We start from the raw sequence: 45,489 nt of genomic DNA on the forward strand, positions 1-45,489 counted from the left end.
GTTTTTTCTACAGGTAGTTTTATTGACTCTTTAAATTATGAAGGAAAGGTTATAGGAGCTTTTGATTTAACGCCAAAAGAAAACGTTTTTGTAATGCTTTATGATGAGTTTGAAGATTCTATTCCTAAAACAAAAAAGCCGAGATATATTGCTAAAACGAATAAAGATGGAGATTACCAAATTACAAATATTAGTAAAGGAAAATATAAATTATTTGCTTTAACTGATATTAATAGCAATTATTTATTCGATTTACCAAATGAGGAAATAGGTTTTTACAATGAGTTAATACAAATTGATTCTTCAAAAACTAATAATATCATATACTCATTTACAGAAAATACAGATTTACAATACGTAACAAAAAGTTCAAATACAGCTTATGGAAAAATAGTGCTTGAATTTAATATGCCAGCAGATAGTATAATAATAAAATCTTTAAATGAAGATATTAGCCTTGATATTGAAGAGGTTTCAGATGACAAGAAAAAGAAAACATTTTGGTTATCTGACCCATCATTTACAGAAAAACTAGATATAGTGGTTTATAATAATAAAGCCATTATTGATACCCTTGAACTTGAGTTAATTAATCCTGATTTATTTTTAGACTCAACATTAACAGTTAATACAAATGTTGGAGTTAAGTTTGATTTAAACACAGCTATTCAATTTACAACCGCTCAACCCATAGCTGGAATAGATACTTCTAAAATTAGCTTGTTAGAAGATAGTATAAAAGTCGATTTTAAGTTTACACAAGACTCTGTAAATATTAGAAGATATAATTTAATTTATCCATTTAAAGAAAAAACGGATTATCTATTATTTGCAGAACCATCAGTATTTACCGATATATATGGTTTACATAATGATACTATCTTAAAAACCTTTAAAACAAAAAGGGAATCAGATTATGGTAATTTAGTTTTAAATGTAACTCCAAACATTACTGACAACTATATCATTCACTTTACATTAAATAATAAAATTGTTGAAACTAGATATGGAGTTGGTAAAGCAGTATTTAATTTTGATTATTTAACTGCTGGTAGTTATGGTATAAAACTTATTGTTGATAGGAACAACAATAAGAGTTGGGACACAGGAAACTACAATGAAAAATTACAACCAGAAGAAGTAATTTATTACCAAGGAACTATTTCGATTCAAGAAAATTGGGACAACAAAATTGATTGGATTATAGAGTAGTTATAAGTATCCAAAAAGAACCCAAAACGTAAAGAACATATTAATAGCAAAAGCAATTATTTTAAAACTTTTCAATTTGATGGTTTTATCTTCCAAGCTATTAATTAAGCTGATTAATAATAACAAGCTACCAATTAATCCTAGAGTTAACAGAGAAAGACCAAATGTTCTATTTGTTTCAACTAGGTTGAAAAAGACTTCTTCATCAAACTTTTGCCCCAAATCTTGAAGTGATAATTCTTGATATTTGTAACAAAGCCACCACCAACCCAAATCATAATATATGGGGAACAAGGTCAAGATAGAGCCAATAATTAATAAAGGACGATCATACTTTTTCATTACTGAAAGTTAAGGTTTAAAATCAAATTCCAATTGCCCTAAAAATTGGTCGTTATTTTCTTGTTCAAAATTTGAAATTTGCAAACCTAGTAAGCGAATCCCTTTTTCAGTTTCTGGAATTAAATCAATTAATTCAGCACTCATTTTTTTTATTTCTTGATGAGAAATAGGCTCGGGTAAGGTTTTACTTCGAGTAATCTGCTTAAAATCGGCATACTTTACTTTTAGCGTTAAGCTTTTTCCGTTGGTTTCACTTTTACTTAAGCGTTTAATTAAAATGTCAGCAACTTCATTAACTCGTTCTATTAACAAGGGGGTTGTACTTATATCTCTGCTGTACGTTCGTTCAGCAGCAATCGATTTTCTAATTCTGTTTGGATTTACCAACCTATTATCTATTCCTCTAGAAACATTGTAATAGTATTTACCCGATTTACCAAACCAACGTTCTAAATCATATAAACTTTTATTTTTTAAATCAGCACCCTTAAAAATACCGTGTTTGTGCATTTTTTGAGCTGTAACTTTTCCAACTCCAAAAAACTTTTCAATTTTTAGTTCTTCAACAAAAGTAGTAGCCATTTTTGGGGTAATCACATAAAATCCATCAGGTTTGTTAAAATCAGAAGCAATTTTGGCTAAAAATTTATTGTATGAAATTCCTGCAGAAGCTGTTAATCCTGTTTTTGCTTTTATCTTATCTTTAATTTCTTGAGCGACATCCATTGCAAACTCTAAGTTCATTTTGTTTTCAGTTACATCTAAATAAGCTTCATCTAATGATAGTGGTTCTATTAAGTCGGTATATTCAGCAAATACTTCATGTATCTGTCGCGAAGCTTCTTTATAGGCGTCGAAGCGAGGTTTTACAAAAATAATATGAGGACATTTTTTGTAAGCAGTAATCGAGGGCATTGCAGAACGAACACCATATTTACGTGCCTCATAACTTGCAGCAGCAACTACACCTCTTTCTTTAGAACCGCCAACAGCTATTGGTTTACCTATCAGTTCAGGGTTGTCTCTTTGCTCTACTGAAGCATAAAATGCATCCATATCAATGTGCAATATTTTACGAATTGTATCAGGCATCTAAAACGAATATCCTAAACTCATTTTTACGGTAAAATTTTCGCTTGCTTTCTTAAACTGATAAGGGCCATAACGATAATGAGCAGAAACACCAAAAGTGCTAAAGTTTGCTTTTAAAATATTATTTATCGCAATACCCGATTCATAAAAACCTTTCTCCATTGTTTTAAAAACAACTCCTCCATGATTTTGAGGTTTTGAAAGATCACCATACCCAACACTTGTAGTAACAACAAATTCTGGAGCAAATTTTTTGATTTTTAACAACAAACTTCCAAAATTGTGTCTAAAGTGTAGTGAAGCAAAACGGTCAGAGAAAAACTCGTAAGGGAGCATTGTTTCGAAAGCATTTTCGGTAGCAACCAAAAAGTTTTTTGGTTTAAATGTACCAATGCTTGTATTCATTTTCACAATGGGAGCATCTCCAACAATAAAGCCAGTTTCAATAAAAAATTTAGGCTTACCAATGTTCTTTATATTAAATTGTTTTTCGGTTCTAAATGTAAATCGAGTGTATTCATAATCACCATCAGCTTGATTTAACCCTTGCTCAACCTTAGCATAAAGAATAGGATACTTTGTTGCCTTAGCGTATTTATAATTCAACGTTTGAATTACTTTTTGTTTAAAGGCATATTTAAATTCTGCTCCAACTTCTGCAAAAGTATAATCCTGAACAAACAAGGTGGTGTTATCATCAATTTTATTGCGATAAAAATAATTGTTGGTTACACTTACTTTTTCTTGGTTTGCAAACAAAAACACTTTTAAATAACGAAGTGTTCTAAATTGAAAACGAGCTTCCATTTTTTCATTGTCGTTCATTCTACTTAGATAGAAATTTCGATTAGAAGCAGCTGATAACAAAGGTTTTTCATAACTATTAAATTGAACGACTCCTGGTTCTACAACGTCTTTTTGATAAGAAAAATTAAGTTCAATATCACTTTGTTTGCTTATTATAGTATTAAAATCACCACCATATTTAACAGTTTTATCTTTTGTTCCATAAGCTGCATAACCACCTATTGAAAATACTTTTGACACTTTCGAACTTGTATGAAGCCCAGCTCCTAGTCGAAACCCTTCATAATCATTATACTTAACAAAACGATTCAAATCTAAATTAACATAACCCCATTTTAATTTTCCGGTCAATAATGCTTCAAGGCCTGTTATTTTTTTATCGAAGTTTTCAGCTTTACCAACACTATCAATCACATGGTAAGTTGCTTGTTCTTTTTCTGATAAGGTGTCGCCACGATATTTAAACCAAAACGCTTCATCTTTTTTTGTTACATCATCAGCAACTTCAGTAGTAATTATTCCAAATTCTTTTTTGTTTAAATCGGGATTAATCTCGATGTTTTTAAGGTAAGATTTACCTATTCCTAGCATTTTAAAATCGTTGATTTGAGCAGTTTTAAATAAAATTGTGGTGTTTAATTGAACGGGAAACCAACTGTTTTCTATTTTCTCATATTGTTGTTGAATTTTCACACCAAAACCTTCCTCTTCTTGAGCAGGTTCGGCAATTACATTTTGTACTGCAAAGCCATTGGTGTTAATATAAAGCAATCCTTTTAATCCTTTAAAATTTTTACCTTTTTTTGGTCGGAAAGAAATCACAAAAACAGTATCAGACCCACTAAAAGTTGTGTCTTCAATCAAGAAAAAATATTTATTGCTACTATTTACGCTTATCGGATTAAGATATGAATTGTCCATTACGGTTAGCATTTCCTCATAAAATGAAAACGATTGAATTTCTGTAGCGATAAGTGAAAAAGTATTATTTTGAAGACCTGAAACTCTAGATGCAAGCACTTTTTCATAACTTTTGTCGGGCTGCATATATTTTCGTTCAGTTACCGATTCCATTAAAAATAAATGATGTTTTTCTAAAAATTCTATTGCTTTTTGGTTGTTGGTGTCAAGTGAGCTTATCTTCTCAGGGTTGTTCAGTATAGCTGTGTCAACAGCACCAGTAATATAAAGTTTGTTATATGACTCGTATTTAAAATCTAAGCTTTTTTCCGGATTATGTATTTTTCGGTTGGCAACTACATTATTAATAATTCTATGTGCAGGGTTCTCGCCTGGTAATAAAACGAATTCGTTTAATTCATAACTGGTTGAGGTTAATTTTGCTACAATGTATTGTTGATTGGAAACATTGATTTCTGCAACTTGATAGCCAACATAGCTAAACTTTAAGGAGTTAATAGATTTAGTTGAGACTATACTAAAATTACCATCTATGTCGGTTGTAGCTCCATTGTTATTATTGTCAATAATATTTACAAATGGTAAGGCTTCTTTTGTTTTTTCGTCAATAACTTTCCCTTTAATGGTGTTTTGGCCATAAATTGTAACAAGGCTAAATAGCCCAAAAAGTATACTTAAGAAGTGTTTCAATGTAATATTTTTACGAAGTGAATTTACTATTATTTCAGCAAATACTATTTCGTATTTTTGAGATATGACAACAGGATTTAATGATACGTTTAATTTAATTAGGAAACTAAATTTTAGCCGTATTGTAAATGCTCTAAAAGTTTATATAAGTTTTTATTTAGCAAAGCATTTTAATACTCAAAAAGCTAAAGGATTACCATTAAGTATAACAATTGAACCAACTACCGCTTGTAATTTAGGCTGTCCCGAATGCCCAAGTGGACTTAAACAGTTTACTCGTCCTGAAGGAAATTTAAAAACAGATTTTTATAGAAAGGTGATTGATGAGGCTAAGCAGCATGCTTTTTATCTTAATTTTTATTTTCAAGGCGAGCCGTTTATTAATCCTAATTTTTTGGATATGGTTGGTTATGCTAACCAGCAAAATATTTATACCGCAACATCAACCAATGCTCATTTTTTATCCGATAAAAAAGCCAAAGAAACAGTAGAGTCAGGATTAAGTAGGTTAACTATTTCTATTGATGGGACAACACAAGAAACCTATGAAAGTTATAGAAAGCAAGGTGAATTAGCAAAAGTTTTAGAAGGTACTCGAAACATTTTGAAATGGAAAAAGGAGTTAAATTCTAAAACACCCTATGTAATTTTTCAGTTTTTGGTGGTAAAACCAAACGAACATCAAATTGAAGATGCAAAACAATTGGCAACAGAAATGGGAGTAGATGAAATTCGTTTTAAAACGGCACAATTGTATGATTATAAAAACGGCAACGAATTAATGCCAACAATCGAAAAATACTCGCGTTACAAAAAACAAAAAGACGGTACTTTCCGATTAAAAAACAAAATGTTAAATGAGTGTTGGCGGATGTGGAGCAGTTGTGTGGTAACATGGGACGGCAAAATTGTTCCTTGTTGTTTTGATAAAGATGCCAAACATCAATTAGGTGATTTAGCACAAAATTCGCTGAAAAATATTTGGCAGAACGATAAGTATGTTGGGTTTAGAAAAGCCTTACTTACCAATCGTCAAGCTATAGATATTTGCCAAAACTGTACAGAGGGCACAAAAGTGTGGGAGTAGATTAAGCTTTATTCCACTTTTTGTCTCGCCATTCTTTTTGTTGTTCTGGAGTTAAAAAAGTCCAAGCTACAATTCTACTAATTTTGTTGCCTTGCCCCATCGGAATAGTTTTTACTTCAATTGCATCAACTTTTTTTAGCGCATCGTAAATGTTGTTAAGGTTATCTTTTTTAGAGATTAGCGAAGTAAACCAAAAACAATTTTCGCTAAAATTTTTACTTTGTCTGATATAGTCACCGACAAATTTTTTCTCACCACCCTTGCACCATAATTCGTTTTGCTGACCTCCAAAATTTAAAACAACTTCATCTGTTTTCTTGTCGTTGAGGTTTTTTAACTTTTTTAATGTTCCAGCTTTTGCAACTTCTTCAGAGCTATGAAAAGGAGGGTTGCATATCATTACATCAACAGCTTCATCTTTCCCTAAAACACCATAAATAATATCATTGATTTTGGGCTGTAATCTTAATTCAACCTTTCCAACTAAATTTGAGTTTGTATCAATTATCTGTTGAGAAGAAGCTAAAGATGCTTTATCAATGTCTGTACCGATAAAAGACCAATTGTACTCTGAAGTCCCAATAATAGGGTAAATACAACTTGCTCCTACACCAATATCTAAACAAGTTATAGATTTACCAAAGGGTATTTTTCCATAATTAGAATTACCTAACAAATCAGCAGCATAGTGTATGTAATCTGCTCTTCCAGGTATTGGAGGGCATAAATAATTTTCAGGAATATCCCAATAACTAATTCCGTAATGGAACATTAGTAAAGCTTTGTTTAGTGCTATAACTGCTTTTGGGTTAGCAAAATCAATTGTTTCATCATCGTATTTATTAATGATTACAAAAGTTTTTAACTCAGGGCAAACGTTCAACAATGCTTTAAAATCGTATCGCCCACGATGTTTACTTCTTGAGTGTATTTTAGTTTTTTCTTTTGGGTGTACTTTTTTTTTAGGGTTCATTATCAGAAAATAAATTTAGGTTCAACTAAAAGAAAAACATTGATTTTACTAGACTCAAAAATAAAAGTAATTTGGTATAAAATTGGGTTTTATAAATTTTTTATAAAACAGTTGTAACTTTTTAATAGTTGTGAGCGTCACATTCACAAACACTACAAAACAGAACGTTGACAGTAAGGGAATTTAATAAATGTGTGGATGATTATTCCGATAATCTTTATCGCTTTGTGTTGAAAAACATTAAGGACGAGGATAAGGCTAAGGATATAATTCAAGATACGTTTGAAAAATTTTGGAATAAGAAAGACGATGTGCAGGAAGGAAAAGAAAAATCTTATTTGTTTACAACGGCATACCATACCTTAATAGATGTAACCAGAAAGGAAAAAAGACAAGGAAATTTTAGCGAGGTTAAAGAAGAAAGTTATAGTGTAGATAGTCAGTATTCTGATTTACAAGAAGTGCTGGAAGAAGCAATAAATAAATTACCAGAAGATCAAAAAGCAGTAATAATGTTGAGAGATTATGAAGGTTATGCTTACGATGAAATAGCTGAAATAACTAAGCTTTCAGAGTCGCAAGTAAAGGTTTACATATTTAGAGCACGAAAATTTTTAAAACAATATTTAGGAAGTATAGAACAGGTTTTATGAGCTTAATTAACAAAAATAACTACGAAGCATTTTTGCTTGACTATATGGAGCAGAACCTTTCTGCTGATATGGTAGCGGAATTGATGTTGTTTTTTGAGCAAAATCCTGACCTAAAACATGATTTAGAGGAGTTGGGCGAAGTTGCTTTACCGATAGAAGACATAGTATTTGAAGGTAAAGATGATTTGAAGAAAGAAGTTTTAGAAAACTTAATGATTGCTGAAATTGAAGGATTAAACTCTGTTGATCAAAGTAAAGAATTACAAGAAGCAATAGAAGAAGATAATGTCACCGAAAAAGCTTTTTTACTGTATCAAAAAACAGTATTAAAACCAACGCCAGTTATTTTTGAAAACAAAGAATCATTAAAAAGAGAAAGAAAAATTATTCCAATGTATTGGTGGGCGACCTCTGCTGCCGCAATTCTAATCGCGTTCTTCTTAATAAGAAATATGAATACTGATGGTGTTCAGAAAACGCAAAATAATTTTGCGGATAACAAAGAATTAGAATTTAAAAAGAATAGCAGTGAAGTGGAAGAATTGCCAAAACCTATTGAAAAGGAATTTTTAGACAATGAGACCATTCAGGTAGCTAAAAAAGTAAATACAACTCCAATAAAAGTTGAAAAGAAAAAAGTAAAACCAACAATTAAAGAAGAACAACCTATCGAAAACAATTTAGTTGCAGAACAAGAACCAATAAATGAAAAAGACAGCATAACGATACTGCCAACAATTTATGAAGAAGAAGTTTTGTTAGCAGAGAATAACATCCAAATCGAAAAGGAAGTAAAAGGAGAGCCGTTAAGTGTTGGTCAGTTTTTGAAAAAAGAAGCGCAGAAAAAAGTACTAAAAGATGAACAACCTGAGCCGAATAAGAAAGCAGAAATTATGGTGGTTGATTTATTGGCTAAAGTTGCTGGTAAAAATGCACGTGTAGATAAAACTAAAAATGATGAAGATGAGACAGAACAATATGCTTTAAATATAGGCGGTTTCTCATTTTCTAAAAAAGTTAGAAAATAATTTCGTTGGAGTTGTAACAAATTCAAACCTCAGTTCGTCACATTATCAAACAACAATAAATACTTGTTTTAATAGCTATAAAAACAAAAAACATTAAAAATAGATAATCATGAAAAAATTAGCATTTATAATCTCATTCTTTGTATTAACCTCATTAGGTTTTAGCCAAGGTGTAGAAAGAAGTTTAGAAAGTTTTACAGGAGTAAAAATTTCATCAGCGTTCAATGTTGAATTAATAGAAGGTCCTTCAAGTTCTGTTAAAATAGAAGGTGTACCTGAGCAATATATTGAAAACATTATTACAGAAGTAAACGGAGATGTGCTTAATGTTTATGTAAAAGGGAAAGTAAAAGCAGCAAATGATATGAGATTAACCATTAGTTACCAAACGCTTAATTCTGTTGAAGTAAGTGGGGCATCATCAGTAAAAGCAAATAATGCAATAAATGCTAACAACTTTACAATTAAAACAAGTGGAGCTTCCAGTCTTGAATTAGATGTAAATGCACAAGATGTTAAATTAACTTCTTCTGGAGCAAGTGAAACAATACTAAAAGGATTTGCAAAAACTTTTAGCCCTTCATTATCAGGAGCTTCAACACTTAAAGCAAAAAACTTTCAAGCAAATAAAGTAGAAATTAGTACTTCAGGAGCTTCTAATGTAAGTGTTTATGCAGCTGAAGAAATTTATGGATCAGCAACTGGAGCTTCTGATGTAAATGTATATGGAAATCCTCCAGTAAGTGTTATATCAAAATCTGGAGCATCTGATGTTAAAGGTGAAGAAGGAGGGTTAAATATTACTATTGGGAATAGCAATAATAGCGAAGATGTAAATGTAATAGTTGGTAAAACGGGAGTAAGAGTTAGTGATGACGAAAGTGTAAATGTAAATACTGCCAATAATAATGTAAGTGTTATTAATGATACAACAAGAGTAAAATGGAGAAACACTCAAATTTTAATTATCGATGATAATGTGTCAATTAAAAGAGAACCTAAAAAAAGAAGAAACCATTGGGCAGGAATTGATTTAGGTATAAATGGTTTTGTAAATTCTTCAGGTAGTTTCGACCTAAAAAATGATCCTAGTCTTGAAGCGGCTGACCCCAAAAAAGTAACTCAATTTATGGAGTTAGATTATGCTAAATCATGGAAATTAGGAATAAACTTTTGGGAACATTTTTTTAAATTAAAAGAACACCATGTAGGTTTAGTTACTGGATTAGGTTTGGAATATAATAATTATGAGTTAAGAAATAACGTTAGTTTAATTGCTGATGGAGGTTCATTTGTAAACAATACGTTAACTCCATTTAATGAAGAATATACGTGGGGAATTGTTGACACAACTTTAAGTTATTCTAAAAACAGATTTAAAACATTTTACATTACAGCTCCTTTTTTGTTTGAAATAAACACTGGGCAACATAAAAATAAATCTTTTCATGTTTCTACAGGAGCTATTTTAGGCTATAAGTTTAAAACAAAAATGAAATATAAGTATGAAGAGAATGGTGATACACAAAAGTATAAAGACACTCAAAACTTTAATACAAACCCTTTTAAAGTTGATTTAACAGCCAGAGTAGGTTATGGATGGTTTACAGCTTTTGCCACGTATAGTTTAACTCCATTGTTTGAAAATAATAGAGGACCAGAATTACACGCTTTTAGTGTTGGTATGGCCTTAATAGGATTTTAGTTAGTACCCCTTTTTTCCTTCCTGTTTAGTTAGTGCAAATAAAAAACCCATCAATTCTGATGGGTTTTTTGGTTTTATTTTATACCTAAAATTTGTTTTAATCTCGGATTAGTTTCGGTTTCTTTAACTTTATTAATAATTGTCATTAATTGTTTTTGTTGTTTTTCAGCGATTTCAATTTTTGTATTTAAATCAACTGCTTCTTGCGAATCGGGTTTTAAAGTTTTTAAATCTGTTTTATAATCGATTATCTGTTGAACATATTTATTTTCAAGTTCTGCAACAGCATTAATTCCTGTCATTCTCATCCACCAAGCTTCCTCTTTAATCGAAACTTCCTCTAATAAAGGCAAAGCTTCCTCAATCACGTTGTCAGGCTGTTTTTGTAAATAATTACCATAAGATGAAATAAAGTTGTATTTACCAAATCCATTAAGTTGAGGATATTTTTCGATAAAAAATTTATTTTGCTCTGGACCGCCATGTTTTTCATATACAGTAGCTACAGCATTTATTAGTGAAACGTTTGTTTCCTTTTCATACTTTTTCGCATAAGTTAAAGCGTCTTCCTTGCTTGAATAGGCTAATGCATTTAATGATTTACCAGCGATGTAATAAGAATCTTCTTCAACTCCTTTTTTTACAATTTCTATAGTAGCAGCATCATCAGAAAAATGTTTAGCTAATACACCTATTGCATCTCCTTTAACCCTAGTATTTTCTTCTATATTAATTAAAGCAATAAGTTTAGCTTTCACTTCATCAGGACTGGTTTTAATAGCATTGTCTAAACTTCTTATAGCAGTTCTACGAATGTGTTCAAATTTATCACCTACAGCATCAATAATTATTTTTGTAGCGAAAGGTTCATTTACTTCGGCTAACTTTTTTATTGCTTCATACCTATCTAAATATTTTGGAGCATTTGCATACATATAAACCCACTCTTCGTTAGTATGGCTATCAACTTTTTCACACAATAGCATTTTATCTCCGTCAACATTTACTAAATCAGGTTTAGAGCTCATTTCGTAAGAGAATACATTTAAAGCTTTATCAATAACCACCTCTTTGCGTTCAACTTTTCCTTCAACATAAATATCTATAGCAATAGGTAATTTATATAGCGGTGTAGTGTTAAAGTTTTGCTCTTGATTAATGTATATATTTTGAATTTTTAGTGAATCGTTATATTCATAATTTATATTTAACATTGGATGTCCGCTCGCATAAAACCATTGATTAAAAAACCAGTTTAAATCTTCTCCAGAAACATCTTCACATGCAATTCTAAGTTCGTGCATTTCTACATCAGTAAATTGGTGTTTGTTTAAGTAGTATTTTAATGATTCAAAAAAAGCATCGTCACCCAAGTAGTTTCTGAGCATATGTAATATTCTTCCTCCTTTTTGGTATGAGTGAGCATCAAACATATCTTCTCTTGCTTCAAAATCAAACCTAATCATATCTACTTGCTTATCTTGAGCTTCTTGTAAGTATGACGACAGGTCATTTCTTAAGCCGTAGTCTGCTTTATCTAAGCCATATTTATATTCGTTCCATAAATACTCGCCATAAGTAGCAAACGATTCGTTTAAAGGAAGGTTTGACCATGACTCGCAAGTAACTAAATCGCCAAACCAATGGTGAAATAACTCATGCGCAATAACATCTTCTCCTGCGCTTCCATCTATTAGCTCTCTTTTTGTTTGTTGTACAAATTCACCATGAATAACCGCTGTGGTATTTTCCATTGCTCCAGAAACGTAATCACGAACAACAATTTGGCTGTATTTTTTCCAAGGATAAGTTACGCCTAACCTTTTTGAATAAAACTCTAACATTTCGGTAGTTAAGCCAAAAATATCATTAGCGTATGGCGCGTAATCTTTCTCTAAATAATAATCTACATCAATTCCATTCCAAGTTTCTTTTGTAACTGAAAACTCTCCAATAGCCATCATAAACAAATACGGAGCATGTGGTTGATCCATTTCCCAATAATCTGTTCTTGTTCCATCTGCATTAATGGTTTGAAGATTCAAAATTCCGTTAGAAAGGGTTTTATATTTATCTTCAACAGTTATTGCAATTTCTCCAGTACATCTTTCGTTTGGAGAATCAATAGTTGGAAACCAAGCAGAATTTGATTGCGTTTCTCCTTGTGTCCAAATTTGTTGAGGTTTATCTTTTTCTTCTCCTCTAGGATTAATAAAATACAATCCTTTATCTGAAGAGATAGCATCACTTCCACCTAATGTTAATTCATCAGGCTTAGCGGTATAATCAACGAATAACTTTAAAGTGTCATTTCGTGTATATTCTTTATCTAGGTCAACAATTAACATTAACCCATCATAATTGTATTTTAAATCAATATTTTCTTCTCCAACTAATTGTACTTTATTAATATCAAAGCCACGTGCGTTTAAGGCTAATGTATTATTAGCATGAAAATAAGGCTTTAACGTAAGCTCAGCTTTTCCATATAAATAAGCTTTTTCCCAATTAAATTTTACATCTAGCTTAGTGTGTAACAAATCAAAAAGTTTAGTATTTGATGCTTGGTAAACAGCTCGTTCAGGAAGTTTGTTTGGATCATTAATTTCAATTACCTGCTCTGGTAAATTAATAGTTTCGGTAGGTTTACAACCAAATATAAATAACATTGCCGAGGCAATTAATAGTGCTTTGTTAGTCATGATGTTCTTTAGTTAGTTTTATAGCCGACAAAGATGCTTAATTAATTGCTTATTTTCAACCAAATAATGATGAGTGGAAATATTGATTGAAGAAGTTGGTATTGAGTTGGTTAAACTCATCAATAATTTGTATTATTGAATAGCTGAAATGTAAACAGATGTTGAAATACCTTCTTTTTCTTACAACAACTTTTATTACTACTCTTTTGTTGGGTTCTACTAACGATAGTTTGCAACAAGTTATTCAATCAAACGCTCACGATACGGTTAAGATATTGGTTTTTGAGCAATTAGCTGCTAACCACCGAAAAAATAATGAAGATTCTGCGTTTTATTATAATCAAAAAGCGATTGATTTAGCTAAGAAAATTTCTAATCAAAAAGAAACTGCTGAAGCTTATCGAGAATATGCATTAACAGCTCAAGCAGTTGGAAAATATCCATTAGCTGTTGAATATTATACTAAAGCACAAAAAACTCATGAAAAACGAAAGAATAAAAATGGCGTTGCAGAAGGATATAACGATATTGGAATCGCTTATTATTATGCCGGTGAATATGAAAAAGCGCGAGAAAATTTTGAAAAATCAGGAGAAATAAAAATTCAAATTGGAGATAGTATTGGTGCTGGACAATCGTTTAACAATACAGGAATTATGCATGACATTGCAGGAAATCCAACTGAGGCAATTAAGTTATATTTAAGAGCGATTGAAATTTATGAAAATCTAAAAGATACCAATATGGCCATTGGAACAATGGCTAACATTGGACTTATATATATCGGACAAAAAAACTATACTGAAGCATTAAAAGTTTATACAAAACAGAAAAAATTAGCCAAGGCAATAAAAGCTAAAAAGCATTATGGAATAGCTCTTACTAGTGAAGGTACTGCATATGATTATTTAGAAAAATATGATGAAGCTCGCAAACATTTTTTTGAAGCGTTAGATATTTTTTTAGAACTAGGAGATAAACCATTAATTGCTCAGTGTTATAATAATATAAGTGTTAATTACGAACTAACTAATAATGATGATAAGGCACTTGAATATGCTTTGAAAGCAATTAAAATTAAAACTGAAATTGGAAGTTTTGGTAAAATTGCTGTATCGCAAATTGCAGCCGCTAAAATTTATAACAAAAGAGGTGAATATAACAAAGCATTAAACTTATACCAAGAAGCATTAACTAATGCTGAAAATACTGGGTATATGGATTATGTGATTAAATCGCATAAAGGATTGTCAATGGCTTACGAAAAACTTAAAAAGTTTGAAAAAGCATATTATCATCAATCGCAATATATAACATTGGCGGATAGTGTTACCAATAAAGAAAACACAGAATTAATTAATGAGTTAGAGAAAAAATACCAAAGTGAACGTAAAGAGCAAGAAATAGAATTGCTAAATAAAACCAATGCAATTAAAGATATTGAGCTTGAAAAAGCCGGTGAAGAATCGAAGCGTAAATCCATTCAATTATTTGGGTCGTTAGGAGTTGGGATTATTTTACTTGGGTTTTTAATTTTTGTTTATCGAGTAAATCAACAACGGAAAAGAAATAATGTGTTGTTAACCCAAAAGAATAAAGAAATAACACACCAAAAAGAAATTGTAGAAGAGCAGCATCAAGAAATTACAGACAGTATAAATTACGCAAAACGAATACAAACAGCGCTCTTAACAAGCGATGAATATTGGAATCAAATATCATCAGAACATTTTGTGTTGCTAAAACCCAAAGATGTGGTGAGTGGCGATTTCTTTTGGGCTTTTCATACCGAAACTAACTTAGCCATTTGGGTGGCTGCCGACTGTACTGGGCATGGTGTTCCTGGTGCGTTTATGAGCATGTTGGGCATTAGCTTTTTTAATGAGATTGTTGTGGAAAACAACATCACTCAACCTTCAATAATTTTAAATAAGTTGCGTGATAAAATTATAAAAGCATTAGAGCAAAAAGGTATAGATACTCAACAAAAAGATGGGATGGATTTAGCGTTGTGCGTATGGGATAAAAACACCAACAAACTAACTTTTGCTGGTGCAAATAACCCAGTTTGGATTATTAGAAAAGCAACGGATCAAAATGAAGATACATTAATTATAGACGGTTACGAATTGATAGAACACAAAGCCGACAAACAACCAGTAGGATTATATTCTGGAGAGCTAAAACCATTTACAGAAAGAGAAATAGAACTTCAAAATGGAGATAGTATTTATACCTTTAGCGATGGTTATGCCGACCAGTTTGGAGGTGAAAAAGGAAAGAAATTCAAACTTAAATCATTAAAACAATTGTTGCTATCAGTACAAGGTAAAAACATGGAAGATCAAAAACAGATCTTAGATAAGATGTTTGAGGATTGGAAAGGTAACCTAGAACAGATTGATGATGTGTGTGTAATAGGTGTGAAGGTTTGAGAAGTTTAATTTACATATTATTTTTTTTGTTACCTATTATTGGGTTAGGGCAAGACTATGCTGATAAAAACTATTATTTAGTAGATAGTTTAGACTTAACTCAATTGTCTGAAGAAGATAAACAGTTAATAGTAGAAAGTTTAAAAATATTTCATTTAGCGAATGACGACACAAGCAAAGTGTATGCCTTAAGTAATATCTGCGAAAATATGAGCCATGATGATTGGAGTAAATACCAATTCTATCAATATCAAATAATAAAAGAGGGATTAAAGAAAAATAATTCATTAGAAGTAAATGATAAACTGACAGCATCATTGTCTGGAGCTTTAAATAACCTTGGAATTATATATGAAATAAAAGGAGATGTAAAAAAAGCAATAAACTGTTATAAGAAAAGTATTTCTATTGATAAAAAAAGGAATGATAAAAAAGGAGTTGCTTTTACATTAAATAATTTGGGGTTTGTTTATGATAAACAGGGGGACATACCAAAAGCGCTTGAAATTTATCATCAAAGTTTAAAATTTCTTGAGGAAAACAAAGACAAGTATGGCATGGGTGTCACTCTAAATAACATAGGGCTTATATATAAATATCAAGGAGATAGTTCAAAAGCTTTAGAGTATTTAAATAGGAGTTTAAAACTTAGAGAAGAACTTGGAGATAAAAGTGAGATGGCAAATGCCTTAAATAATATAGGACTAGTTTATGGGGTTAGTGATAAAGCGTTAGAAATTCATAAAAAAAGTTTACAATTACGACAAGAAGCAGGAGATAAATATGGGAGTGCGTTTTCTTATATTAACATTGGCAATATTTATTTATTACAAGGGGAAGCATTAAAGGCAATTGATTTTTTTCAGAAAAGTTTAGACTTGAGAAAAGAAATTGGAGATAAATCAGGAATTGCTATTTCATTAAGTCATATCGGAAGAGCAAATTTAGCATTAGGAAACACTAATGAAGCAAAAATTAATCTAGAGAATAGTTTAAAAATAGCACAAGAACTAGGATATCCTACTGAAATACAATCTGCTTCTGAATTGTTAAGTAAAGTTTATGAAGAAAAATCGGAATATTCTAAATCTTTAAAAATGTATAAATTATTTATACAGATGAGGGATAGTTTAAACAATGAAGAAAGCCAAAAAGCTACAGCGAAACAACAAGCAAAATACGAATATGAAAAACAAAAGGTTTTGGATGATGCTAAACATGATAAGCAATTAGCCATAGAAAAAGAGGCGAAAGCAAAACAAAAAATAATAACATATAGCATTGCATTAGGTCTTTTTTTAGTTGGCATATTCTTGTTGGTGGTATTTAATCGATTAAAAGTTACGCGTAAACAAAAAGGGATAATTGAGAAGCAAAAAGCAGAAGTAGAGTTAGCTCATTCAGAACTTGAAGAAAAGAACCAAGAAATAATGGATTCTATCACCTATGCCAAGCGCATCCAAAATGCAATTTTACCCCCACTTAAAGTGGTTAAAGAGTATTTACAAGATAGTTTTATCCTTTATAAACCAAAAGACATAGTAGCAGGAGATTTTTATTGGCTAGAGTCGGTATCACCGACAGGCAATAAAAAAGATACCGCTATACTTTTTGCTGCTGCAGATTGTACTGGTCATGGCGTGCCAGGAGCAATGGTAAGTGTGGTGTGTAATAATGGGTTAAACCGAAGTGTGCGTGAATATGGTTTGACAGACCCCGGAAAAATTTTAAATAAAACTCGAGAAATAGTAATTGCAGAGTTCGAGAAAAGTGAAGATGAGGTAAAAGACGGAATGGATATCGCTTTATGTAGTTTAGAAGGGAGTACATTAAAATATGCAGGAGCTAATAACCCACTTTGGATAATTAGAAATGGAGAAATAATAGAAACAAAAGCCGATAAGCAACCAATAGGAAAGTTTGATGAGTTGTTACCTTATACTACTCACATCTTTGAACTACAAAAAGGAGATAGTATTTACATCTTCTCTGATGGATATGTTGACCAATTTGGAGGAGAAAAAGGTAAAAAATTTAAAGCAAAAGCATTTAGAGAATTGTTACTTTCTATCCAAAATGAACCAATGGAAGAACAAAAAACAATTATAGACGAGAACTTTGAAAACTGGCGAGGTAACTTAGAGCAAATTGATGATGTTTGTGTAATTGGAGTGAAAATATGAGGTGTTTAATATATATATCATTTTTCTTATTGCCACTAATTGGGGCTTCTCAAGACTATGCTGATAAAAACTATTATTTAGTAGATAGTATAGATTTAAAAGGGTTAACAGCCCCTGACAGAATACTGCTTGATAGTTGTTTAGTATTATTTCATAAATCAAATCAGGACACCTCTAAAGTAATTGCACTTAATGGTATTTGTGAAAATATGGTCAGCGCTTACTGGGTTAAATATCAATTTTATCAATATCAGCTAATTAATAAAGCAATTAAAAAACAGCCTCAGGATAAAAGGTTAAAAAAGTCATTAGCAAATGCACTAAATAATCTTGGACTAATATATAGAGATGAAGGCGATATAGAGAAAGCTTTAGATTATTATACACAAAGCCTAAAATTGTTAGAGGTCACTAATGATAAACATGGGCTAGCAGATTGTTTAAATAATATAGGGTTTTTGTATAAAAATAAAGGAGAGTTGAATAATGCACTCGATTATTATAAAAGAAGTTTAAAGATTAGAACTGAACTTAATGAAAAAGAAGGGATAGCATTAAGTTTAAACAATATTGGCCTTTTGTATTTAAATCAAGGTTTAATTAAAGAAGCTCTAAATTATAGTTTAAAAAGTTTAAAAATAAGAGAAGAAATTGGGGATAAAAATGGTATAGCACAAAGTTTAAATAATATTGGAATGTTATATAATAATCAAGGCTCGATTGAAGAAGCTTTAAATTACTATAGCCAAAGTTTAAAATTATATGAAGAGTTAGGTGATAAAAAAGGAATAGCGTTTAGTTTAAATAATGTTGGATTCATTTTATATAATATGGGGCTTAATGATAAAGCTAAAGAGTGCTATGAAAAAAGCTTGAAACTAAGAAAGGAGTTGGGGAATAAACAAGGTATAGCTGAAAGTTTAAATAATATAGGATACATCTATATTGAAAGTGACTCTAATGATTTAGCACTGAGGTACTTTGAACAAAGTTTAATCCTTCAAAAAGAATCTGAAAATAAGAAAGGAATTTCAAACACACTTAACAATATTGGTTATATATATTTTCTTAATAATAACTTGAATAAGGCACTTAATTACTCTAAAAAAAGTTTAGAAATTGCTAATCAAATTGGGTTTCCTGAAAGCATTAAAAACGCAGCAAATAATTTAAGCCAGATTTATCAAAAGCAAGGTAATTATAAGGAGGCTTTTAATATGAAAAATTTACAAATTCAAATGCGAGATAGTATTAATAATGATGAAAATCAAAAGGCTACGTTACTTCAGCATGCTAAATATGAATATGAAAAACAAAAAGCTTTAGATGATGCCGAGCATGAGAAAACTTTAGCAATAGAAAAAGAATCGAAAGCAAAACAAAAAATTATTATTTATTCAATTGCTTTCGGATTACTTTTAGTAGCTATATTTTTAATATTTGTAATCAATCGATTGCAGGTTACTCGTAAACAAAAAGAGTTAATTGAAATCCAGAAAAAAGAAGTAGAAAGCGCCCATCATGAATTAGAGGATAAAAATCAAGAAATAACAGATAGTATTCGTTACGCAAAAAGAATTCAGTCGGCTATTTTGCCTTCTAATAAAACCATAAAAGAGTATTTACCAGATAGTTTTATTTTATATAAACCAAAAGATATTGTTGCAGGAGATTTTTATTGGATGGAGCACAAGGAAGGCAGAGTGCTTTTTGCAGCCGCCGACTGCACCGGTCATGGAGTACCCGGAGCAATGGTAAGTGTAGTGTGTAATAATGGGTTAAATAGAAGCGTTCGTGAATATGGATTGAAAGACCCTGGAGAAATACTTAATAAAACTCGAGAAATAGTAATTGCTGAGTTTGAAAAAAGTGAAGAAGAAGTAAAAGACGGAATGGATATAGCTCTTTGTTCATTAGAAGGCAATACTTTAAAGTACGCAGGAGCCAATAATCCTTTATGGATAATTAGAAATGGGGAAATAATAGAAACAAAAGCCGATAAGCAACCAATAGGAAAGTTTGATGAGTTGTTACCTTATACTACTCACACCTTTGAATTACAAAAAGGAGATACCATTTACATTTTCTCTGATGGTTATGTAGATCAATTTGGAGGAGAAAAAGGGAAAAAGTTTAAAACAGCTAATTTCAAAAAACTGTTACTTACCATCCAAAACGAATCAATAGAGAAGCAAAAACAATTAATTAACGAATCATTCGAAACCTGGAAAGGTAATTTAGAACAAATTGATGATGTTTGTGTAATTGGAGTTAAAATTTAATTTACTCCGTTGGATACGTTAAACTTTTAAGGTTGGTAGGCTTTTTTGGCGAAGTCTCAGTTGGCTTAACTGTTTCTTCATTAGTAGTATTATCAGTTGATGATGTTGTTGTAGATGAAGTTTTACAACTTACTAACGTAAACATTAATACACCTGCGAATATTGATAATTTTTTCATGATTATTATTTTTAAAATTCAAAAATACGATTGTTTTACAAATGTTTTTTCGTCAAAATCCGTGCCGGATACCAAGAGGCTAGTAATCCAATTACTAAAACAATACCGGTTACATTTATAAAATCCATAAGCTGTAATTCAACGGGATAAAAATCTACAATACCTCCATTAAGTCTAAGTAAGCCAAATGTTTGTTGAACCCAACAAATTAATGCGCCTAAAACCATTCCCGTAAAAGCGCCAAGCAAGTTTATAAGCATGCCTTCAGCAAAAAATATTTTTTGAATTAAGGAGTTGTTTGCACCCATTGTTTTTAAAATCCAAACATCTTTTTTCTTATCAATAATAAGCATGGTTAAAGAACCAACAATATTAAATGAAGCAATAATTAGAATGAATGTTAGAATTAAAAAAGTAATCCATTTTTCAGTTTCGTTGGTTTTAAATATTAATTCATTTAATTCATAACGAGTTTGCACCTTATAATTTGCACCAACAATCACCTTTATTTCATTATTAACCATATCAAGGTTTGCATTAGTATTTATTTTTAATTCAATTGAAGATATTTTGTTTTTATGATTCAACAACTCTTGAGCAAACGACAAAGAAGATAAAACATATTTAGAATCGAAATCAGGACTTACAGAAAAAACACCTGCAGCACTAGCGTATTTTCGATTAAACTCATCAGTTGGAACAAAAGATTTTTTATTTCCTCTTTTTGGAACAATTACACTTACCTTTTCTTGAAATTTACTTCCAAGATATAAAGATAAGTTATCAGCGATTCCATAACCCAAGTGTAAATAATTTGTTTCCTCATCATCAAATCGAACTTTACCTTCAAACATCAAAGAATCTAGCCCTGTCATTTTATAAAACGAAGGGTCAACACCTTTTAAGGTAGCTACAGTTTGTTTATCATTGTATTTAAAAAGGGCAACATCCTCAATCGATTCTAAACAGAATTCGACATCTTTATGGCTTGCAATTTCTTCTTTTGGAAAATCTGAAATATGAAAAGTTTTGCCGGTTACAGCTGTAATTTTAATGTCTGGATCAAAAGAAGCGTAAAGGTCTTCTACTAATGTTTGTAAGCCGTTAAAAGCAGACAAAACGACAATTAAAGCTAATGTTCCAACTCCAATTCCTGCAACAGAAATCCAAGAAATAATATTGATTACATTGTGCGATTTTTTAGATATTAAATATCGTTTCGCTATGTAAAAAGGAACGTTCAATGTTATTGTTTTAGCGCTTCATCTAAAGCTTCAGCATAGTCTAAAGAGTCATCTAAATAGAACGCAATTTCAGGAACAATTCGAAGTTGTTTTTTTATTATTTTCCCTAACAAACCTCTTATCATTTTAGAATTTTCATTTACCCCTTTTACACAGTCTATAGGTTCGGTTGCCCCAAAAATACTTAGGTAAACTTTTGCAAAACTTAAATCAGGAGAAACTCTAACTACAGTAACACTAATCATGGTGTTAGGAAACCAATCGGTACCATTCTGCTGGAAAATAATACTTAATTCTTTAAGTAATAATCGAGATACTTTATTTTGTCTTAGTGAACTCATGGAGCAAAGTTATAAATTCTAAATTAGATACTTATTCTAAAATGAATGGTTAGAAGAATATAGAGATTAATACAATAATTGATGAGGATACATTCTTAAGTGCACACTTTTAATCTCTTCGTAAAGAACTGATTTTAATTCTTCAATATTAAGTTTATTAGTTGCCGAAATGTAAACTGTTGGATGATTACTTTTACTCATCCACATTTTTTTAAGGTCATCTAATGAGTAGTTTTCCCTTGTTTCAGGGGTTAAATCATCTTCATCTTTTTTCTCGTAGGTAAAAGCATCAATTTTGTTAAAAACCATAATTGTGGGTTTATCTAGCGCTTCTAAATCTGCAAGAGTTTCATTTACAACTTGAATTTGATCTTCAAAATTAGAATGAGAAATATCAACCACATGAACTAAAACATCTGAATCTTTTACTTCATCTAAAGTAGATTTAAATGATTCAATTAAATGGTGAGGTAATTTTCTGATAAACCCAACAGTATCAGTTAGCAAAAAAGGTAAATTTTCAATAACTACTTTTCTGATTGTGGTGTCAAGTGTTGCAAAAAGTTTGTTTTCAGCAAATACTTCCGATTTGCTTAGCATATTCATCATTGTTGATTTACCAACATTGGTATAACCAACTAATGATACTCGAACCATTTGTAAACGTTTCTTACGTTGGGTTGATTTTTGCTTATCTATCGTCTTTAATTTTTCTTTAAGTAAAGCGATTTTATTTAAAATAATACGTCTATCTGTTTCAATTTGTGTTTCCCCTGGACCACGTAACCCAATCCCACCTTTTTGTCTTTCTAAGTGAGTCCACATTCTTGTTAAACGAGGCAATAAATACTGACATTGAGCTAATTCAACTTGAGTTCTAGCATTAGAAGTTTGTGCTCTACTAGCAAAAATATCTAGAATTAAACTACTTCTATCAAGCACTTTAATTTCTATTACTTTTTCAATATTCCTTGCTTGTGAAGGAGATAGTTCATCATCAAAAATGATAACATGTACTTCGTTTTCTTGAATGTAATTTAAAATTTCCTCAAGTTTTCCTTTTCCAACAAATGTTTTCGGATCAGGATGTGTTACTTTTTGTGTAAATCGTTTTACTTCAATTGCACCAGCCGTTTCAGCTAAAAATGATAATTCATCCAAATATTCTTTTAACTGAGTCTCGTTTTGGTTTTGTGTAATAACACCAACTAGTATTGCTTTTTCAACTACCGCTTCGTTTGTAATATGTAAGTTACCTTTCATTTATTAAAACATTCCTCCACCAACTAAAGTTGGTTTAATTAATCCAGCCCACAAAATAAGTATAAAGGCAATAGTATAAAAAATAGCTCCTTTCTTAAATTTATAAACGCTTTCAGTTGCTTTTTTAGATTTTACTCTACCAATTGTAATTAAAGCAATTGCGATTAACATCGTTACACCATGTTCCATAGCCCAAAATCTCAATACGCTATCTTTCATTGCATCACCAATTGCTACTACTTTTTCGCTTATAAAATAAAGGACAACTCCAATTATCATTTGAGTATGAGTAAAACTTAGTAGTAACAGCGCAATTAAATTATCGGATTTATTGTAGTCTTTTTTACCAAACCAACCAGCAAATGATTTAATAATTGCTATAACTAAAAAGATTAATACTAGCCATCTTAGTCCTGAGTGTGCATGAAGCATTCCATTGTACATAAATTATAGTTTTGTTAGGTTACGCTCAAAATTAACCAAAAAGGCTTAGGATATATTTTTAACAGTGAAAATTAACTCGATTTAAAATATTATTTTTGGACATCTATTAAAAAAATATCAATGAAGAAATTCTTTTTAACTGTTTTTGTAGTTTGTAGTTTCCTTGCAAATGCTCAAGAGACTTTTATTACCAATGGCTCAAAAAACAATATCCATAATTATTACGCCTTTAAAAATGCAACCATTTTTAAAGATTATCAAACTAAAATTAATAAAGGAGTTTTATTAATAAAAGATGGGAAGGTAGTAGAAATTGGAGAGGAAGGGAAAGTTAAAATTCCTAAAAACGCTATAGTTTACGATTTAGATGGAAAATTTATTTATCCTTCTTTAATTGATCTTTATTCTGATTACGGAATTCCGGTTGCCGAAAAAAGCAAAAAGCCAAACTTTGGGCCTCAGTTTGAAAGTAACAGAAAAGGAGCATATAACTGGAATGAAGCAATTCATCCGGAAGTTGAATCTGGTATGTTATTTACAGTTAACAATAAAAAGGCGGAAGAATTAAGAAACTTAGGTTTTGGGGTAGTTCTAACACATCAGCAAGATGGAATAATGAGAGGAACCTCAGCTTTGGTTACATTAGCTGATGATATTGCTAATCAAGTAATGTTAAAAGATAAAGTTGCTATGCAACTTTCATTCAATAAAGGAACTTCTACTCAAGATTACCCGGGGTCTTTAATGGGATCTATTGCATTAATTAGGCAAACTTATTATGACGTAGATTGGTATTTTAACAATAAAAATCTACCAGAATATAATATTTCATTAGCTAAAATAGTCGATAATTGGGAATTGCCTTCAATTTTTGACACCCAAGATAAGTTAGATATATTACGTGCTGATTTAATTGGTGATGAATTTGAAATGCAATACATCTTCAAAGGGAATGGAGATGAATATCAACGAATTAATGAAATTAAAGCAACAAAAGGAAGATTAATTTTGCCAATTAATTTCCCAGAAGCTTATGATGTAACTGACCCTTATAACGCAATGGTTGTTCCTTTTAAGGATATTAAAGAATGGGAGTTAGCACCATATAATTTAGGAGTAGTAGAGAAAAATAAAATTGATTTCGCAATTACGACAGCTGATTTAAAAGACAAAAAAGTATTTTGGAATAACTTAAGAAAAGCCATAGAAAATGGATTGTCCGAGGAGTCTGCTCTAAAAGCTTTAACTTATTCTCCTGCTGAATTTATAAAAATGAATGACCAAGTTGGAAGTTTGAATAAAGATATGTGGGCTAACTTTATAATCACTTCTGAAAATTTATTTAGCGAAAAAAATATTATTTACGAAAACTGGATAAAAGGTAAAAAGTACTTACTAAAAGATTATTCTTTAGTTGATGTTAGAGGTGATTATCATTTAAAAATTAATGAAAAAGTATATGATTTAAATATAAAAGGAGAAAAAGAAAAGCCTGCAGGAACTATCGAAATAGTAACCTTAAGTGATACAGCAAAAGCAGACACTTCTTCTGTGAAAGTTAACTTATCACTTCAAGCAAACAATATTACAATTAGTTTTAACCCAAATGATGATTTAGATTCAGCAACAATTAGACTTAGTGGTTATGTAAATCACAATGCTGTAGTTTGGGAAGGAAAAGGACAACTAAGTAATGGTGATTGGATTAGTTGGTCAGCAATTAAAGGAGAACACCATAAAGAAGAGAAAAATGAGAAAGAAGAAAAGATAGATTCAACTGCTTCTGACTCCTTAATCATACCAAATATTTATTATCCAAACATGGCTTATGGTTTAGATTCTATACCCAAAGCTGAAACCTTAATTATTAAAAATGTTACTGTTTGGACAAATGAAGACGAAGGAATTCTTAAAAATACTGACGTATTGTTAAAAGATGGAAAGATTAGTCAAATTGGTAAAAACTTAGCAATTGAAGGAGCCATTATTGTTGATGGATCTGGTAAACATTTAACTGCTGGAATTATTGATGAACACTCACACATTGCAATAAGTAGAGGTGTAAATGAGTGTACACAAGCTGTTACAGCTGAAGTAAGTATTGCAGATGTTGTAGATTGTGATGACATAAATATTTACAGACAACTAGCTGGAGGGGTTGTTGCTTCTCAATTGTTACATGGTTCTTGCAACCCAATTGGAGGACAATCAGCTTTAATAAAATTGAAATGGGGAAGTAGTCCAGAGGAAATGAAAATTAAAGAAACAGATGGCTACATCAAATTTGCATTAGGTGAAAACGTAAAACAATCAAACTGGGGGATGTTTAATAGAAGCCGTTTTCCACAAACAAGAATGGGAGTTGAGCAGGTTTATTATGATGCTTTTACTAGAGCAAAAGAATATCAAAGTATTTGGGATAAATACGCTGCTTTACCTTTAAAAACAAAAGCAAATACTTACGCTCCAAGAATTGATCTTGAAATGGAAACGTTAAATGAGATTTTAAATAAAGAGCGTTTTATTTCTTGTCACTCTTATCAACAATCGGAAATTAACATGCTAATGCATGTTGGAGATTCAATGGGTTTTACTGTAAATACTTTTACACATATTTTAGAAGGGTATAAAGTAGCAGATAAAATGAAAGAACATGGAGCAGGTGGCTCTACTTTTTCTGACTGGTGGGCATATAAGTTTGAAGTAAATGATGCAATCCCTTATAATGGTGCCATTATGCACGAACAAGGAGTTTTAACAGCGTTTAATTCAGATGATGCTGAGATGGGAAGAAGATTAAATCAAGAGGCTGCAAAAGCCGTAAAATACGGAGGAGTGTCAGAGGAAGAAGCATGGAAGTTTGTTACATTAAACCCTGCTAAATTATTGCATTTAGATGATAAAATGGGAAGTATAAAAGTTGGTAAAGATGCTGATGTAGTATTGTGGTCCGATAATCCATTATCGGTTTATGCAACTGTTGAAAAAACAATTATAGAAGGAGTAGTTTATTTTGATAGACAAATGGATGAAGCTTTGCAAAAAAGAAATAGAGAAGAAAAAGCTGCAATTATAGAGAAAATGATAGGTGTAAAAGCTAAAGGAGGAAAAACTCAGAAACCAAAGGCAAAATACAATAGAACTTATCATTGTGATACAGTGGGAGAGTAATTACGAACTTGAAAACAATACTTAAAATGAAAAATATATTTTTAATACTATTAATTGGAGCATTTTTTGGTGCCAAAGCTCAAGTTGAAACACCTGCATCACCTCAAACTAAGTCTATTCTTTTAATGAATGGATTTGCTCATTTAGGAAATGGTAAAGTAATAGAAAATGCTGCAATTGGGATTAAAGATGGCAAGCTAACGTTAGTGGCTGATGCTAGGGTTATTAAGCTTGAACAAAATGCTTATGACACAGTTATTAATATTCAAGGCAAACATGTTTACCCAGGTATTATAGCACCAAATTCTACTTTAGGTTTGGTAGAAATAGATGCAGTAAGAGCTACCGATGATCAGAGAGAAGCGGGAACTTACACTCCTCATGTTCGTTCAATTATTGCTTACAATACGGAATCGAAAATTACAACCACAGTTCGTTCAAATGGTGTGTTAATGGGACAAATTACCCCAAGAGGAAATTATATTTCTGGAACATCTTCAATTGTTCAGTTTGATGCTTGGAATTGGGAAGATGCTGTTTACAAAGAAGATGATGGAGTTCATTTAAATTGGTACGCCATGTTTAATAGATGGAATGGCAAAGCCAATAAAAATTATGGAGAACGAGTAGAAGAGTTAAAAGAGTTTTTTGCGAATGCACAGGCTTATAGTAAGGAAAATAATTATGAAGAAATAAATTTAAGATTTGAAGCAATGAGAGGCGTTTTTTCTGGAGAACAAACACTTTTTATTCATGCAAATTTTGTGAAAGAGATAACTGAAGCTATTGATTTCGGAAAAAAATTCGATATTAAGAAAATGGTTATTGTTGGTGGATATGATGCTTGGAGAGTAAGCGATATGCTTAAGGACAATAATGTTGCAGTAATTTTAAGAAGAGTTCACGAACTTCCTATACATGAAGATGATGATGTTTATTTGCCTTACAAATTACCTAAATTACTATTTGATGCAGGAGTTTTATTTTGCTTAGAAAATTCAGGAGATATGGAAACTATGGGTACAAGAAACTTACCTTTTTATGCTGGTACTGCTGCTGCTTATGGAATAGAAAAAGAGGAAGCTTTAAAGCTAATTACATTAAATACTGCTAAAATACTAGGTATTGATTCTACAACAGGGAGTTTAGAATCAGGTAAAGATGCTACACTATTTATTTCTACTGGTGATGCGCTTGATGTAAGAACTAATAATGTAATAGCTGCATTTATTCAAGGAAGACTAATTGACGTAGATAACCACCAGAAAAAACTATACAGAAAGTATTCTGAAAAGTATAAAAACTAAAATGAAAAGAACCTTAATATTAGGAGCAAGCCCAAACCCAGAAAGATATGCTTATAAAGCAACTGTAATGTTAGCAGAGCATGACCACCCTGTTTTTCCAGTTGGGTTAAGAACTGGCGAAATTGAAGGTCATCAAATTTTGGTAGATACACCAGTAATTGAGAATATTGACACAGTTGCATTATATGTGGGGCCACAAAATCAGCCTATGTATTATGATTACATTCAATCTCAAATAAAACCTAAGCGAATTATTTTTAATCCTGGTACAGAGAACCCTGAATTAATAGAGTTAGCTAAAAATCAAGGCATAGAAACAGAAATAGCTTGCACACTTGTTTTGCTATCTACCAACCAATATTAAAAGTTGACTACATCAGAAAAAAATAAATTGTTTGCTGATTGGGTTGCTCAATACACTGATAAAATGTATTCTTGGGCTTACCACAAAACATCAAATAAAGAATTAGCTGAAGATTTAGTTCAAGAAACTTTTTTGTCTGCTTTTAAAGCTATTGATGGTTTTAATTTTGACAGTCAACCAAAAACATGGTTGTTTAGAATTTTAAACAACAAAATAATTGACTATTACCGTAAAAAAGCAAGAAGCATAGAAAGTCCAACTGAAGACGAAATGTTAAGCAGAAAAGCAACAGACAATTTGTTTGATAGTAAAGAACATTGGAATACAACCACAACTTTTGGAAGTTGGGAGGAAGAGGAACATTTATTAGATAACCTAGATTTTAATAATGTTTTGGCAAACTGCATTAGTAAATTACCTGTGAAATGGAGAGGAGCAATTGAGTCGAAATACCAATCGGATAAAAGTGCAGCTGAAATTTGTAAGGAATTAAATATTACTTCGTCTAACTATTGGCAGCTTATTCATAGAGCAAAATTGCAACTGAAAATTTGCCTTGAACAAAATTGGACAAATTAAGCTAAAAATAATGGGGATGTATTCATGTAAAAAAGCTACCGAAATGGTAGAGAAGAAAAATGTAGTTGGTTTAAGCTTTAGTGAAAATTTTAAACTAAAGCTACACTTGTCTATTTGCAAAGCATGTAAATCCTACCAAAAACAAAGCGTGTTTATTGATGCTTTTATAGAAAACAAGACTAAGCAAGAAGATAATATTACAGAGATTGAAAATAACGAACTTAAAACGTCTATCATTTCGAAATTAGTTTAAGGATATTTTGCACATTCTTATTTCAATGAAAAAATTTACCCTCATATTAATTAGTTCATTGTTTTTATTCTCTTTCTCACCAAAAGAGAATAAAGACGATATTCACACAAACTCTCTTTTTAAAATAGAAAGGAGTATGGATGACAATCAAATATTTTATGAGTTAACTACTCTAATCAAAAGTGGGTTAAACGAAGATAATCCTATAAATATTTACTGGGTTAAAAATACAGAGGGAGGAATAATGAAGCCTCTTTCTTGGATTCAACAACATTATGCTTACGGTTTAGAATTCACATCTTCAACAAGTCAGATGGCTAAATTTCATTTCGTTTCATACGATAAAAAAGACTTTACGCTTAAAAAAGATGTTGAAGGAAACTTTAAAGTTTTTACCTTAAAAGATAAAAAAGAAGTAATTGTAAATCGTATTTTTATACAAATTGATGGAGGATCTTTTTGGTTTCCGACAATTTCAAGAGTTGAACTTCACACAACTAATCCTTTAACGGATAGTGATGAAGTTGAAATTATTCATCCATAAAACAACAAAATGGACCATTGCAAGCATAATTTATTAGAAATAAAATCATTATTAAGTAATTTAAATACAGTTGATTACAGTAAATCATTATCATTGTTGTCCGCTTCAACAATTGGACAACACGTTCGCCATATTTTAGAATTTTATACGTGTTTAATTGCTTCAAAAAATACAGGAATAGTTAATTACGATAACCGAAAGCGAAATATAGAAATTGAAACTAACATTAAATTTGCCCAAGAACAAATTGACTGGATTATTGAAAATTTAATGCTTGATAACACAAATATTCAATTTAACTTAGAAGGTAATTATACCACTGAATCGGACGAAATAATAGCAATACCAACTACTTACCAAAGAGAATTAGCCTATTGTTTAGAGCATAGCATTCATCACCAAGCATTAATAAAAGTTGGTTTAAAAGAATTGGAATTAGAAAATGTAATTAATGAAAATTTTGGTGTAGCTCCAGCAACGATTAGACACAAAAAACAATGTGCACAGTAACATTTTTTCCAATAGAAAACGGTTATGTTTTAACGTCGAGTAGAGATGAAAAAAAGCATCGACCAACTTTACCTCCACAGTCATATTCAATAAATGGAGAAGATTTAATTTTTCCTAAAGATGAAGAAGCCGGAGGAACTTGGATTGTAACTGACAAAAGCAACAGAACTGTTTGTTTATTGAATGGAGCTTTTGAAAATCATATTAAACAAGCACATCACACTAAAAGTAGGGGGTTAATTGTGTTGGAGAGTTTTAGTTTTTTGAACTTTCCTGAATTTGCGAGTAAAGTGGAATTAGAAAACGTAGAGCCATTTACGTTGTTATTAATTGATAACAATTCAGCATTGAATTTTACCGAATTAAGATGGGATGGAATACAAAAACACATATGCGAAATTGATGTAACTGTTCCAAAAATATGGTCGTCGGCAACACTTTACAGTAAAGAAATAAGAAAACAGCGAGAAAATTGGTTTGAGCAATTATTAAAGATAAACACAAAACTTACCGCACAAGAGCTGTTGAATTTCCATTTGTCTAAACATGATAATGGTTCAATTAACGATTTGGTAATGGAACGTGAAAATGGATTACAAACCATTAGTGTTTCTCAAATAATTGAGAATAAAGCAAAAAAGCAGTTTTATTATAAGGATTTAACCGCTCAGGAGGAGCATACTATTTTAATTAGTGAAAAACAGTTCACATAACGGATTTGCAATTGCAATAGCATGGCCAGAAACATTGTGCAAACAAGCAGGAGCTTGGTACGATGGGATGATGAGTTTTTTAAAAATTAGCCAAAATAATTATTATAAAGTTGGGCATGCTGCTATTGTTTTAATCCCTCAAAATGGAGAAGAATGCCATTATTTTGATTTTGGGAGATATCATTCTCCATTCGGGCATGGACGGGTTAGAGATGCTGAAACCGATCATGATTTAGCAATAAAAACAACGCCAAAAACGGAGGGTAGTTCACTAATCAATTTTGAAGAAATATTAACCGAATTATTGAATAACCCTGCTTGCCATGGTACAGGAAAAATATATGCTTCTTATTGTTCTGTAAACTTTGATAAAGCTTACCAAAAAGCAAAACAAATGCAAGAGCTTAGCCCGTTTAAATATGGGCCTTTTTTACCAAAAGGCACTAATTGCTCTCGCTTTGTAAGAACAGTTGTGCTGGCAGGGAAGCCTAATATAAATTATGGAATTAAGCTAAGAACACCATATAGTTTTAGTCCAACACCAAAAACAAATGTAGACGCTTTAACCAATAAATTAACCTTATTTCCGAGTGAGGAAATGATTAATAACTCAGTTCGATTATGAGTTTAAAAACAACTTTACTGCCACCAAAATTGCCAAGTAATTTACCTCAAACGGCTCAATGGTTAGCTGGTGAAGGTGCTGGGTCTTGGTTTGTAATTGAGCCTAAAGCAATTGATTTTGAAATAAAGCGGTATAGTCCTGAGGGCAATTTAGAATGTGAAGGATTGTTTAAAATCTTTAATCAAACAGCATTTAACATTGAAACCGATTATCACTTTACACATTTGTCGCATTGTAAAACAGTAAGAATAATACAGCAGAATATCACCTTCGTTTTCGAAAGAGTTTAGCAAATTACTCTTCAAAATTTTAATACATTTACCCTATAATCATTTATTATGGAAAAGAAAATTGTATTGATAACTGGAGCTACATCTGGTTTTGGAGAAGCTACGGCAAAATTATTTGCTAAAAATGGACATTCACTAATTATAACAGGACGAAGAAAAGAAAGGTTGGATAAGTTAAGTAATGAACTTATTTCTGAATTTAATGTTGAGGTTTTTCCTTTGTGTTTTGATGTGCAAAATTCTGTTGAGGTAGAAAAAGCAATTAGTATTTTACCTGAAAAATGGCAAAATATTGATGTTTTGGTAAACAATGCTGGTTTGGCAAGCGGTTACGGAACAATACAAGATGGCGATATTGAAGATTGGGATAAGATGATTAATACTAATGTAAAAGGATTGCTTTATGTAACTAAAAACATAACTCCTTTACTGATTAAAAGAGGCAAAGGGCATATTATAAACATTGGTTCAACCGCAGGTAAAGAAGTTTATTTAAATGGAGGAGTATATTGCGCCTCTAAACATGCTGTTGATGCAATTTCTAAAGGGTTAAGAATAGATTTGCTTGACCATGGAATAAAAGTAACGCAAATATGTCCTGGTGCAGCCGAAACAGAGTTTTCTGAAGTTAGGTTTCATGGCGATAAAGAAAAAGCTAAAAATGTTTACAAGGGTTACCAACCCATGAGTGCTGAAGATATTGCTGAATTAATTTATTACAGTGCAACTTTACCTGCTCATTTGTGTATTAACGATTTAGTGGTTACATCATTAGCGCAAGCAAATAGCTTTTATATTAATAGAGAATAAATCAATTACAAAAAAGCCTCTAAAAGTAATTCAGAGGCTTTTTTATATATTATAAACGAAAGATTAATTAATCTCCCAAGTAACACCACTATTTAACAATTCATTTACCGATTTAAACCTTGAATTAGCCTTTTCATTTTCCAATTGGTTATAAACTCCTTGGTCAAAAGTTAAAGAGGTAACGCTTCTAATTACACCAAAAGCTACAGGGTAGTTTGGTGTAGCCATGTTAATTAACATATTGTGTAATGTATCATCTTCACAATGTGCATCGTGTACTAAAATATCAGCTTCTGTTATTCCGTTTTCACCAATAGTAACTACTTCTAGTTGTAAACCATTTAATCGTAATCCTTTGTTGTTTTCAGCTCCCCAAATCATTGGTTCACCATGTTTTAACCACAATTGTGTGTCTAATTTTACAGCTTTGTTAGTTACATTATCAAACACTTTGTCATTAAAAATAACACAGTTTTGAAGTATTTCTATTAACGATGTTCCTCGGTGTTTTTCAGCCTCAATAAAAACATCAATCATTCTTTTTGGGTCAATATCAATAACTCTTGCAAAAAAGTTTGCTCCTGCTCCTAATGCTAATTTACCTGGATTAAAAGATCTATCTGTTGTTCCTTGTGGAGATGATTTTGTTACAATACCTGTTTGCGATGTTGGTGAAAATTGACCTTTTGTTAATCCATAAATTTCGTTGTTGAACAACAAAATATTCATGTCAATATTTCTTCTCAAGGCATGGATGTAGTGGTTACCTCCAATAGCTAAAGCATCGCCATCACCTGTAATTTGCCAAACACTTAAATTAGGGTTTGATAATTTTACACCAGTTGCAATTGCAGGAGCTCTACCGTGTATTGTATGAAAACCATAAGACTCAATATAATACGGAAATCGTGATGAACATCCAATTCCAGAAATAAAGGCAATATCTTCTTTTTTCTTTCCAATTTGAGGCAATGCTTTTTGTACAGCACTCAAAATGGCATAATCTCCACAACCCGGACACCATCTTACATCTTGATTGGTTACAAAATCTTTCGCTACTAAAGGTTCTTCTACTAAATGTTCCATAATTAGTTTTGTGCTAATATAGAATTAAACTCATCGGTTAATTCTTGTTTCGAAAATGGTAATCCTTGTACTTTGTTGTATTGTTTGTAATTAAATTGAGGAAGCTCACTATTTAATACTTTAACAAACTGACCTAAATTCAGTTCGCAAACAACAATGTTTTTATGGTTTTTAAACACATCTGCGGTGTTTTTTGGTAAAGGGTTTATATAATTAAAATGAGCTAAAGCAACACTTTTACCTTCTTTTTTTAATTCGTTATACGCGGTTAATAAACTTCCGTAAGTTCCACCCCATCCAACAATTAATAAATCGGCGTTAGAATCACCTATTATTTCAATTTCAGGAATGTAATTGGCAACTCGCTTCACTTTTTCTGCTCTTAACTTAACCATCACTTCGTGATTACTTGGGTCGTAAGATACATTTCCAGAGCCATCCTCTTTTTCTAATCCACCTATTCTATGTTCGTAACCTTTAGTTCCTGGAGTAACCCAAAATCTTGATAGCTTATCAGTATCTCTTAAATAAGGTTTCCAATCTTTCTCTTCTTTAGCGATAGGAGGAACAATTTTAGGTAATTTATTGGTATCAGGAATTTTCCAAGGTTCAGCGCCATTGGCAATAAAACCATCCGTTAATAAAATTACTGGAGTCATGTGCTCTACAGCAAGCTTAGAAGCCATATAAGCATATTCAAAACAGTTAGATGGAGTACTTGCAGCAATTACAATTACTGGGCTTTCACCATTTCTTCCATAAACTGCTTGTAATAAATCCGACTGTTCAGTTTTGGTTGGCAATCCTGTAGAGGGCCCACCTCTTTGTACATCAACAATTACGATTGGAAGTTCAGTCATCATTGCTAAACCAATTGCTTCGCCTTTTAAGGCTAACCCTGGTCCAGATGTAGTTGTTAATGCTAAACTTCCAGCAAAACTTGCTCCTATTGAAGAGCAAATACCTGCAATTTCATCTTCTGCCTGAAGTGTTACAACATCAAAAGATTTATATTTTGATAGTTCATGTAAAATATCAGATGCAGGAGTAATAGGGTAAGACCCTAAAAATAAATTTAATCCAGAATTTTCAGATGCAGCTAAAAATCCCCATGCTGTAGCAGTGTTACCTGTAATACTTCTGTATTTTCCTTGAGGTAAAGTTGCTGGTTTTACGGTGTATGAAGCTGGTAATAATTCTACAGTTAATGCATAATTATAACCTGCTTTTAATGCTGCCTTATTCGCATTTGCAACTTCTTGATTTTTCTTAAATTTTGCATCTAAGAAATTTTCAGTAATATCTAATGGGCGGTTAAATAACCAGTAAACAATACCTAAAGCAAACATGTTTTTGCTTCGTGTACGGCTTTTGTTTTCGATATCAAAATCAGCAACACTATCTTTAGTTAACTTAGTAATAGGCGCTTCAATTAAGTTATAGCCATCAAGACTTCCATCTTCTAATGGGTTAGAAGTAAAGTGAGCTTTTTCAAAATCTTTCGCTTTAAAACTATCGGTATCAATAATAATTGTTCCGTGATCTTTAACCCAATCTAAATTAGCTTTTAAAGCTGCAGCATTCATGGCAATTAAAACATCAGCTTTATCGCCAGGAGAATATATATTTGAATTTCCAAATTGAATTTTAAACCCACTTACTCCTGCAACAGTTCCTTGAGGAGCACGAATTTCAGCTGGAAAATCTGGAAATGTTGCTAAATCATTACCTATAAAAGCAGTTGTATTACTAAATTGTGAGCCTGTCAATTGCATTCCATCACCCGAATCGCCTGCAAATTTGATAACAACATTATCTATCTCTTCTTTAACTTTCGACATTTATTGAATCTTTTAAACACACAAAGTTACTACTTAGATAGAAACAAATTTTTTTATTTTCTTATAAATTCTTAATAATGATAGTTTAAAAAGTCACTTTTTAAACTGAAATCAACTTAGAATTTATATTTTTTATATATTTAATTGCTTTTTAAGGCTTGTTATACTTGAATATTTATTTACTTTGTACCTTAAATTTCAAAAACAAGGCATGGACAAACATTCCTATTTGAGTAATGCTGATGGAGCAGTTATTGAAGACTTTTACCAACAGTATCTAAACAGCCCTGAATCAGTTAGCGAAGGGTGGAGAAAATTTTTTGAAGGATTTGAATTTGCTCGTAAAAATTACGATACAGAAGTCCCAGAAGGTTTTGATAAAGAATTTAAAGTAATCAATTTAATTAACGGGTACCGTTCTCGAGGACATTTGTTTACAAAAACAAATCCTGTAAGAGCCAGAAGAAAATATTCTCCTACGCTTGACATTGAAAACTTTGGTTTAGAAAAAGCCGATTTAGAAACAGTTTTTCAAGCAGGTAGTGAAACAGGAATTGGACCTGCAAAGTTAAAAGATATTATTACTCATTTAGAGGAAACGTATTGTCAATCTATTGGTATTGAATATACTTATATTAGAAAGCCTGAAGAAGTAAATTGGATAAAAAATAAGATTGAGATTAAAAATAGATTAAAGCTTGAAAAAGACGAAAAAAGACATGTTTTACATAAGTTAAATCAAGCCGTTGTTTTTGAGCAGTTTTTGCATAAAAAATTTGTTGGACAAAAGCGTTTTTCATTAGAAGGAAATGAAGCTTTAATTCCAGCATTAGATAAAATTGTAGAAAAAGGAGCAGATTTAGGGGTAAAAGAGTTTATAGTTGGAATGGCTCATAGAGGAAGGTTAAATGTATTAGCAAATATTTTTAACAAAACTTACGCAAACATATTTAGCGAGTTTGAAGGTAAAGAATACGAAGACAATATTTTTGATGGAGATGTTAAGTACCATTTAGGTTACTCATGCGATGTTAAAACAGATAATGGGCATGATGTTCATATGACTCTTGCTCCAAACCCTTCTCACTTAGAAACGGTTGATCCAGTTGTTCATGGTATTACTCGTTCAAAATTAGATACTTATTTAAAAGAAGAGAATAAAATTGTACCTATTCTTATTCATGGAGATGCTGCTATTGCTGGACAAGGAATTGTTTACGAAGTAATTCAAATGGCCCAATTAGATGGGTATAGAGTCGGAGGAACCATTCATATTGTTGTTAATAATCAAATTGGATTTACAACAAATTATTTAGATGCAAGATCGAGTACTTATTGTACAGATATTGGAAAAGTAACTTTGTCGCCAGTTTTACATGTAAATGGCGATGATGTTGAGGCAGTTATTCAAGCTGTTCAATTTGCTATTGAATATAGACAAACATTTAATAAAGATGTATTTATTGATATTTTAGGATATCGTAAATATGGACATAATGAAGGTGATGAACCACGTTTCACTCAACCGTTATTATATAAAGCAATTAGTAAACATTCCAATCCGAGAGATATTTATTTAAATCAATTGATTGGAGAAAGTATAATTACTAAAGCTGACGCAAAAACTATTGAGAAAGATTTTGATGATGTTTTACAAGGCCGACTTGATGAAGCTAAAGAAATTGAAAAAGCTTCTGTAACATTCTTTTTAAAACGTACTTGGGAAAATTATTCTTACTGTAAGCCAGGAGAATTTGATAAATCTCCAGAGACTGGATTTGATAAAAAGAAACTATTAGCAATTGGTAATAAAATTGCTACACTACCTGAAGATAAAAAGTTTATCAAAAAAATTAATCGATTATTTGATGACCGTTTAAATCAAATAAAAGAGGGTGATAAGTTAGACTGGGCTACTGGAGAGTTATTAGCTTATGCAACATTGTTAGAAGAAGGACATCCAGTTCGTATTTCTGGTCAAGATGTAGAAAGAGGAACTTTTTCACATAGACATGCTGTAGTTAAAGTTGAAGACTCAGAAGAAGAATATGTTCCATTAAAAAATATTTCTAAAAATCAGGCAGATTTCCATATCTATAATTCATTATTATCGGAATATGGTGTTTTAGGATTTGAATACGGTTATGGAATGGCTACTCCAAATGGATTAACAATTTGGGAAGCTCAATTTGGTGATTTCTTTAATGGAGCACAAATTGTAATTGACCAATTTCTAACTGCTGCAGAAGAAAAATGGAAAACCCAAAATGGTTTAGTAATGCTTTTGCCTCATGGATATGAAGGTCAAGGAGCAGAACATTCAAGCGGAAGAATGGAGCGTTTTTTACAGCAATGCGCTGAAGAAAACATTCAGGTTGCTGATTGCACAACTCCAGCAAACTATTTCCATTTATTAAGAAGACAATTGCATCGTAAGTTTAGAAAACCACTAGTAGTCTTTACTCCAAAAAGTTTATTACGTCATCCAAAATGTATTTCATCTATTGATGAAATGGCAAAAGGAAGCTTCCAGGAAGTGATTGATGATGCAAATGCAAATGCTAAAAATGTGGAAACTGTTGTTTTCTGTACAGGTAAATTTTATTATGATTTATTAGCAAAACAAGAGGAATTAGCAGGAGCTGACAATCTTGCAATTGTAAGAATAGAACAACTATATCCTTTACCGCAAAAGCAATTAGATTCAATCGTATCGAAATATAAAAACGCTAAAAATTACATTTGGGCGCAAGAAGAACCAGAAAACATGGGTGCTTGGACTCATATGTTACGTCATTTCACATCTGTTAAATTAACTCCGGTTACTTTAGCTGAAAGCGGAGCACCAGCAACAGGGTCGTCAAAAGCCCACGCTGTTCGTCATAATGATATTATTGATAGAGTTTTTAAATATTCGTTAGTTACAAATTAGATTTTTCACAATAAATTAAAAGCTATGGCTTTAGAAATGAAAGTTCCCTCACCGGGAGAATCGATTACAGAAGTAGAAATTGCTCAATGGTTAGTTGAGGATGGTGATTATGTTGAAAAAGACCAAGCAATTGCTGAGGTTGATTCAGATAAAGCAACATTAGAATTACCAGCAGAAGAAAGTGGTATTATTACGCTTAAAGCAGAAGAAGGAGATGTAGTTGCTGTTGGTGCAGTTGTTTGTTTAATTGACACAAGTGCTGAACCACCAGCTGATTTTGTTTCAGGAGCTACTGAAGCTGAAGAATCTGCTCCAGTTATTGAAGAAAAGAAAGAAGCTGCTCCTGCGCCTAATCCAGGCCCAGCAAATGCTCCTATTGCTAAAGATATTAAAGCAACTCCTGTAGCTAAAGAAATGTTAGCATCTAATGGCATTAGTGCAGCAAAAATTCAGGGTTCTGGTTCAAATGGTAAAATTACCAAAGCAGATATTGAGGCTTATTTAACTAGTGGAGTTAAAACTGACGCAATGATTGGTTGGGGTGGAACTCGAGAGGAAGAATCACAAAAAATGAGCATGTTACGTAGAAAAATTGCATCACGTTTAGTTGCAGTTAAAAACGAAACAGCAATGTTAACTACTTTTAATGAAGTTGACATGAAGCCTGTAATGGATTTACGTAAAAAATATAAAGATCAATTTAAAGAATCTCATGGAGTTAATCTTGGGTTCATGTCTTTCTTTACAAAAGCGGTTACTGAAGCCTTGAGGCAATTTCCAGCAGTTAACTCTATGATTGATGGAGATTACATGATTAGTCATGATTTTGCTGACATAGGAATTGCTGTAAGTTCTCCAAAAGGATTAATGGTACCAGTTGTAAGAAATGCAGAGCAAATGAGTTTGGCTGAGATTGAAGCTGAGATCAAGCGTTTAGCAATTAAAGCTCGTGATGGAAAAATTGATATTTCTGACATGGAAGGCGGAACATTTACGATCACAAATGGAGGAGTTTTTGGTTCGATGTTAAGTACACCAATTATTAATCCTCCTCAAAGTGCAATTTTAGGAATGCATAACATTGTTGAGCGACCAGTTGCTATAGATGGTGAAGTTAAAATTAGACCAATAATGTATTTAGCACTTAGCTACGATCATAGAATTATTGACGGAAAAGAATCTGTAGGATTTTTAAAAGCAGTTAAAGAAATGATAGAAAATCCTTCTAAAATTATTTTTGGAGGAAAAGAGCCAGAAGAAGTTTTATTGAATTTATAGTTTTTATAAAAAAATAAAAAGCCTCAAGATATATATCTTGAGGCTTTTTTATGGTTTAATTTTTAATCAAATTAATTCTACAATAACTATTGAATAACAACTATCTTTACGATACTTAAGCTTATGAAAGACCATAAAAATATGAAGTTTGCAACGAAAGCTATTCATGCAGGTTTAGAACCTGACTCGGCAACAGGAGCAATAATGACACCGATATATCAAACTTCAACTTATGTTCAAGAAGAAATAGGTAATCATAAAGGTTATGCATATTCCAGAACATTAAATCCAACTCGAGATGCATTAGAGAAAAACCTTGCGGCAATAGAAAATGGAAATTTTGGAGCATGCTTTGGTTCAGGATTAGCAGCAATTGATTGTGTGATAAAAATGCTTAATCCTGGAGATGAGGTTATTTCCACTAATGATTTATATGGAGGTTCTTACAGAATTTTTAAAACCATTTTTGAAAAATATGGAATCAAGTTTCATTTCGTTCCAATGGATGATGTAAGCCATATTCATACTAAAGTAAATTCTAATACTAAATTAATTTGGGTAGAAACCCCAACAAACCCAATGATGAATATTATTGATATAGAAGCTGTCGCTAAAATATCAAAGTCAAATAATATTCTACTGGCGGTTGACAATACCTTTGCAACTCCTTATTTACAAACACCTTTAGACTTAGGTGCTGATATCGTAATGCATTCTGCAACTAAATATTTAGGAGGACACTCAGATGTTGTTATGGGAGCATTAGTTTGTAACAATGAAAAAATAGCAAAAGAGATTTATAGAATTCAAAATAGTAGTGGAGCCGTTTGTGGGCCACAAGATTCATTTTTAGTACTGAGAGGAATAAAAACACTTCATTTAAGAGTTCAGAGGCATTGTGAAAATGGAGAGAAAGTAGCCCGTATGCTGGCTAAGCATCCTAAAGTTGATAAAGTGTATTGGCCAGGATTTGAATCACATCCCAATCATGAAATTGCTAAAAAGCAAATGAGAGGCTTTGGAGGAATGATTTCATTTTCACTTATAGGGAATAAAATGGAAGACGCTCATGCATTAGTTAAAAAAGTACAACTATTTTCTTTAGCAGAATCTTTAGGAGGAGTAGAATCGTTGATCGGTCATCCAGCAACAATGACTCACGCCTCAATTCCTAAAGAAGAAAGAGAAAAAAATGGAATTGTTGATTCATTAATACGATTAAGTGTTGGTGTTGAAGATGCAGAAGACTTAATTGCTGATTTAGAAAATGCATTAAACTAAAAAATATGAATTATTATTTTATTACTGGAACAAGTAAAGGCTTAGGTAAAGCTATCACTGAACAGCTTTTAAAAGATGAAAACAATTTTGTGTTTGGTTATTCTCGTAATAATGTAATAACCCATAAAAATTATTATCATAAGTTAATCGATTTAAATAACCTTGAGGCTTTAAAAAAGATACAATTTCCTGTACTTAATAATCCTGAAAAGGTTGTTTTGATTAATAATGCAGGTTCAGTTGGAGATATTAATCATGTAGGAGAAATCGATAACGATCAGATAATTGCATGTTATAATATCAATTTAATTGCTCCTGCTATCATAACAAATAATTTTGTTTCGGCATATAAAAATATTTCTAACGAAAAATTAATCATTAATATCAGTTCAGGTGCTGGGAAATCAGCAATTGATGGATGGAGCACATACTGCTCAGCTAAGTCTGGTATAGATATGTTTAGTAAAGTCTTTGCGGAAGAAATTAAAATTGATAATACTAATTTTAAGGTTTTAAGTTTGGCTCCAGGAATCATTGATACAGGGATGCAAGTCCAAATTAGAAATTCTAAAGTGAATGGATTTTCTAATCTTGATAGGTTTATTGAATACAAGAAAAATGGAGACTTAGCTTCAGCAGAAGAAACAGCAAACAAAGTAATACGCTTCGTTTCTGAAAATGAATTACAAGCAGAAACAATATGTTCGGTAAGGGATTTATAGTTAGATATTCACCATTTACCCTAATAATGTACCGTTAATCAAATAGTTGAATAGATTATATCAGCTATTCTTATTTTTGTAGTAATTACATTAAATTTTTTCTCAAGCTATGAAAAAAACAAACCTACTTTTATTAGGAGGAATCTTAATATCATCTTTTTTATTCGCTCAAAACAGGTCTGAAAAATGGTGTTTTACTGATCAACAAACTGAAATTTTGCAACAGCAAAATCCAGCTTTGATTCAACAACAACAAGAGTTAGAGGAGTATATATCTCAATTTAAAAAAACGTCGGGCCACACAGCTAAAAAAGCTACTATAATTATTCCAGTTGTAATTCATAACATTACTCATGATGGAGGGAAAGGTTACGTGTCTAAAGCAACAATTGATGCCCAAATAGAAAGATTAAACAAAGATTTTAATAGGCTCAATGAAGATACAGCTCAAACTAGGCCTTTGTTTAAGCCATATGCAACTTCTATAGATATTGAGTTTAGGTTAGCTCACTTAGACCCTAATGGAGAATGTACTGAAGGAATTGTTAGAAAAGAGTCTCCATTAAGTTTTAATGGAGGAGATGCTGTAAAATCAGTAAGTTATTGGGATAGTAAGAAATATTTTAACATTTGGGTTGTTGATGAAATTCAAGACAATGGAGATGGATCTTATGTGGCTGGATATGCTCAGTTTCCTTCTTCAGGAATTAACAGTACTTATGGCGTTGTCAATGTTGAACAAAACTTTGGAGGAAATGATAGAACTTTAACTCATGAGTTGGGACATTGTTTCAATCTTTATCATACTTTTCAAAGTGGATGTGGATCTAACTGTGGATCAACAGGTGATAGATGTTGTGACACACCTCCTGCAAGTGAAGACTCTTTTGGTTGTCCAGTTTTAAATACATGTACTAATGACAATACAGGAGGCTCTCCTTATGGAGGTGATGTTGTTGATCAATATGAAAATTATATGAGCTATAATAGCTGTCAAAACATGTTTTCGTTAGACCAAAAAGATAGAATGTTGGCTGTACTAAATAGTACAAGCACAAACACGGGGTTGGCTCAATTATGGGCGCCATCAAATCTAGCTTTTACTGGAACAGCAGATCCTTATACAGATGCTATTTGTATTCCTTTGGATGCTGACTTTACTTATTCAAAACAATACATTTGTGAAGGGGATGATGTTTCTTTTGCAGATTTAGGAACATATAACGCTACTCCAACATTATGGGATTGGACATTTACAGGTGGTAGCCCTTCAGTATCTAATTTAGAAACCCCCTCAATTACTTATAATACAGAAGGAGTTTATGGTGTAACTTACTCACCTGGAACAACTGCTGGATTTGCAACACCAATCACAAAAAGTAGTATAATCACTGTCAGTAGTATAATTGCAAATTATACTTTACCTTTTTCTGAGGGATTTGAGAACAATACAACATTAAATAATGAATGGAGAATTGAAACTAAAAGCGGAAATGGATGGCAGCAATCTGCAGCTGCTGCTTATACTGATAACAATTCTTTTAGAGTTCAAAATATATCTAACTCTCCTGGAGATATTACTGAAGCAATAAGTCCATCTTATGATTTATCTTCTGTAAGCAGTCCTAAGCTTACTTATAAATGGGCTTTTGCTCGAAAATTATCAGGTGGAAATGATCAATTTATAATCTATTATTCAACAGATTGTGGTGAAACATGGACAATAAAAGCTGTAAAAGCGGGTGCTTCTATGGCTACAGCATCAGCTACCAATAGTTCTTTTACTCCATCTGGTTTAGGTGATTGGGGCAATGCAGAGGTAGACTTAAGTAGTTTGGCTAATGAAAGCAATGTTCGTTTTAAACTTTACTTTAAAAACAATGGAGGTAATAATTTTTATATAGATGATTTGAATCTAGATATGGGTGTTGGTATTTCTGAAAAAGTAGATTTTAATACATTAAAAGTTTTCCCGAACCCGATGGATAAAAATGCTACATTATCTTATACTTTAAATGCGAATGTAAATAGTTTAAACATTGTTATTAGAGATGTTTTAGGTAAAGAAGTAACAAAAGTTGTTTCTTCAACTAGTTTTAAAGCAGGAAAATACACTATGAATATTGATAAGGATAGAAAATTATCATCAGGACTTTATTTTATAGAGTTTAATGCTGATGATAATGTAAAAATTGAAAAATTAATTGTAAAGTAGAGCTAAAGTTTTTGCTTTTAATCCCCAGCAATCCTGTTGGGGATTTTTTGTTATTTATAATTTAATTGAGCATCTTTGAAAAGTTATAAAACTTATAATATGAACTTAGATTTAACAGGTAAAAATGCAGTTGTTTGTGGTAGTACTCAAGGTATTGGAAGGGCAATAGCTATTCAATTAGCAAGCATGGGAGCTAATATTTTATTAGTTGCTAGAAATGAAGAAAAATTAAAATTAGTTAAGAATGAATTGGATGTCAGTAAAGGTCAAAAACACCATTTTCTTGTAGTTGATTTTTCAATCCCCCCTCAATTAAAATTAATGTTAGAAGATTTTATTGAAATCAACGAAATCAATTTTCATATTCTTATAAATAATACTGGTGGTCCTGCTGGAGGTCCGATAGAAAATGCAAGGCCAGAAGAATTTGCTCAGGCATTTTCTAATCATTTAATATGTAATCAGATATTAGTTCAAGCTGTTAAAGAAGGTATGAAAGCTGATGGTTATGGAAGAATAATTAATATAATTTCAACTTCTGTAAAACAACCCTTAAATGGTTTAGGTGTTTCTAATACTGTTAGAGGGGCTGTAGCAAATTGGAGTAAAACAATGGCAAATGAATTGGGTCAATTTGGCATTACAGTTAACAATGTTTTGCCAGGAGCTACTGATACAGTTAGGTTGAAATCAATTATAGAAAATAAAGCTCAAAAAACTGGAGAATCTATTGAGACTATACAAAATCAAATGGCAAATGAAGTTCCATTAAAAAGAATTGCACAGCCTGAAGAAATTGCAAATGCAGTTGCATTTTTAGCTTCTCCTGCTGCGAGTTATATTAATGGAATAAACGTTCCCGTTGACGGAGGGAGAACCAAGAGTTTATAGATTTATATACCTTTAACACAAAAGCCCAGTAAATTACTGGGCTTTTTTTGTGATTATTTTATGGTTGAGTGTATTTATTGAATAATATTTACGTGGCCAATTTTTGAGTGTTGTTCCCCGTTAATATCCTTATAGATGATTTTCCATACATAGGTATCCGTTTTAACTTTTGTTCCTTTGTATGTGCCATCCCATCCATCATCAATATTTGTTCCTTCAAATATTTTTTCTCCCCAACGATCGTAGATTGAAAGATTAAATCCTTCATCAGAGATACCAAATCCTTTTGCTAAAAACACATCATTTTTATTATCAGAGTCAGGTGTAAATGTGTTTGGCACAAATAACCCATATTCTCCTTTTACGATTACTATTTTAACAATATTGTTTACACAACCATTTGCATCTGTAACAGTTAATGTAACTGGATATTCACCAACCGTATCATTTGGAAACTCAAAAGATGGGTTAGGGAATGGACTTGTTCCAAGACCT

The 45,489-nt window shown here is 31.6% G+C and carries 38 protein-coding genes (1 of these 38 cut by a window edge); 25 read left to right on the forward strand and 13 right to left on the reverse strand.

The genetic code is table 11. From position 1 onward, the window contains the following. On the forward strand, positions 1 to 1,212 hold the 3' portion of the coding sequence (locus tag FRY74_RS10240; protein ID WP_170228005.1) for an Ig-like domain-containing protein. 375 nt of this gene lie to the left of the window's left edge; 1,212 of the gene's 1,587 nt are visible here — the last part of the coding sequence; the start codon falls outside the window, past its left edge; the stop codon is at positions 1,210 to 1,212. Here the strand turns inward: FRY74_RS10240 and FRY74_RS10245 are convergent, their stop codons facing one another. From FRY74_RS10245 to FRY74_RS10255, 3 genes are read right to left on the reverse strand one after another with little or no spacing between them, the layout of a single operon-like run. Then, on the reverse strand, positions 1,213 to 1,554 hold the full coding sequence (locus FRY74_RS10245; RefSeq protein ID WP_147101146.1) for a hypothetical protein: 342 nt from the start codon (positions 1,552 to 1,554) through the stop codon (positions 1,213 to 1,215). A gap of 9 nt (positions 1,555 to 1,563) precedes the next feature. Next, positions 1,564 to 2,646 carry a DNA polymerase IV gene (dinB, locus tag FRY74_RS10250; RefSeq protein WP_147101148.1) on the reverse strand — a complete coding sequence of 361 codons (1,083 nt, stop codon included), beginning with the start codon at positions 2,644 to 2,646 and terminating at the stop codon, positions 1,564 to 1,566. Further along, entirely contained in the window at positions 2,647 to 5,064 is a 2,418-nt protein-coding gene (locus FRY74_RS10255; protein WP_170228006.1) for a DUF5686 and carboxypeptidase-like regulatory domain-containing protein, read from the reverse strand. A gap of 64 nt (positions 5,065 to 5,128) precedes the next feature. Here FRY74_RS10255 and FRY74_RS10260 point away from each other — a divergent pair, with 64 nt between their 5' ends. Next, positions 5,129 to 6,151 carry a radical SAM/SPASM domain-containing protein gene (locus tag FRY74_RS10260; protein ID WP_147101152.1) on the forward strand — a complete coding sequence of 341 codons (1,023 nt, stop codon included), beginning with the start codon at positions 5,129 to 5,131 and terminating at the stop codon, positions 6,149 to 6,151. Position 6,152: 1 nt separating this feature from the next. Here the strand turns inward: FRY74_RS10260 and rlmF are convergent, their stop codons facing one another. Next, complete coding sequence (gene rlmF, locus FRY74_RS10265; RefSeq protein ID WP_147101154.1) at positions 6,153 to 7,124, reverse strand: 23S rRNA (adenine(1618)-N(6))-methyltransferase RlmF; 972 nt, start codon at positions 7,122 to 7,124, stop codon at positions 6,153 to 6,155. A 167-nt stretch (positions 7,125 to 7,291) separates the two neighbouring features. Here rlmF and FRY74_RS10270 point away from each other — a divergent pair, with 167 nt between their 5' ends. From FRY74_RS10270 to FRY74_RS10280, 3 genes are all read left to right on the forward strand, one after another. Further along, a complete protein-coding gene (locus tag FRY74_RS10270) occupies positions 7,292 to 7,777 on the forward strand; it encodes an RNA polymerase sigma factor (RefSeq protein ID WP_147101155.1) in 486 nt (161 codons plus the stop codon). Then, positions 7,774 to 8,805: a hypothetical protein gene (locus FRY74_RS10275; RefSeq protein ID WP_147101157.1), complete on the forward strand. Its 1,032-nt coding sequence runs from the start codon at positions 7,774 to 7,776 to the stop codon at positions 8,803 to 8,805. The genes FRY74_RS10270 and FRY74_RS10275 overlap by 4 nt, the downstream gene beginning before the upstream one ends. A 109-nt stretch (positions 8,806 to 8,914) precedes the next feature. Then, positions 8,915 to 10,510 carry a GIN domain-containing protein gene (locus tag FRY74_RS10280; protein ID WP_147101159.1) on the forward strand — a complete coding sequence of 532 codons (1,596 nt, stop codon included), beginning with the start codon at positions 8,915 to 8,917 and terminating at the stop codon, positions 10,508 to 10,510. 74 nt (positions 10,511 to 10,584) lie between these two features. Here the strand turns inward: FRY74_RS10280 and FRY74_RS10285 are convergent, their stop codons facing one another. Further along, a complete protein-coding gene (locus FRY74_RS10285; RefSeq protein ID WP_147101161.1) occupies positions 10,585 to 13,212 on the reverse strand; it encodes a M1 family metallopeptidase in 2,628 nt (875 codons plus the stop codon). A gap of 158 nt (positions 13,213 to 13,370) precedes the next feature. On the opposite strand from FRY74_RS10285, the gene FRY74_RS10290 reads away from it, so the two are divergent. Genes FRY74_RS10290 through FRY74_RS10300 form a run of 3 tightly spaced genes read left to right on the forward strand, consistent with a single transcriptional unit; the run spans position 13,371 to position 20,112 of the window. Beyond that, positions 13,371 to 15,647 (forward strand): tetratricopeptide repeat protein, encoded by a 2,277-nt coding sequence (locus FRY74_RS10290; RefSeq protein ID WP_147101163.1) that lies wholly within the window; start codon positions 13,371 to 13,373, stop codon positions 15,645 to 15,647. A gap of 26 nt (positions 15,648 to 15,673) precedes the next feature. Then, positions 15,674 to 17,830, forward strand: a complete 2,157-nt coding sequence (locus FRY74_RS10295) for a tetratricopeptide repeat protein (RefSeq protein WP_147101165.1) — start codon at positions 15,674 to 15,676, stop codon at positions 17,828 to 17,830. Further along, entirely contained in the window at positions 17,827 to 20,112 is a 2,286-nt protein-coding gene (locus FRY74_RS10300) for a tetratricopeptide repeat protein (RefSeq protein ID WP_147101166.1), read from the forward strand. Before FRY74_RS10295 ends, FRY74_RS10300 begins: the two co-directional genes overlap by 4 nt. 1 nt (position 20,113) lies before the next feature. On the opposite strand, the gene FRY74_RS12910 is transcribed toward FRY74_RS10300, so the two are convergent. From FRY74_RS12910 to FRY74_RS10320, 5 genes are all read right to left on the reverse strand, one after another. Further along, a complete protein-coding gene (locus tag FRY74_RS12910) occupies positions 20,114 to 20,290 on the reverse strand; it encodes a hypothetical protein (protein ID WP_170228007.1) in 177 nt (58 codons plus the stop codon). Between the two features lie 35 nt (positions 20,291 to 20,325). Beyond that, positions 20,326 to 21,534: an ABC transporter permease gene (locus FRY74_RS10305; protein ID WP_147101168.1), complete on the reverse strand. Its 1,209-nt coding sequence runs from the start codon at positions 21,532 to 21,534 to the stop codon at positions 20,326 to 20,328. A 2-nt stretch (positions 21,535 to 21,536) separates the two neighbouring features. Continuing rightward, complete coding sequence (gene rbfA / locus FRY74_RS10310; RefSeq protein WP_147101170.1) at positions 21,537 to 21,875, reverse strand: 30S ribosome-binding factor RbfA; 339 nt, start codon at positions 21,873 to 21,875, stop codon at positions 21,537 to 21,539. A gap of 66 nt (positions 21,876 to 21,941) precedes the next feature. Further along, positions 21,942 to 23,138 (reverse strand): GTPase HflX, encoded by a 1,197-nt coding sequence (gene hflX, locus FRY74_RS10315; RefSeq protein ID WP_147101172.1) that lies wholly within the window; start codon positions 23,136 to 23,138, stop codon positions 21,942 to 21,944. Positions 23,139 to 23,141: 3 nt separating this feature from the next. Beyond that, positions 23,142 to 23,582, reverse strand: a complete 441-nt coding sequence (locus FRY74_RS10320; protein ID WP_147101173.1) for a cytochrome B — start codon at positions 23,580 to 23,582, stop codon at positions 23,142 to 23,144. Between the two features lie 120 nt (positions 23,583 to 23,702). Between FRY74_RS10320 and FRY74_RS10325 the strand changes: the two genes are divergently transcribed. Genes FRY74_RS10325 through FRY74_RS10375 form a run of 11 tightly spaced genes read left to right on the forward strand, consistent with a single transcriptional unit; the run spans position 23,703 to position 32,748 of the window. Continuing rightward, positions 23,703 to 26,753 carry an amidohydrolase family protein gene (locus tag FRY74_RS10325; RefSeq protein WP_147101175.1) on the forward strand — a complete coding sequence of 1,017 codons (3,051 nt, stop codon included), beginning with the start codon at positions 23,703 to 23,705 and terminating at the stop codon, positions 26,751 to 26,753. Positions 26,754 to 26,779: 26 nt separating this feature from the next. Then, entirely contained in the window at positions 26,780 to 28,060 is a 1,281-nt protein-coding gene (locus FRY74_RS10330) for an amidohydrolase family protein (protein ID WP_147101176.1), read from the forward strand. Between the two features lies 1 nt (position 28,061). Further along, complete coding sequence (locus FRY74_RS10335; RefSeq protein WP_147101178.1) at positions 28,062 to 28,424, forward strand: CoA-binding protein; 363 nt, start codon at positions 28,062 to 28,064, stop codon at positions 28,422 to 28,424. 3 nt (positions 28,425 to 28,427) lie between these two features. After that, positions 28,428 to 29,003 carry an RNA polymerase sigma factor gene (locus FRY74_RS10340; protein WP_317132200.1) on the forward strand — a complete coding sequence of 192 codons (576 nt, stop codon included), beginning with the start codon at positions 28,428 to 28,430 and terminating at the stop codon, positions 29,001 to 29,003. Continuing rightward, positions 28,981 to 29,256, forward strand: a complete 276-nt coding sequence (locus FRY74_RS10345; protein WP_147101180.1) for a hypothetical protein — start codon at positions 28,981 to 28,983, stop codon at positions 29,254 to 29,256. The genes FRY74_RS10340 and FRY74_RS10345 overlap by 23 nt, the downstream gene beginning before the upstream one ends. A gap of 25 nt (positions 29,257 to 29,281) precedes the next feature. Next, positions 29,282 to 29,800 (forward strand): DUF4833 domain-containing protein, encoded by a 519-nt coding sequence (locus FRY74_RS10350; RefSeq protein ID WP_147101182.1) that lies wholly within the window; start codon positions 29,282 to 29,284, stop codon positions 29,798 to 29,800. Between the two features lie 9 nt (positions 29,801 to 29,809). Further along, the gene (locus FRY74_RS10355; RefSeq protein ID WP_147101184.1) at positions 29,810 to 30,310 is read left to right on the forward strand and encodes a DinB family protein; all 501 of its coding nucleotides are present in this window, start codon (positions 29,810 to 29,812) and stop codon (positions 30,308 to 30,310) included. Further along, the gene (locus tag FRY74_RS10360; protein WP_147101186.1) at positions 30,298 to 31,023 is read left to right on the forward strand and encodes an NRDE family protein; all 726 of its coding nucleotides are present in this window, start codon (positions 30,298 to 30,300) and stop codon (positions 31,021 to 31,023) included. Before FRY74_RS10355 ends, FRY74_RS10360 begins: the two co-directional genes overlap by 13 nt. Continuing rightward, positions 31,004 to 31,648 (forward strand): DUF6695 family protein, encoded by a 645-nt coding sequence (locus FRY74_RS10365; RefSeq protein ID WP_147101188.1) that lies wholly within the window; start codon positions 31,004 to 31,006, stop codon positions 31,646 to 31,648. The genes FRY74_RS10360 and FRY74_RS10365 overlap by 20 nt, the downstream gene beginning before the upstream one ends. Next, on the forward strand, positions 31,645 to 31,938 hold the full coding sequence (locus FRY74_RS10370; protein WP_147101191.1) for a DUF6695 family protein: 294 nt from the start codon (positions 31,645 to 31,647) through the stop codon (positions 31,936 to 31,938). The genes FRY74_RS10365 and FRY74_RS10370 overlap by 4 nt, the downstream gene beginning before the upstream one ends. Before the next feature lie 48 nt (positions 31,939 to 31,986). Further along, a complete protein-coding gene (locus tag FRY74_RS10375; protein WP_147101193.1) occupies positions 31,987 to 32,748 on the forward strand; it encodes an SDR family oxidoreductase in 762 nt (253 codons plus the stop codon). Positions 32,749 to 32,811: 63 nt separating this feature from the next. On the opposite strand, the gene FRY74_RS10380 is transcribed toward FRY74_RS10375, so the two are convergent. Together FRY74_RS10380 and FRY74_RS10385 are read right to left on the reverse strand one after the other, a co-directional pair. Beyond that, positions 32,812 to 33,834, reverse strand: coding sequence for a 2-oxoacid:ferredoxin oxidoreductase subunit beta (locus FRY74_RS10380; protein WP_147101195.1), 1,023 nt, complete (start codon positions 33,832 to 33,834; stop codon positions 32,812 to 32,814). 2 nt (positions 33,835 to 33,836) lie between these two features. Beyond that, positions 33,837 to 35,675, reverse strand: coding sequence for a 2-oxoacid:acceptor oxidoreductase subunit alpha (locus FRY74_RS10385; protein ID WP_147101198.1), 1,839 nt, complete (start codon positions 35,673 to 35,675; stop codon positions 33,837 to 33,839). A gap of 211 nt (positions 35,676 to 35,886) precedes the next feature. Here FRY74_RS10385 and FRY74_RS10390 point away from each other — a divergent pair, with 211 nt between their 5' ends. The 6 genes from FRY74_RS10390 (at position 35,887) to FRY74_RS10415 (ending at position 44,994) form a co-directional block, all read left to right on the forward strand. Beyond that, positions 35,887 to 38,607 (forward strand): 2-oxoglutarate dehydrogenase E1 component, encoded by a 2,721-nt coding sequence (locus FRY74_RS10390; protein ID WP_147101201.1) that lies wholly within the window; start codon positions 35,887 to 35,889, stop codon positions 38,605 to 38,607. A 24-nt stretch (positions 38,608 to 38,631) separates the two neighbouring features. Continuing rightward, positions 38,632 to 39,885 (forward strand): 2-oxoglutarate dehydrogenase complex dihydrolipoyllysine-residue succinyltransferase, encoded by a 1,254-nt coding sequence (odhB, locus tag FRY74_RS10395; protein WP_147101204.1) that lies wholly within the window; start codon positions 38,632 to 38,634, stop codon positions 39,883 to 39,885. Between the two features lie 123 nt (positions 39,886 to 40,008). Then, on the forward strand, positions 40,009 to 41,166 hold the full coding sequence (locus FRY74_RS10400) for a cystathionine gamma-synthase (protein ID WP_147101208.1): 1,158 nt from the start codon (positions 40,009 to 40,011) through the stop codon (positions 41,164 to 41,166). Positions 41,167 to 41,171: 5 nt separating this feature from the next. Beyond that, a complete protein-coding gene (locus tag FRY74_RS10405) occupies positions 41,172 to 41,888 on the forward strand; it encodes an SDR family NAD(P)-dependent oxidoreductase (RefSeq protein WP_147101211.1) in 717 nt (238 codons plus the stop codon). Between the two features lie 109 nt (positions 41,889 to 41,997). Continuing rightward, complete coding sequence (locus FRY74_RS10410) at positions 41,998 to 44,103, forward strand: M43 family zinc metalloprotease (RefSeq protein ID WP_147101214.1); 2,106 nt, start codon at positions 41,998 to 42,000, stop codon at positions 44,101 to 44,103. 99 nt (positions 44,104 to 44,202) lie between these two features. Then, a complete protein-coding gene (locus FRY74_RS10415; RefSeq protein WP_147101217.1) occupies positions 44,203 to 44,994 on the forward strand; it encodes an SDR family oxidoreductase in 792 nt (263 codons plus the stop codon). A gap of 74 nt (positions 44,995 to 45,068) precedes the next feature. Here the strand turns inward: FRY74_RS10415 and FRY74_RS10420 are convergent. Continuing rightward, positions 45,069 to 45,489, reverse strand: a 421-nt coding sequence (locus FRY74_RS10420) for a T9SS type B sorting domain-containing protein (protein ID WP_147101220.1), incomplete at its 5' end; no start/stop codon positions are given.

This window comes from Vicingus serpentipes, assembly GCF_007993035.1.
Classification (GTDB): Bacteria; Bacteroidota; Bacteroidia; order Flavobacteriales_E; family Vicingaceae; genus Vicingus; species Vicingus serpentipes.

What these genes read in the sequence shown, in the direction of transcription:
- FRY74_RS10275 (WP_147101157.1), top strand. Translation starts at nt 7,774, where the DNA reads ATGAGCTTAATTAACAAAAATAACTACGAAGCATTTTTGCTTGACTAT.
- FRY74_RS10380 (WP_147101195.1), bottom strand. Translation starts at nt 33,834, where the DNA reads ATGGAACATTTAGTAGAAGAACCTTTAGTAGCGAAAGATTTTGTAACC.
- FRY74_RS10280 (WP_147101159.1), top strand. Translation starts at nt 8,915, where the DNA reads ATGAAAAAATTAGCATTTATAATCTCATTCTTTGTATTAACCTCATTA.
- FRY74_RS10245 (WP_147101146.1), bottom strand. Translation starts at nt 1,554, where the DNA reads ATGAAAAAGTATGATCGTCCTTTATTAATTATTGGCTCTATCTTGACC.
- FRY74_RS10370 (WP_147101191.1), top strand. Translation starts at nt 31,645, where the DNA reads ATGAGTTTAAAAACAACTTTACTGCCACCAAAATTGCCAAGTAATTTA.
- rbfA (WP_147101170.1), bottom strand. Translation starts at nt 21,875, where the DNA reads ATGAGTTCACTAAGACAAAATAAAGTATCTCGATTATTACTTAAAGAA.
- FRY74_RS10325 (WP_147101175.1), top strand. Translation starts at nt 23,703, where the DNA reads ATGAAGAAATTCTTTTTAACTGTTTTTGTAGTTTGTAGTTTCCTTGCA.
- FRY74_RS10335 (WP_147101178.1), top strand. Translation starts at nt 28,062, where the DNA reads ATGAAAAGAACCTTAATATTAGGAGCAAGCCCAAACCCAGAAAGATAT.
- odhB (WP_147101204.1), top strand. Translation starts at nt 38,632, where the DNA reads ATGGCTTTAGAAATGAAAGTTCCCTCACCGGGAGAATCGATTACAGAA.
- FRY74_RS10405 (WP_147101211.1), top strand. Translation starts at nt 41,172, where the DNA reads ATGAATTATTATTTTATTACTGGAACAAGTAAAGGCTTAGGTAAAGCT.
- FRY74_RS10350 (WP_147101182.1), top strand. Translation starts at nt 29,282, where the DNA reads ATGAAAAAATTTACCCTCATATTAATTAGTTCATTGTTTTTATTCTCT.
- FRY74_RS10330 (WP_147101176.1), top strand. Translation starts at nt 26,780, where the DNA reads ATGAAAAATATATTTTTAATACTATTAATTGGAGCATTTTTTGGTGCC.
- hflX (WP_147101172.1), bottom strand. Translation starts at nt 23,138, where the DNA reads ATGAAAGGTAACTTACATATTACAAACGAAGCGGTAGTTGAAAAAGCA.
- FRY74_RS12910 (WP_170228007.1), bottom strand. Translation starts at nt 20,290, where the DNA reads ATGAAAAAATTATCAATATTCGCAGGTGTATTAATGTTTACGTTAGTA.
- FRY74_RS10285 (WP_147101161.1), bottom strand. Translation starts at nt 13,212, where the DNA reads ATGACTAACAAAGCACTATTAATTGCCTCGGCAATGTTATTTATATTT.
- rlmF (WP_147101154.1), bottom strand. Translation starts at nt 7,124, where the DNA reads ATGAACCCTAAAAAAAAAGTACACCCAAAAGAAAAAACTAAAATACAC.
- FRY74_RS10290 (WP_147101163.1), top strand. Translation starts at nt 13,371, where the DNA reads ATGTTGAAATACCTTCTTTTTCTTACAACAACTTTTATTACTACTCTT.
- FRY74_RS10385 (WP_147101198.1), bottom strand. Translation starts at nt 35,675, where the DNA reads ATGTCGAAAGTTAAAGAAGAGATAGATAATGTTGTTATCAAATTTGCA.
- FRY74_RS10320 (WP_147101173.1), bottom strand. Translation starts at nt 23,582, where the DNA reads ATGTACAATGGAATGCTTCATGCACACTCAGGACTAAGATGGCTAGTA.
- FRY74_RS10375 (WP_147101193.1), top strand. Translation starts at nt 31,987, where the DNA reads ATGGAAAAGAAAATTGTATTGATAACTGGAGCTACATCTGGTTTTGGA.
- FRY74_RS10390 (WP_147101201.1), top strand. Translation starts at nt 35,887, where the DNA reads ATGGACAAACATTCCTATTTGAGTAATGCTGATGGAGCAGTTATTGAA.
- FRY74_RS10410 (WP_147101214.1), top strand. Translation starts at nt 41,998, where the DNA reads ATGAAAAAAACAAACCTACTTTTATTAGGAGGAATCTTAATATCATCT.
- dinB (WP_147101148.1), bottom strand. Translation starts at nt 2,646, where the DNA reads ATGCCTGATACAATTCGTAAAATATTGCACATTGATATGGATGCATTT.
- FRY74_RS10260 (WP_147101152.1), top strand. Translation starts at nt 5,129, where the DNA reads ATGACAACAGGATTTAATGATACGTTTAATTTAATTAGGAAACTAAAT.
- FRY74_RS10360 (WP_147101186.1), top strand. Translation starts at nt 30,298, where the DNA reads ATGTGCACAGTAACATTTTTTCCAATAGAAAACGGTTATGTTTTAACG.
- FRY74_RS10415 (WP_147101217.1), top strand. Translation starts at nt 44,203, where the DNA reads ATGAACTTAGATTTAACAGGTAAAAATGCAGTTGTTTGTGGTAGTACT.
- FRY74_RS10300 (WP_147101166.1), top strand. Translation starts at nt 17,827, where the DNA reads ATGAGGTGTTTAATATATATATCATTTTTCTTATTGCCACTAATTGGG.
- FRY74_RS10400 (WP_147101208.1), top strand. Translation starts at nt 40,009, where the DNA reads ATGAAAGACCATAAAAATATGAAGTTTGCAACGAAAGCTATTCATGCA.
- FRY74_RS10355 (WP_147101184.1), top strand. Translation starts at nt 29,810, where the DNA reads ATGGACCATTGCAAGCATAATTTATTAGAAATAAAATCATTATTAAGT.